The organism is Kribbella sp. (assembly GCF_035687465.1).
GTDB lineage: Bacteria > Actinomycetota > Actinomycetes > Propionibacteriales > Kribbellaceae > Kribbella.
In genome coordinates this window covers 1-48,669 of sequence record NZ_DASRXP010000652.1, presented here as the reverse complement: position 1 = coordinate 48,669, position 48,669 = coordinate 1, and the positions used below count along the sequence as shown (strand labels likewise).

The 48,669-nt window shown below is 67.3% G+C and carries 48 protein-coding genes and 1 tRNA gene; 12 read left to right on the top strand and 37 right to left on the bottom strand.

The window, feature by feature from the left end:
• From VFG33_RS34915 to VFG33_RS34905, 3 genes are all read right to left on the bottom strand, one after another.
• Positions 1-393: hypothetical protein (locus VFG33_RS34915; protein WP_325057293.1), on the bottom strand; the 393-nt coding region annotated here is incomplete at its 3' end.
• Entirely contained in the window at positions 390-887 is a 498-nt protein-coding gene (locus tag VFG33_RS34910) for an Rv1352/Rv1906c domain-containing protein (protein WP_325057292.1), read from the bottom strand. The genes VFG33_RS34910 and VFG33_RS34915, both read right to left, overlap by 4 nt.
• Positions 888-972: 85 nt before the next feature.
• Entirely contained in the window at positions 973-1,203 is a 231-nt protein-coding gene (locus VFG33_RS34905; protein ID WP_325057291.1) for a helix-turn-helix domain-containing protein, read from the bottom strand.
• A 113-nt stretch (positions 1,204-1,316) separates the two neighbouring features.
• Between VFG33_RS34905 and VFG33_RS41340 the strand changes: the two genes are divergently transcribed.
• On the top strand, positions 1,317-1,595 hold the full coding sequence (locus VFG33_RS41340; protein WP_414673008.1) for a helix-turn-helix domain-containing protein: 279 nt from the start codon (positions 1,317-1,319) through the stop codon (positions 1,593-1,595).
• On the opposite strand, the gene VFG33_RS34900 is transcribed toward VFG33_RS41340, so the two are convergent.
• The 4 genes from VFG33_RS34900 to dnaG all read right to left on the bottom strand — a co-directional run bounded on the left by VFG33_RS34900 (position 1,554) and on the right by dnaG (position 5,204).
• Positions 1,554-1,629: transfer RNA gene (locus VFG33_RS34900), tRNA-Asn, on the bottom strand. The genes VFG33_RS41340 and VFG33_RS34900 overlap by 42 nt on opposite strands.
• A gap of 104 nt (positions 1,630-1,733) precedes the next feature.
• The gene (locus VFG33_RS34895) at positions 1,734-2,258 is read right to left on the bottom strand and encodes a hypothetical protein (protein ID WP_325057290.1); all 525 of its coding nucleotides are present in this window, start codon (positions 2,256-2,258) and stop codon (positions 1,734-1,736) included.
• Between the two features lie 33 nt (positions 2,259-2,291).
• Entirely contained in the window at positions 2,292-3,176 is an 885-nt protein-coding gene (locus VFG33_RS34890; RefSeq protein WP_325057289.1) for a sigma-70 family RNA polymerase sigma factor, read from the bottom strand.
• Between the two features lie 120 nt (positions 3,177-3,296).
• Complete coding sequence (dnaG, locus tag VFG33_RS34885; protein WP_325057288.1) at positions 3,297-5,204, bottom strand: DNA primase; 1,908 nt, start codon at positions 5,202-5,204, stop codon at positions 3,297-3,299.
• Positions 5,205-5,297: 93 nt separating this feature from the next.
• Between dnaG and VFG33_RS34880 the strand changes: the two genes are divergently transcribed.
• A complete protein-coding gene (locus tag VFG33_RS34880; protein WP_325057287.1) occupies positions 5,298-6,950 on the top strand; it encodes a glycoside hydrolase family 99-like domain-containing protein in 1,653 nt (550 codons plus the stop codon).
• Here VFG33_RS34880 and VFG33_RS34875 read toward each other — a convergent pair.
• On the bottom strand, positions 6,947-8,188 hold the full coding sequence (locus VFG33_RS34875) for an NAD(P)/FAD-dependent oxidoreductase (RefSeq protein WP_325057286.1): 1,242 nt from the start codon (positions 8,186-8,188) through the stop codon (positions 6,947-6,949). The two genes, VFG33_RS34880 and VFG33_RS34875, sit on opposite strands and share 4 nt — an antisense overlap.
• A gap of 166 nt (positions 8,189-8,354) precedes the next feature.
• Here VFG33_RS34875 and VFG33_RS34870 point away from each other — a divergent pair, with 166 nt between their 5' ends.
• Positions 8,355-9,086, top strand: a complete 732-nt coding sequence (locus VFG33_RS34870; protein WP_325057285.1) for a FadR/GntR family transcriptional regulator — start codon at positions 8,355-8,357, stop codon at positions 9,084-9,086.
• A 136-nt stretch (positions 9,087-9,222) separates the two neighbouring features.
• Positions 9,223-11,184 carry an exo-alpha-sialidase gene (locus tag VFG33_RS34865; RefSeq protein WP_325057284.1) on the top strand — a complete coding sequence of 654 codons (1,962 nt, stop codon included), beginning with the start codon at positions 9,223-9,225 and terminating at the stop codon, positions 11,182-11,184.
• A 159-nt stretch (positions 11,185-11,343) separates the two neighbouring features.
• On the opposite strand, the gene VFG33_RS34860 is transcribed toward VFG33_RS34865, so the two are convergent.
• Entirely contained in the window at positions 11,344-12,570 is a 1,227-nt protein-coding gene (locus tag VFG33_RS34860; protein ID WP_325057283.1) for a deoxyguanosinetriphosphate triphosphohydrolase, read from the bottom strand.
• 120 nt (positions 12,571-12,690) lie between these two features.
• Positions 12,691-13,119, bottom strand: coding sequence for a nuclear transport factor 2 family protein (locus VFG33_RS34855; RefSeq protein WP_325057282.1), 429 nt, complete (start codon positions 13,117-13,119; stop codon positions 12,691-12,693).
• A gap of 119 nt (positions 13,120-13,238) precedes the next feature.
• On the opposite strand from VFG33_RS34855, the gene VFG33_RS34850 reads away from it, so the two are divergent.
• Positions 13,239-13,787, top strand: coding sequence for an ArsR/SmtB family transcription factor (locus tag VFG33_RS34850; RefSeq protein WP_325057281.1), 549 nt, complete (start codon positions 13,239-13,241; stop codon positions 13,785-13,787).
• The gene (locus VFG33_RS34845; protein WP_325057280.1) at positions 13,784-15,049 is read left to right on the top strand and encodes an MFS transporter; all 1,266 of its coding nucleotides are present in this window, start codon (positions 13,784-13,786) and stop codon (positions 15,047-15,049) included. The genes VFG33_RS34850 and VFG33_RS34845 overlap by 4 nt, the downstream gene beginning before the upstream one ends.
• Here VFG33_RS34845 and VFG33_RS34840 read toward each other — a convergent pair.
• Complete coding sequence (locus VFG33_RS34840) at positions 14,989-15,618, bottom strand: TetR/AcrR family transcriptional regulator (protein ID WP_325057279.1); 630 nt, start codon at positions 15,616-15,618, stop codon at positions 14,989-14,991. The two genes, VFG33_RS34845 and VFG33_RS34840, sit on opposite strands and share 61 nt — an antisense overlap.
• Before the next feature lie 147 nt (positions 15,619-15,765).
• Here VFG33_RS34840 and VFG33_RS34835 point away from each other — a divergent pair, with 147 nt between their 5' ends.
• Entirely contained in the window at positions 15,766-16,602 is an 837-nt protein-coding gene (locus tag VFG33_RS34835) for an alpha/beta hydrolase (protein ID WP_325057278.1), read from the top strand.
• Here the strand turns inward: VFG33_RS34835 and VFG33_RS34830 are convergent.
• The 8 genes from VFG33_RS34830 to relB all read right to left on the bottom strand — a co-directional run bounded on the left by VFG33_RS34830 (position 16,547) and on the right by relB (position 25,468).
• Complete coding sequence (locus VFG33_RS34830) at positions 16,547-17,560, bottom strand: LacI family DNA-binding transcriptional regulator (protein WP_325057277.1); 1,014 nt, start codon at positions 17,558-17,560, stop codon at positions 16,547-16,549. The genes VFG33_RS34835 and VFG33_RS34830 overlap by 56 nt on opposite strands.
• Before the next feature lie 72 nt (positions 17,561-17,632).
• Positions 17,633-18,397 (bottom strand): 6-phosphogluconolactonase, encoded by a 765-nt coding sequence (locus VFG33_RS34825; protein WP_325057276.1) that lies wholly within the window; start codon positions 18,395-18,397, stop codon positions 17,633-17,635.
• 42 nt (positions 18,398-18,439) lie between these two features.
• Positions 18,440-19,600 carry an N-acetylglucosamine-6-phosphate deacetylase gene (locus VFG33_RS34820; protein ID WP_325057275.1) on the bottom strand — a complete coding sequence of 387 codons (1,161 nt, stop codon included), beginning with the start codon at positions 19,598-19,600 and terminating at the stop codon, positions 18,440-18,442.
• A 46-nt stretch (positions 19,601-19,646) separates the two neighbouring features.
• Positions 19,647-20,966, bottom strand: a complete 1,320-nt coding sequence (locus VFG33_RS34815) for an ABC transporter substrate-binding protein (protein ID WP_325057274.1) — start codon at positions 20,964-20,966, stop codon at positions 19,647-19,649.
• A 58-nt stretch (positions 20,967-21,024) separates the two neighbouring features.
• Complete coding sequence (locus tag VFG33_RS34810; protein WP_325057273.1) at positions 21,025-21,852, bottom strand: carbohydrate ABC transporter permease; 828 nt, start codon at positions 21,850-21,852, stop codon at positions 21,025-21,027.
• 11 nt (positions 21,853-21,863) lie between these two features.
• The gene (locus VFG33_RS34805) at positions 21,864-22,835 is read right to left on the bottom strand and encodes a carbohydrate ABC transporter permease (protein ID WP_325057272.1); all 972 of its coding nucleotides are present in this window, start codon (positions 22,833-22,835) and stop codon (positions 21,864-21,866) included.
• A 225-nt stretch (positions 22,836-23,060) separates the two neighbouring features.
• Complete coding sequence (locus tag VFG33_RS34800) at positions 23,061-23,936, bottom strand: D-hexose-6-phosphate mutarotase (protein ID WP_325057271.1); 876 nt, start codon at positions 23,934-23,936, stop codon at positions 23,061-23,063.
• Between the two features lie 5 nt (positions 23,937-23,941).
• Entirely contained in the window at positions 23,942-25,468 is a 1,527-nt protein-coding gene (gene relB / locus VFG33_RS34795; protein WP_325057270.1) for a type II toxin-antitoxin system RelB family anti-toxin, read from the bottom strand.
• A gap of 155 nt (positions 25,469-25,623) precedes the next feature.
• Between relB and VFG33_RS34790 the strand changes: the two genes are divergently transcribed.
• Positions 25,624-26,841 (top strand): hypothetical protein, encoded by a 1,218-nt coding sequence (locus tag VFG33_RS34790; protein WP_325057269.1) that lies wholly within the window; start codon positions 25,624-25,626, stop codon positions 26,839-26,841.
• Here the strand turns inward: VFG33_RS34790 and VFG33_RS34785 are convergent.
• From VFG33_RS34785 to VFG33_RS34775, 3 genes are all read right to left on the bottom strand, one after another.
• Entirely contained in the window at positions 26,838-27,110 is a 273-nt protein-coding gene (locus VFG33_RS34785; RefSeq protein WP_325057268.1) for a YciI family protein, read from the bottom strand. The two genes, VFG33_RS34790 and VFG33_RS34785, sit on opposite strands and share 4 nt — an antisense overlap.
• Before the next feature lie 180 nt (positions 27,111-27,290).
• Complete coding sequence (locus tag VFG33_RS34780) at positions 27,291-28,076, bottom strand: class I SAM-dependent methyltransferase (RefSeq protein WP_325057267.1); 786 nt, start codon at positions 28,074-28,076, stop codon at positions 27,291-27,293.
• 38 nt (positions 28,077-28,114) lie between these two features.
• The gene (locus tag VFG33_RS34775) at positions 28,115-28,696 is read right to left on the bottom strand and encodes a TetR/AcrR family transcriptional regulator (RefSeq protein WP_414673007.1); all 582 of its coding nucleotides are present in this window, start codon (positions 28,694-28,696) and stop codon (positions 28,115-28,117) included.
• Here VFG33_RS34775 and VFG33_RS34770 point away from each other — a divergent pair.
• The gene (locus VFG33_RS34770) at positions 28,610-29,395 is read left to right on the top strand and encodes a hypothetical protein (protein ID WP_325057265.1); all 786 of its coding nucleotides are present in this window, start codon (positions 28,610-28,612) and stop codon (positions 29,393-29,395) included. The two genes, VFG33_RS34775 and VFG33_RS34770, sit on opposite strands and share 87 nt — an antisense overlap.
• Positions 29,396-29,520: 125 nt before the next feature.
• Here the strand turns inward: VFG33_RS34770 and ppdK are convergent, their stop codons facing one another.
• From ppdK to VFG33_RS34750, 4 genes are all read right to left on the bottom strand, one after another.
• The gene (gene ppdK / locus VFG33_RS34765) at positions 29,521-32,268 is read right to left on the bottom strand and encodes a pyruvate, phosphate dikinase (protein ID WP_325057264.1); all 2,748 of its coding nucleotides are present in this window, start codon (positions 32,266-32,268) and stop codon (positions 29,521-29,523) included.
• Between the two features lie 204 nt (positions 32,269-32,472).
• A complete protein-coding gene (locus VFG33_RS34760; RefSeq protein WP_325057263.1) occupies positions 32,473-32,703 on the bottom strand; it encodes a sigma-70 family RNA polymerase sigma factor family protein in 231 nt (76 codons plus the stop codon).
• An 18-nt stretch (positions 32,704-32,721) separates the two neighbouring features.
• Entirely contained in the window at positions 32,722-33,600 is an 879-nt protein-coding gene (locus VFG33_RS34755) for an RNA polymerase sigma-70 factor (protein WP_325057262.1), read from the bottom strand.
• A 53-nt stretch (positions 33,601-33,653) separates the two neighbouring features.
• A complete protein-coding gene (locus tag VFG33_RS34750) occupies positions 33,654-34,403 on the bottom strand; it encodes an SDR family oxidoreductase (RefSeq protein WP_325057261.1) in 750 nt (249 codons plus the stop codon).
• 152 nt (positions 34,404-34,555) lie between these two features.
• Between VFG33_RS34750 and VFG33_RS34745 the strand changes: the two genes are divergently transcribed.
• Positions 34,556-35,752 carry a low temperature requirement protein A gene (locus tag VFG33_RS34745; protein WP_325057260.1) on the top strand — a complete coding sequence of 399 codons (1,197 nt, stop codon included), beginning with the start codon at positions 34,556-34,558 and terminating at the stop codon, positions 35,750-35,752.
• Here VFG33_RS34745 and VFG33_RS34740 read toward each other — a convergent pair.
• From VFG33_RS34740 to VFG33_RS34720, 5 genes are read right to left on the bottom strand one after another with little or no spacing between them, the layout of a single operon-like run.
• Positions 35,749-37,713, bottom strand: coding sequence for a VWA domain-containing protein (locus VFG33_RS34740; RefSeq protein WP_325057259.1), 1,965 nt, complete (start codon positions 37,711-37,713; stop codon positions 35,749-35,751). The two genes, VFG33_RS34745 and VFG33_RS34740, sit on opposite strands and share 4 nt — an antisense overlap.
• Position 37,714: 1 nt before the next feature.
• Positions 37,715-39,112 (bottom strand): ATP-binding protein, encoded by a 1,398-nt coding sequence (locus VFG33_RS34735; RefSeq protein ID WP_325057258.1) that lies wholly within the window; start codon positions 39,110-39,112, stop codon positions 37,715-37,717.
• 45 nt (positions 39,113-39,157) lie between these two features.
• Positions 39,158-39,856 (bottom strand): MerR family transcriptional regulator, encoded by a 699-nt coding sequence (locus VFG33_RS34730; RefSeq protein ID WP_325057257.1) that lies wholly within the window; start codon positions 39,854-39,856, stop codon positions 39,158-39,160.
• 2 nt (positions 39,857-39,858) lie between these two features.
• Positions 39,859-41,136 (bottom strand): serine hydrolase domain-containing protein, encoded by a 1,278-nt coding sequence (locus VFG33_RS34725; RefSeq protein ID WP_325057256.1) that lies wholly within the window; start codon positions 41,134-41,136, stop codon positions 39,859-39,861.
• A gap of 10 nt (positions 41,137-41,146) precedes the next feature.
• The gene (locus VFG33_RS34720; protein ID WP_325057255.1) at positions 41,147-41,875 is read right to left on the bottom strand and encodes a Clp protease N-terminal domain-containing protein; all 729 of its coding nucleotides are present in this window, start codon (positions 41,873-41,875) and stop codon (positions 41,147-41,149) included.
• Positions 41,876-41,958: 83 nt separating this feature from the next.
• On the opposite strand from VFG33_RS34720, the gene mug reads away from it, so the two are divergent.
• Positions 41,959-42,459, top strand: a complete 501-nt coding sequence (mug, locus tag VFG33_RS34715; RefSeq protein WP_325057254.1) for a G/U mismatch-specific DNA glycosylase — start codon at positions 41,959-41,961, stop codon at positions 42,457-42,459.
• Here mug and VFG33_RS34710 read toward each other — a convergent pair.
• Complete coding sequence (locus VFG33_RS34710; protein ID WP_325057253.1) at positions 42,452-43,381, bottom strand: alpha/beta hydrolase; 930 nt, start codon at positions 43,379-43,381, stop codon at positions 42,452-42,454. The two genes, mug and VFG33_RS34710, sit on opposite strands and share 8 nt — an antisense overlap.
• Positions 43,382-43,487: 106 nt before the next feature.
• Between VFG33_RS34710 and VFG33_RS34705 the strand changes: the two genes are divergently transcribed.
• Positions 43,488-44,075, top strand: a complete 588-nt coding sequence (locus tag VFG33_RS34705) for a TetR/AcrR family transcriptional regulator (protein WP_325057252.1) — start codon at positions 43,488-43,490, stop codon at positions 44,073-44,075.
• A gap of 27 nt (positions 44,076-44,102) precedes the next feature.
• Here VFG33_RS34705 and ligD read toward each other — a convergent pair whose 3' ends face one another.
• The 5 genes from ligD to VFG33_RS34680 form a co-directional block, all read right to left on the bottom strand.
• Complete coding sequence (ligD, locus tag VFG33_RS34700; RefSeq protein WP_325057251.1) at positions 44,103-45,074, bottom strand: non-homologous end-joining DNA ligase; 972 nt, start codon at positions 45,072-45,074, stop codon at positions 44,103-44,105.
• A 25-nt stretch (positions 45,075-45,099) separates the two neighbouring features.
• Positions 45,100-46,221, bottom strand: a complete 1,122-nt coding sequence (dusB, locus tag VFG33_RS34695) for a tRNA dihydrouridine synthase DusB (RefSeq protein ID WP_325057250.1) — start codon at positions 46,219-46,221, stop codon at positions 45,100-45,102.
• Between the two features lie 10 nt (positions 46,222-46,231).
• Positions 46,232-46,885, bottom strand: coding sequence for a hypothetical protein (locus tag VFG33_RS34690; protein ID WP_325057249.1), 654 nt, complete (start codon positions 46,883-46,885; stop codon positions 46,232-46,234).
• Positions 46,886-46,887: 2 nt separating this feature from the next.
• Positions 46,888-48,273 carry a glycine--tRNA ligase gene (locus VFG33_RS34685; RefSeq protein ID WP_325057248.1) on the bottom strand — a complete coding sequence of 462 codons (1,386 nt, stop codon included), beginning with the start codon at positions 48,271-48,273 and terminating at the stop codon, positions 46,888-46,890.
• Between the two features lie 96 nt (positions 48,274-48,369).
• Positions 48,370-48,669 (bottom strand): antibiotic biosynthesis monooxygenase family protein (locus VFG33_RS34680; protein ID WP_325057247.1); only part of this gene is annotated, 300 nt, incomplete at its 5' end.

Here is a 48,669-nt window from a genome sequence, read left to right as displayed (position 1 = left end):
GACGTGCACCTCGATGACGCCTCCGATCGTCGCGACGGCATCGAAGTACGACGTGTCGCCGTGACCCCATACCCGCTTTTCGATCGGCCCGGGAAGGATCTTGACGATCCTCGCGAGGTCGCCGCGCGGGTCCGCCGAGCTCATCAGGTGGATGTTCAGGTGGTTGCCGTGGAGTGAGCCCGCGAGCTCCCGCGGCACCGGTAGGCCCGGGTTCTTCTCGAGCAGCAACGCCAGCTCGTACAGCGCAGCGATCGCCTTGGCCCGGTTGCCCTGCTCGACGCAGGACCCTTTGGTGCCGTCGCCCGCGATGCACGGCGACGTGTTGCAGTCGGGACACAGGTGCCGCTGGTAGATCTCCTCGGCCAGGTCGACAGGCCCGTCGACGGTGCTCACTTGATCAGCTCCCACGGGCCGCAGCCGGACGTCGCCAGCGCGGCAACCTCAGGGCCGAGAGCGACCTTCTGCGGGCCAGGCCGAGCGAACCCGTTCGACAGGATCGCGCCGTACTCGCCCGTCAGGTCCGCGAGCCGGGCCCAGTAGCAGGTGAAGCCGCCGGCCGACTTGTAGGTGCCGCGCTTGATCTCCGCACCGAGCAGCCAGGTCCCGTCACCCGGGATCTTCTCGAGCAGGGGCGGTGACTTCTCGACCGGCTGCGGGACCGCCGGGCCAGGCTGCGAGGCGGGCGGGGCGACGTGCGCCACGGTGTCACCAGCCCTCGCGCTGTTCGCGTCCCACGCAACGACACCGGCGACGATCATGAGCATCGCCAGGACGCAGAGCGCGACGATCAGGGCAGGGACATTGGTGCGGGCGACGCTGCGCCTGGCAGCCGCGGTGGACTTCGGGTACTGCGTGGCCGGCGGTACCGGCTGGTGGTGGTGGTTCATGGGATGGCTCCTTGGGGATGGCGGAGCCGGGTCGACCGGGTCAGGGCGCACTCAGAACACCCCGGGGCCGCGGCCGACCCGACGATCAGGAAGCGGCCGAGTGCCGCGGGGCGAGCAGGACGTCCGGGTCGATGCCGAGTGCGGTGGCGATGTCGTGCACGTCGCCAACGGTCGCGGCGACCTCGCCGGAGAACCTGCGCGAGACCCACATCGCTGAGACACCGAGCTTGCTGGCGAGTTGCCTGGTGGTCACCCGCTGACGGGCCATCTCGGCGCGGATTGCCGCTGCCACATTCTGGTTGGCTTCGCTGCTCATGGCAGGAGATTGGCACGCTTAGCGTTCCACGTCAACCGCGCAACGACTCGGAGTATCTTTCTGAGTACAAATCGCCGCTAGCGCCGTGAACCGGACGCCGTTACAGTGTCGCTATGACTAGCACCGTGGTAGCGCCCTCGGGGGGCGCGCCGTCTCAGCTCATCGCGCGGGAGATCCGCGCGGAGCTTGCACGGCAGCAGCTGTCGAACAGGAGGCTGGCGCTCGCGCTTGGCGTCTCCTCGATGTGGGTCAACCGTCGTATCTCCGCTTGCGAGACCGAGATCACCGTAGAGGACGTGCAGCGCATAGCAGAGGCGCTGAACGTTCCCGTTCAGCGCCTGGTTTCTGCGTGGCTCCCGCGGTTGGACTCGAACCAACAACCTGCCGGTTAACAGCCGGCTGCTCTGCCAATTGAGCTACGCGGGATCGGAACCTGCTCTGTCCCCGATCCCTGAGGACCGGATTAGGTTAGCAGGCGCGGACCGAACCACAAAAATGGGATTCCGGGCCCGGCTGGGATCGCTTCCAGGTCAGATGCCGAACTCCTCCCGGACGGCTGCGAGAGCTGCCTCCGCGCGGTCGACCAGGCCGGGCTCGTCGGGCTGCAAGCCGTTGTCCAGAACGAAATTCCAGAAAACCGGGGCGTCTGCCTCGGCCGGATTGCGGCGGCCGACGATGCGGACTCCCTTCTTCCCGATGAGCGGGACGTGGCGTTGCACGAGCACGCTCGCGTCGATGCGCTCGCGCAGGAGCTGGCCGAAGCGGCCGGGGTCGTCTACAGCGAGGTCGGTGGCGCGCAGCGGGGTGCCGAACGGGGTCGTCTCGTAGACGTGCAGGACCGACTCTTCGGTGTTCCAGCCGGCCCGCTCGATCAGTTCCCAGCCAACCCGGCGAACCTTGTCCCCCTCCGGGAGGTAGACGGCCGAACGAGTGCCGGCGACCCAGCTGCCGTCAGTGAGTTGCACCGCCGCGAGGATGTCGTCGCGACCACCCGCGGCGACCCGCACGGCCTCGATCAGGTCGGAGGGCCAGGGGTGACGACGAAGTTTCAGCACGTTGCCATAGTCGCAGGGCGACCAAGGCCCCCGTCAGGCGGCGTAGTCGCGGAGGGGCTTGGAATGGTGACGAAGATGGCGTAGGGCCTCCTTCTCGAGGGCTTGGATCTGGTCTGGCGACAGGGAGAGGTGCTGGGCGGTCTCCTCGACGGTGGATTCGGGGGTGCCGTGGAGGCCGTAGCGGAACCGGAGGACTGTCTGTTTGAGGTCGTCCAGGAACTCGAGTTGGTAGTAGAGGTCGCGGCGGAGCGCGGCCCGGTGAGTGAGCAGATCGTCGTCGACAGGTTGGTCGGATTCGGTCAGGTCCAGGGATTCGGGGCGGAGCTTCCAGGCGTGGGCTCGTTCGACGCGGGCGACGGTCAGGCAGGCGCCGGTGGCGACCTCGGCTGTGGTGGGTTCGCGGCCCAGGCGTTGGGTCAGCTCGCGTTGGACCGTCGCTACTCGGCTGGCGTCTGTGTAGGCCTGCGCGGGCATTCGCACCAGGCGAGAGCGATCGGAGATGGCGCGGCCGATGGCCTGGCGGATCCACCAGATGGCGTAGGTGGAGAAGCGGTTCCCGAGCTTGTGGTCGAAGCGTTCGACGGCACGCATCAGACCGAGGTTGCCCTCCTGGATCAGGTCGAGCAGCGAGATGCCCTTGCCGGTGTACCGCTTGGCCAGGGACACGACCAGGCGGAGGTTGCCCTCGATCATGCGCCGGCGGGCCGCCTCTCCCAACTCCACGACAGCCCGGAGATCCTCCGCGTCCACAGGCGACCGATGGCGCGCAAGTAGGCGTTCGCCGGCCAGGAGGCCGGCCTCGATCCACTGGGAAAGCTCGTCGACCTCCTCCAGGGTCAGTAGTTCGTGCCGTCCGATCTCGCGCAGGTAGGTGACGAGCGCGTTCACGTCGGCGGGTTCACAGTCCAGTTCGGCCATGCCGGGATCCCCTCTCTCTGAAGGGATACTGCCGTGATTCAGCCGCCCGGAACGGACGAATTCAGCATCGGTGGACAACTACAGCAAGTAACCACCGAGTAACAGAGAGCCTGTGGATAACTAGAGGGCCCCGCCGATGGCCCGCTCGCGCAGTTCTGCGCGATATCGCTCCAGCGCGATCAGTTCGCCGAACATCCGGTTGTAGTCGTCCACCCGGTCGATCGGGTTGGTCCGCTGCAGTTTCGACTTCAGCTCGGCGATCCGCCGCAAGCAGGTCAGCTCCTGCAGCCGGGCAAGATGCGCGATGGCGTACTGCACGTCCGGCTCCCGATCCAACCTGATCGGATCAACCGCCAGCGCGCTGACGACAGCAGCCGCGGGATCGTTGCCCATGGCCTCACGCACCGCCACCACCCACGCCTCCCCAGGAGCCGCGGTAGCCGGCCCCCCGGTCTTCGCCATGGCCGAGCGAACAGCCGCCAACCACGGATGCGTGAAGTCCTGATCGTCAAGCTCGTCGAAGCCCTCTGCGACCAGCGCGGGATGCTGCATCGCGATCTTCAGGACATCCCACTCGATCACGAACCGCTGGTCCCGCGGCGACGGCAGGTCGACCCGCGGCGGAGGAGGTGGCTGCGACTCCGTCTGAACGACAACGGGCCCGCGATCCGGCACGGGAGCCGGCGCAGCAGGACGCGAAGCAGCCCGATGAACCTCGGACCGAACCTGGTCGACCTCCAGCCCGAGATGCCCGGCCAGCTCACGCGTGAAGGCATCCACCTTGGACCGATCCCGGATGCTCACTACCAGCCGCGCCGCGTCCCGCAACGCGTCGATCCGCGTATCCGCCCGGTCCAGGTCGTACTTCGACAGCACGTTCGACAGCACGAACCGATACAGCGGAACCCGCCGCCCGATCAGCTCACGAACAGCCGCGTCACCCTTCTGCAGCCGCAGATCGCAGGGATCGAGCCCGTCCGGCTCCACCGCCACATACGTCTGCGAGGCGAAAGCCTGGTCCCCACTGAACGCCTTCAACGCAGCCCGCTGGCCGGCCTCGTCACCGTCGAAAGTGAAGATCACCTCGCCGCGGAACTGATCGTGATCCAGCAGCAACTGACGAAGTACCCGCGCGTGGTCCTCACCGAACGACGTGCCGCAGGTCGCCACCGCAGTCTGTACTCCGGCCAGGTGGCACGCCATCACGTCGGTATACCCCTCGACGACCACAGCCTGCCGGCCCTTGGCGATCTCCCGCCGGGCCAGGTCCACGCCGTACAGGACCTTCGACTTCTTGTAGATCGGGGTCTCGGCGGTGTTCAGGTACTTCGCCTCGATCTTGTCGTCCTCGAAGATCCGCCGGGCGCCGAAGCCGATGACGTCTGCGCTCGCGTCCCGGATCGGCCACATCAGCCGGCCGCGGAACCGGTCGTAGAGGCCGCGCTGGCCGTCAGAGCAGAGCCCCGAAGCGAGCAGCTCCGCGTTGTTGAAACCGCGCCCGCGCAGGTGAGCGGTCAATGCCTCACCACCGCGCGGCGAGAACCCGACGCCGAACTGCACCGCCGCATCGCGATCGAAGCCGCGCTTGTCCAGGAACTGCCGGCCGGCCATCGCCTCGGACGCGCCGAACAGTTGCTCCGCGTAGAACTCGGCAGCCACCTTGTGCGCCTCGACGAGCCGCGGTCGCTGGTTCGGCTGCGACTTGGACATCGGCGCGCCGGAGTCGTCGTACCGAAGCTGGACGCCGACCTTCGCGGCCAGCGACTCGACGGCCTCGTGGAAGGTGATCTGATCGATCTTCTGGATGAAGTCGATCACGTCGCCGCCCTCTTGGCAGCCGAAGCAGTAGAAGAAGCCGCGGGCCGGCGTGACGTTGAACGACGGCGACTTCTCGTCGTGGAACGGGCAGAGCCCCTTCAGCGAACCACCGCCGGCGTTCTTCAGGGTCACGTACGAGCCGACGATCTCGTCGATCCTGGCGCGTTCGCGCACCAGCGCGATGTCCTCGTCCTTGATCCTGCCTGCCACGCGCTGAGTCTACGGTCCGGACGGAGCGGATGAGACCCCGGTCGGCACTAGCCTGTCACCGGTCTGGACCGAAACGTGAGCGGAGCCAAGATCTTGAAGCGCAATTCGATCCGGGTGACTGGCGTCCTGCTGCTCGCCGCCGCCGCTGTCGGAGCCGTCCTGACCGCAGGTCCAGTCCAAGCCGAGCAGCCCGCCGCAGCAGCGGCAGTCACCCGTACTGCGCCGTTGGTACCGCTGGTCGAACTCGTCTCGGCAAGCGGCGTCGGGCGGCTCTACAGCGCAGACCCACGCGAGGTCGCCTCCGCCACGGCAGCCGGCCTAAAGCGCCAGCCCGGGCAGATCGGGTTCCTCAGCCGCGAGGCCTCACCAGGCGACGTCCCGCTCTTCCGGCTGAAGCCCTCCCCCACCGCCGACAAGTGGCTCTTCACCGCGTCGACGCAGGAGCGGGACGCGCTCGTCCAGCAGAACTGGGTTTATGAGGGCGTCGCCGGGTATATCGCGACCACGAGCGCGCCGGGACTGGTCGAGCTGCGCAGGTTCACCAACGGCCGTGAATGGCGGCTGGCTCTCGAGTCGAAGACCGCCGAACTGCTCGCCGACGGCTACCAACTCGACGGACCCGCCGGGTATGTCCGGGAGAAGTACGTCCGCGCCGGCGCGGTGTATTTCGGCATGTTCCACGCAGGTGGGCACCAGCGAATCATCGACCGGACCAAGGAGATCTACGGCCGGGACAACGACTGGTGGGGTGGCGTCCGCGATTTCCACGACGGCACGCCGTACGCGACGGACAACTGGCCCGACAGCGACTTCTCCGACCTCAAGCCCGCTATCGGCTATTACGACGACTCGCAGCGGGAAACGCTCGAGAAGCACATCACCCAGGCGACTTCGGCGGGACTGAGTTTCTTCAATTTCTACTGGTACTGGGACAGCACGACCCAGACCGGCAAGGTCACCGATGCCGCACTGACCGCATTCCTTGCTGCCCGCAACAAAGACAGCATCGACTTCGCCGTCGGGTTGTGCGCGCACCCCTTCGACGGGCTGACCATCCCGACCGAGCAGTACGGCAAGGTCGCCGACGTGCTGACCACCACGTACCTGGCGCAGCCGAACACGCTGCGGACCAACGACGGCCGCAAGATCCTCAACATCTGCGATGCCCGTGGGCTCGGCGACGGCAGCAACGCGCAGATCAAGTCGTTCGTCGACACCGTACGCCAGACCGCCGAGGCCAAGCTCGGCGAAGACGTTTACGTGATGATCAACCACGGCGGGTTCGACCCGAAGCAGGTGCCCGCCGTCGGTGCGGACGCGGCATACTGCACCACAGACGGTCCGGCCGTCGAGAGCCGCTCGTACGACACCTACCTCAACGGGCAGCGGGCGTTCTACGCCCAGGCGCCTGGCGCCTACGGTCGCTGCGTGCTGTCCGACTTCGACGAGCGGCCGCGCTACCCGATCGAGGTCGTGGACCTGCCGGCGATCCGCTGGCTGCCGGACCAGTCAGTCGACAAGTTCCGCCGGGCAGTGAAGGCCGCAGCAGACGACATGGCGACGTCCACCCGGCCGTCGACCGTGGACAACCTGCTCTACATCTACGCGTGGAACGAGTGGCATGAGGGCGGCGTGATCGAGCCGAGCGAGCACAGCGGCTGCGACTACCTCGACGCCTTGCACGACGAACTCGCGCTGACCGGACCGGGCTGCGTGAGCAACCCGGCCGGACTACCACCTAGCTAGACCTCCGACAGCTCCACCGACGGGTCGGCCAACCGCGACGGGTCGACCTGTCGGCCCGAGCGAATCAGCTCCTGGACGACGTCGATCGCGCCCCACGTGTTCACGTGCATCCCGGCCAGTACGTGGTTCTCGTCATCCAGCCAGAAGGCCAGATACGCACCCGAAGCCGGGTCCCCACGCAGCACCACCTGGTACGACGTACCGCGTGGCACGTCGCCGGCGTACTCCATGCCGAGGTCGTACTGGTCCGTGAAAAAGAACGGGATCGCGTCGTGCGCCACGTCCTGGCCGACCATCGACTTCGCGGCGGCGACGCCACTGTCCTTCGCGTTCGACCAGTGCTCGACCCGCACCGACCGCCCGAGCAGCGGGTGGTTCCACCGAACCACGTCACCAGCGGCGAATACCGAAGACGCCGACGTCCGAAGGTCCGCCCCGGTGACGATGCCGGACCCGTTCTCCCGCGAAGCAACCTCGATCCCGGCGGCCTCGGCCAGCTCGGTGTTCGGTTGGACTCCGACTCCGACCACCACCAGGTCGGCCGGGAGCACCTCGCCGGTGGACGTCCGGACGCCGGTCACGTGATCGGAACCCTCGAAGCCCTCGACGCCGGTGTCGAACAGGAATCGCACACCGTGCTGCCGGTGGAACTCGGCGAACAACTCCCCGACCTTCTCCCCCAGTACCGAGGCGAGCGCGGTGGATTGCGGCTCGACGACGGTGACCTCGCAACCACGCTCGCGCGCCGCGGCCGCAGCCTCCAGGCCGATCCACCCCGCGCCGACGACGACCACCCGCGGCTTCGCGGCGTACGCGTCGGTGAGCGCCTGAGACTCCGCCGCGGTCCGCAGATAATGGATCCCGGGCAGGTCACCACCCGGTACTTCGAGTCGGCGGACCCGGCTTCCCATGGCCAGCAGGAGTTCGTCGTACGAGAGCTGTGAACCGTCGTCCAGAGTCACGGACTTGGCGGAGGTGTCGATGGCGGTGACGGTGGTTCCAAGGCGCAACTCGATCGTGTGGTCGTCGTACCACTGCCGATCATGGAGCTGCGCGACCCCGGTCTCGTCCTTGCCGAGCAGAACGCCCTTCGACAGCGGCGGTCGTTCGTACGGCAACTCGCTCTCGGTACCGATCAGCACGATCTCGCCGGTCCAGCCCTCGGCCCGCAGGGTCTCGGCTGCCGATGCTCCAGCCAGGCTCGCTCCGACAATGACAATCCGCTGTGAGTCGGTCATACAGAGAGGTTAATCCGTCGATCGCCGACACGACTCCACGCCGCCCGGCGCACCCCCCGGCAGCGAGATGGGACGTAGGATGTCGGGTGAAGGTAGGACGTCAGAGTGAGCGGGTCAAGGGGTGGCGCGGTGTAGATTGCGCGCAACCATCGACAGAGGAGGCAGGATGCGGATACGCCCGAGCGCTGCCCTCGAGGAGCGGATCATCGAACTGATCCACGAGCGCGACCTGGCCCCCGGTACGGCGATGCCGACCGAACCCCAGTTGATGGAACTGCTCGGCGCCAGCCGCAACAGCGTCCGGGAGGCGATCCGGGCCCTCCAGGCACTCGGCATCGTGGACATCCGGCACGGCTACGGCACGTTCGTCGGGCAGGCTTCCCTGAACGCGCTGACCGCCTCGCTGGTGTTCCGGGTCCGGTCCCGGGCCGGCCAGCGGATCCGCGCGATCCACGACCTGGTCGAGATCCGCGAACTGATCGAGACCGGCCTGATCGGCGACGTGGCGAAGGGGCGCACCAGCGACGCAAGGCTTGCCGCGCTGGAGGCGCTGGTGACGGCGATGGCTCACGACCTCGGTGCGGACCGGGCCTTCCACGCCCTGTTGTACGAGGGCTGCGGCAACGAACTCGTGCTGCAGTTGATCGGCCTGTTCTGGGACACCTACCACGACGTCGAGCACATCCTCGGCGAACCGGCCGACCGGACAGAGGAGATCCTCGCGAACCACCGGCTGATCGTCAGCGCCCTGCGGGACCGGGACCCCGATGCGGCCCGGGACGCGATGCGGCTGCACTTCCGCGACGTCCGGAACCGGATCGCGCGAGCCGAGAGCGAGGCCGCGGCCGAGCCCGCACCGACGGTCGGCGCGGCGGCCGACTCCCCCGAGGCTTCCTGAAACCTCCCCCGAGGCTTCCTGAAAGTCTCGCCGGACCCCTTGCCGAAAGACCGCTGGATCATTACGTTGACGGAGGACATCCCATGTCCTATGTCTTCGACCCGGCCCAGCTCCTCCTTCGACAGGGAAGGGACCCATGATCCTCCGCCCTCGCAGAACCAGCTCCCGCCGCTCGGCGGTCGTCGCCGTGGTGGCACTCGGCGCCCTGGCGGCAACTTTCGCCGGTACGCCGGCAGCAACCGCCCGCCCCACCCCGACCGAACCACCTACCGCCCAACCCGCCGTACAGGCCGCAGCTCAGAGCGGCAAGCCGGCGACGCAACCGTTCATCGACGACAGCGTGTTGTTCCAGCAGAAGTCCGAGGGATACGCGTGCTTCCGCATTCCGGCGATCGTGCGGACCACCGCCGGGACACTCCTCGCCTTCGCCGAGGGACGCGTCGCCGACTGTGGTGACGACGGCGACATCGACCTCGTCCTGAAGCGATCCTTCGACGACGGCAAGACCTGGGGACCGCTCCAGCTCGTCTCCGCCGGCAACGGGGACACGCACGGCAACCCGGTCCCGATCGTCGACGCGAAGACCGGCCGGATCGTGCTGATCAGCACCCACAACGATGCCGCCCCGTGCCCGAACGGCTGCGACCGCGACCCCTACGTCCAGACCAGCGACGACGACGGCGCGACCTGGACCGCGGACCGCGAACTGACCGACGCGAAGCTGCCGGCGTGGAACTTCTGGTACGCGACCGGCCCGATGCACGGCATCCAGCTCGAGCACGGCCGGCATGCGGGACGCCTGGTGGTCCCCGCCAGCTACGAGATCTACGACGGCGTCGGCAAGCACGTCTACGGCACCCACCTGCTCTACAGCGACGACGCCGGCGAGACCTGGCACATCGGCGCAACCACCTCGCGGGACGACGGCAAGGTGATCGCCCAGGAGGTGACCATCGCCGAGCTCACCGACGGCCGGATCTACGCGCTCGCCCGCGAACGCGGTACCGACGTGGGCAGCCGCGCGAGCGCGATCAGCAGCGACGGCGGCGACAGCTGGGACGCCCCCTTCAAGGTGATGCCGTCACTCGCGATGCCCGATGTCCAGGGCTCCCTGCTGCGGTTGACCGCGCGGAACGAAGGAGACCGGCGGAACCGCCTGCTGTTCTCGGCCCCGGCGAACCCGGCCGCTCGCGAGGCGATGACGATCAGATCCTCGTACGACGAGGCGCGTTCGTGGGGCACGTGGCAGCAAGGCAAGGTCTTCTGGTGGGGTCCGAGCGCCTACTCGGACATGGTCAAGCTCCCGGGCGACCAGGCTGCTCTGTTCTACGAGGCCGGCGTGGCATCGCCGTACGAGTCGATCCGGTTCGCGCGGTTCAACGAGGCCTACCTGGCGACCCCGAACGGGACTCCTCCGGGAATTCCGGGACCGCCCGCACCCGGGCCGCAGACGCGCGACCTCAGCCCGGCGCACAACCCGGCGTACGTCCGAGGTGAGGCTGTCGTTGCCCCGGGCAAGTATGGCAACGGGATCGCGCTGGACGGCGTGGACGACCGCGTCGAGGTGCCGTTCGACCGGTCGATCGACGTCGGCGCGGACGACTTCACCATGATGGCGTGGATCAAGTACGGGTCGTCGACGGCGGCACAGTCGATCCTGTGGGCCTACCGGCAGGGATCCGGTACGACGTCTCAGGTGTGGCTGCGGGCGGAACCGGCGAACAAGCGGATCGTGGCGTTGCTCGCGGTGCAGCGATTCAACATCACCATTCAGTCGGCGTCGCCGTACAACGACAACCAGTGGCATCAGGTCGTCGTGCAGCGTGCGGGTGGCAAGTTCAAGTTGCTCGTCGACGGGGTTGAGGTCGGCTCGGCTGATGCGCCGCCGGGGTCGGCGAGCACCGGACAGGAGTTCGGCATCCAGGGCATCCATGTCGGTCAGCGGGTCGACGGCGCCAACCGCTTCAACGGCACGATCGACGAGGTCCGCGTCTACCGCCGCGCCCTGTCCACCACGGAACTGGACCAGATCCGCCTCACCAACAAACCCATCACCAGCAAACTAGGCCTCCGCCTCCCCTTCGACTCCATCCACTGACCGTTGCACCAACACCGCGTTGCGTCCGAAGAACCCAGGGGCCTGCCCCACGGGTCTTCGGACGTAGCGAGGTCGGCGGAGGGCGGCGGCGCGCCACGCTGCGTTGCGTCCGAAGGAGTGGGGGGCAGGCCCCTCGGTTCTTCGGACGTAAGGGAACTGCTAGTGGACGAGGGTGGTGTGCCAGGCCTGGGCGGACGGGTCCGTGAGGGAGGCGACCTGGTCGATGATGACGCGGAAGCGGGCGTCGTCGTCGGCGGCCTCGGCGAAGTCGGCCGTGAAGGCGGCGTCGAGGTGGAGCGGGGCGGTCTTGTGCAGCGCCTCGACGAGTTCGGTGAGGAGTTCGCGCTGGATGGCACGGCGTGCCTGACGGGCTGGTGAGTTCAGCACGTGGAACATGCCGATGCCCTTCAGCAGCGCGATCTCGGTGCGGGTGCCTTGGGGAACCACCAGATCCGCCTCATAGCGGATCAGCCGGCTGCGCCCGAAGCGCGCGTGCGTCGCCTGCTCCGCCGCAGTACAGAATCGTCCGATCAGCTGGCTGGTGAGGTCCTTCAGACCGCCGAGCGCCCGACGACTGTCGTCGAACGGCCCGCTGGGCCAGTAGGGCAGCCCGGTCAGCCGCAGCCAGCCCTCGTCGAGCTCGGCATCACTTGCCTCCGGCAAATAAGTCTGCCGGACCGCCTCCCAGTACGGCGCTCGCTCGGCGCCGATGTGATCCAGATCGATGCTGTGCGCAACGATTCCGTCCTCGACATCGTGCACGGAGTACGCCACGTCGTCGGCGAAGTCCATCACCTGCGCCTCGATGCACCGCCGGTCCCCCACCCCCTGGCGGAGCCAGCCGAACACCGCGGCGTCGTCGTCGTACACGCCGAACTTCCGCTCGCCGTCGCGCCGGAACCAGGGGTACTTGCAGGTGGCGTCGAGGGTGGCGCGACTGAGGTTCAGCCCGACGCTTCGCCCCGCCGGGTCGAACGTCTTCGACTCCAGCCGGGTCAGCAGCCGCAACGTCTGCGCGTTGCCCTCGAACCCACCGATGCCGGTCGCCAACTGGTCCAGCGCCCGCTCCCCGTTGTGCCCGAACGGCGGGTGGCCGAGGTCGTGCGCCAGGCAGGCGGCATCCACGATGTCGGGGTCGCAGCCGAGGGTGCTCGCCAGTTCGCGGCCGATCTGGGCGACCTCCAGGCTGTGGGTCAGCCTGTTCCGGACGAAGTCGTCACTGCCGGCGGTGACGACCTGCGTCTTGGCGGCGAGTCTCCTCAGCGCGGCGCTGTGCAGGACGCGCGCACGATCGCGAGCGAAGGCGGTCCGCCCCGGCCGCTTGACCGGCTCCGCGACCCAGCGCTCGGCATCATGCTCGTCATACCCCTCGAACTGCTTCCTCATCACCCCCGACCCTAACGCCCTCCACCGACACTTTCCCCCAACTCCAGGTTGCTTGCGTCCGAAGAACTGGAGGGACGTCCCGCCAGTTCTTCGGACGCAACGCTCAACTGGGGAAGGGGATCAGCCCCAGCCGCCCTGGACCATGGTCTGGAAGTGCCAGTTGCCGTCGATCTTCAGCAGGAGATCGCCGTAGCGGATGGGCTGGGTGTGACCCTCGTAGGTCATCGTGCCGTCGCTGATCACGAAGACCAGGCTGTCCGACAGGAAGTGCGGCGTCCGGGTGGTCTCCAACTTCACATCACCACCGCCGCCCATCACCTGGGCCATCTGCTCGAGATACGCCTGCCGGCCGAGCTGTTCCGCCTTGCCATGCCCCTTCCCGTCGTCCGTCACCTCGTTGAGAGGAAAGACCGCCACGTCGGCCATCCCCTCGTAGTCCAGCGCCGCCGCCAGCGCGTCGTACCGCTCGAACCAGGCCACCACGCTCGCCAGATCCGCCTCAGTCGGCACGAACCCCGCCGTCCCCGGCACCTGCTGCGTCTCGCTCAAGCCCACTCCTCCAGTCGGAACCGTTAAACTTCGTACACTGTACCCAGTTTAACGGCACACTCAAACCTCCAACCTCGATGCACTTGCAGAGACTCATTTGCAGAGACTACTCTGCAATTATGCGAAGGATTGATGCGCGGAGCCTCAGGGGCCTGGCTCACCCGCTGCGGATGCGGATTCTGGAGGCGCTGGAGCTCGATGGCCCCGCCACCTCGACCACGTTGTCGGCCCGGCTGGGAGAGAGCACCGGCACGATCAGCTGGCATCTCCGGCTGCTCGCCGAGCACGGCTACATCGAGGAAGAGCCCGACCGCGGCACGAAGCGCGAGCGTTGGTGGCGGGTCCCGGCCGGCCAGACGGTGCTGAACCCCGCCGAGTTCCGCGACGATCCGGAGACCAGCGGCGCCCTCAAGGTCTACCTGCAGCAACTGGTCGAGCAGTACTACGCCCGCGTGCAGAACTACGTCGACGAGAACTGGTCCGGCGAATGGCAGCACGCGGCCGAGCTGTCCGACTGGCGCGACCTCCGCCTCACCCCCGACGAACTCGTTGCCCTCAACAACGAGCTCAAGCAGGTCATCGACCGCTACACGGCCACCAAGTCGAGCGACGAGAACGCGAAACAGGTCATCGTCCAACTCCAGTCGTTCCCCCGGGAAACGCCGTGAGCCTGCTCAGAAGGCACCGCGATTTCCGGCTGCTCTGGATCGGCGAGACGACCAGCCTGTTCGGCAGCGCGATCTCCACCGTCGCGCTGCCGCTGATCGCCATCTCGGTGCTGCAGGCAACCACCTTCGAGGTCGGACTGCTGACCGCCGCGGCCTGGCTGCCGTGGTTGCTGATCGGGTTGCCGGTCGGCGCCTGGGTGGACCGACTCCCCCGGCGGCCCATCATGATGATCGCCTCGGGCATCTCGTTGCTCTTGTTCGCGAGCGTCCCCTTGGCCAAGGATCTGCTGACGATCCACCTGCTGCTGGCGACCGCAGTACTGGCAGGTGCTGCTGCCGTCTTCTTCCAGACCGCGTACACGGCGTACCTGCCGACCCTGATCGAGCCGGCCGACCACGCCGAGGGCAACGCCAAGCTGCACGGCAGCGCCTCGGCCGCGCAGATCGCCGGTGTGGGCTGCGGCGGGCTGATCATCCAGTTCGCCGGTCCCGCCAACGGCCTGCTCGTCGATGCGGCCACCTTCGGCGTCGCGCTGATCTGCCTGACCGCGATCCGCCATCGCGAGCCCCGAATCCGCGTCGAGTCGCACCCCGGGATCCTCGCCGAGGTCAGGGCCGGGCTGGTGCTGGTGGCGAAGGACGTCTGGATCCGCACGCTGACGATCTTCGGCGCGGTCTCGAATCTCGCCCTGATGGGCTACCAATCCATCGTTGTCGTCTTCCTGGTCCGCGAGGTCGGCCTCGACGCGGGTGCGGTCGGCGCACTGATGGCGGCAGCGAGCAGCGGCGGCGTCGCCGGCGCATTCGCGGCTCGCCGGGTCGCAGCAAGATTCGGTACTGCGCGCGCGATCCTCCTGTGCGAGCTGGTCCTCCCAACCCTCGCACTCCTGATCCCGCTGAGCACCGTGAGCCCGTGGTTCTACCTGGCCGGCGGATTCTGTGTCGGCGTGGGAGTTGTCGCCGGCAACATCATCAAGGCGACCTTCTACCAGTCCTACTGCCCGCCGGACCTGCTCGGCCGGCTCTCCGCGACGTCGTCGTTCGTCAACTACGGCACGATCCCGCTCGGCGCCCTCCTCGGCGGAACGCTCGGCGAGCTGCTCGGACTCCGTACTGCGCTGTGGATCACCACCGCCGGAGTCCCCCTGGCCGGGCTGATCCTGCTCTTCTCACCGATCCGGCGGCAGCGCGATCTCCCAGCTCACCAGGGCAACGCGGTACCGGCCGGGACCGCGGACTCCAGCCGTGCGCGGATGGATTGACGGGCCACGGCGTAGATCGGCGCGATGTCGTCACGGAGCAATGAGGCCATGTTGGCCGAGTCGTAGTACGCGCCGAGCTCGAAGGCCAGTTGCGCGGGGTCGGCGGACAGTTCTCCGCGATCGATGGCCTCCGAGATCGTCCGCTCGATCAGGCCCATCCACTCGGCGTAGACCGCGGCCAGCACCTCCCGGACCGGTCCGGGGCGGCCGCCGAACTCGTGCGAGGTCTTCGCGAAGAAGCAGCCACCGGGGAACACCCTGCTCTCCGAGTAGTCCAGCCAGAGCTCACTCAACGCCCAGACTCGCGCCAGGCCGGGCTCCACCGCGAACGCGGGCGTCACGACGGCATCGGCATAGATCCGGCGCGCCGCGCGGATGGTCGCGAGCTGCAGTTCCTCCTTCGAACCGAAGTGCGCGAACAACCCGCTCTTGCTGATCTCCAGCTCCTTCGCAAGCCGGCCGATCGACAGTCCTTCGAGGCCGTCCAGCGAGGCGATGTCGACCGCGCGCCGCAGTACCGCGCGGCGGGTCTGGTCGCCGCGGACCAGCCGTCCGTCGACTTTCTCCACTCTCGTTCCTCCTCAGGCCGGTGATCTTAGTGCGGTTGACAGAATGCCTCGCGAAAACTAATAATACGACCGTTCGTATAGTTTGCCCAGACCGGAAGGTTTCCCATGCTGACTGACCTAGTTCGTGCAGGTTTGAGGACGACGGCCGTGGTGTCGCCAGGGCTCGCGGGCAGGCTCGCGTTCCAGCTGTGGCGGCGGCCGTTGATGCGCGGCAGGGTGCGCGAGGTGGAGCGCGAGGTCCACGAAGCCGCCCGGATCGAGATCGTCGACGGGGTCGTCACCTACGCCTGGGGCGACGGCAGCCGCCCGGTCCTGCTCGTACACGGCTGGCGCTCCCGCGCTTCCCGGTACTACGCGCTCGTGGCGCGCCTGCTCGAACTCGGCTACAGCCCGGTCTCGTACGACGCACCCGGGCACGGTGATACGCCCGGACCGACGGGCACGATCCTCGATCACCAGCGGATCATCCGGTTCCTGGAGGCGAAGCACGGGCCGTTCGAGGGCATGGTCGCCTACTCGATCGGCGTGCTGTTCGGGCTGTACGCCGTCCGGGAAGGGGTCGCGGCCAAGTGGATCGTCACGATCAGCGGGATCGCCCAGTTCGACTACCTGGTCGACAAGTTCTGCCGGGAACTCAGGCTGGACCCGGCGGTGCAGCCGGCCCTTCGCCGGACGATCGAGCGGCAACTGTTCCAGGGAGACCGCGAGATCTGGACGAAGTTCTCGGTCGGAGTCGGCGAGATCGGGTTGCTGGCGGTGCACAACGACGAGGATGACGTGGTGGATCCGGATCAGGCCGATCACCTGCTGGCGCAGTACGGGCCGAAGGCAACCTTGTTGCGGACGACCGGCCTCGGCCACCACCGCATCGTCAGCGATACCGACGTCATCGAGGAGGCAGTCACCTTCCTGACCGCCGCCGGCCCTACTACCTCCTCGGGGTCCGCGATTCCTCTGTCGGGCCAGTGGAGTCACGGATCATGAGCTGCACCGGTAGCACCAGGGACGATTCAGCAGCTGGGGCTGTCTGAGTAGACGGGCCGCCGACCGGCATGCCCAGCAGCAAGTCTGTGGCAGCACGGCCGGCAGGCCCGCATTTCACGTCGACCGTGGTGAGACTCGGATGCCACATCGGGGCCATCGCGATGTTGTCGTGACCGACGACGCTGACGTCCTCCGGGACCCGGACGCCTCGCGCGGCAAGCCGTGACATCACCCCGATGGCCATCGTGTCGTCGAAGACCACCACCGCTGTGACGGACGCGGCCAGCACCTTGTCCGCCGCCTGGACGCCCGCCTCCCAGGTCGGGACGTGCGGACCCAGGTCCACCAGCGAGACCGTGAACTCCTCGGCGGCATCACGAAGTCCAGCGCGACGACGTTCATCCGCCCAGGACTGAACAGGTCCACCGACATAGCCGATGCGTTGGTGCCCCAACGCGGCGAGGTGTTCTACGGCCTGCCGCATGCCGTTGGCTTCATCGAACAGCACCGAGGCCAACCCGGGCACGGCGCGATTGAACAGGACCACCGGCATTTCGTCCGCGAGTTCCAGCAGGTAGGCATCCGGAACACGCGATGCGCAGAGCAACAACCCGTCGACTCGTTTGGACAGCCTCTTCAGGACCAGCGACTCCACCAACGGATCCTCGTCGCTGTCCGCGAGGAAGACGTCCCGGTCATTCTCCCGCGCGCGGGCCTGGGCTGCCTTGATGAACGGCGGGAAGAACGGGTTCATCACATCAGGCACGACGAGTCCGAAAGTGCCGGTCGTTCCCGTCGCCAGGCTCCGGGCCTGGCGATTGGGAACGTACTCCATCCGGCGAGCGACATCGAGCACGCGAAGACGAGTCTCCGGGTGCAACAGATCGGGACTACTGAAACTCCGCGAAACCGTCGATTCGGACACTCCCGCTGCCAGCGCGACATCGGTGATCGTCACCTTGCGCTTCTTCAAAGATCAGCCCCCAAGCAGTGGTGCGCGGAACGACAGCGGCACTAGTGTGCCGCACGGTCAGCGGGATGCGAGTAGCGAGGACGACGCCCGGTCGAGGAAGAGTCGCACGTGCGCTTGCGTGCGGAGGATCGACGCGGGGCACTGCGGATCGACCGGACCTTCCAGAGCATCCTTGACCGCTTTGGCCTTCCGCTCCTCCGGCACCCCGACCAGTACGGTCCTGGGCTTGAGGAGGGCCGGAATGGTGAGGCTCAGGGCCAGTCGCGGCGTCTCGTCGAGCGACGGGAAGTGCCCCTCGCCGACCTGCTGCCGGCGGGACACCTCGTCCATGTCCACGATCCGGATGAGGTCCACGGCCTGGAAGTCCGCGGGCGGATCGTTGAACGCGAGGTGGCCGTTCTCCCCGATCCCCATTACGCAGATTTCCGGATCGAGGTCGCGCAACAACCTGTCGTAGCGCTGTAGCTCTTCCTCGACGGGCGTGTGATCGCCCCGCACGCCCTCGAACGCCTTCAGGGTGACCTGGCTGGAGAGGTTCTCCGCCATCCAGCGGCGGAAGCTGGCCGGATGGTCCTGCGACATGCCGAAGTACTCGTCCATGTGCAGAACGGTGATGCGGGACCAGTCGATGTCCTGGCGCTTGACGACGGCGCGGACGAAGCTCAGCTGTGAGTTGCCGGTCGCCAGGATGACCGCGATGGAGTCCTTGGTTTCCAGTTCCGTCCGGGCGGCTGTGGCGAACGCGTCCGCCACGGCCGCGCCCAGCTCGTCGTCGGTCTCGGCCGTGGAGACCTCGAGGTGGTCATAGGTGCGGTGTTCCATGGTTCTCCCTCTGTGGATCTGAAAGTTGTCGAAAGGGCGCGGCTACTGCCAGCGGCCTCCCAGCGCGACCTTGCGCGGTTTCAGCTCGTCGTCGAACACGACGAAGTCCGCGAAACACCCCTCGGCGATCCGACCGACATCCGGCAGCCGCATGGCCTTCGCCGGGACGGAGGTCGCCATCGCGATCACCTCGGCGACGTCGATCCCGAGCATGTTCACCGTGATGGGGATCATCTCGGAGAGCAGCGTGGTGCTGCCGGCGAAGGCGGTCCGGTCCATCGTGACGCCGACGCCGCCCTCCACCACGAACTCCCGGACCCCGAGCTTGTACTCCGTCCCTTCGGGCATCCCAGCGCCGGGAGTGGAGTCCGAGATGAGGCAGAGCCGTCCGGACAGACACCGTTGCGCCAGCCGCATCAGCGTGGCCGGCAGATGCTTGCCGTCGCCAATCATCTCGACGGTGAGATCCTCGGAGGCCAGGGTCGCCTCGAGCATGCCGGGCCGTCGCCAGGGGCCCTTCCGGATGGTCGTCGACTGCCCGCTGACGATGTGGATGACGTGGCTCAGCCCCGCCCGCTGGCAGGCCCACAGGTCTTCGTCCTCGCCGTCGCTGTGCCCGGCCGCCGCGATGATCCCGAGTCCGACGAGCCGTTCTGTCAGCTCGACCGCGCCGGGAAGCTCCGGCGCGAAACTGATCATCTTGATCAGGTCCGCATAGTCCAGCAGCCGGTCGATCGAGCCGTCGGAGGGAACCCGCAGCGCATCCGCGTTCTGCGCGCCGCGTTGCTCGTAAGAGAAGTACGGTCCCTCCAGGTGAACTCCCGGGACGCGCGGGGAGAGTTCCGGACGGGGGGCGCTCAAGGCCTCGAGCGCTCCCAGCATCTCGTCGAGCGGAGCCGTCGACAGGCTGGGGAGCACCGTCGTGATGCCGGCCGCGAGGTAGGCGGCCAACGCCGTCTCGTTCGCATCGACCGTTCCCTCGTTGAAGCCCCGGAGTCCGGCGCCGTGGGTGTGGACGTCGATCAGGCCCGGAGTGAGGAGACCTGGCCCGACATCGCGCCTGGCGAGGTCGTCCGGCAGTTGCGCGATCGGCACCACCGCTTCGATCCGGTCATCGCGCACAATCACCGAGTGCTCTTTCAGCACGGTGGAATCCACGACGATGTCCGGACCGACGATCGCCTCTCGGACGGCGGCAGGCATGGTCTCTCTCCCTCACGATTGTTCTTGCAGTGACCGAATTGTTCTGCTACTTCGCGTTCAGGTTCGCCTGGCCGACCAGTCCCTCGAAGCCGGACAGGAACTTGTCGAGATCGATCTTTCCGGTCAGGTACTGCTGCAGCATCTGCTTGCCCTTCTCCTGCATCTCGGGCAGATCGCGGTACATCGGCGCGGGCTTGGAGATCTTGACCAGGCTGTACATCTGGTCTTTCCAGGGGGCGTCGATCTTGTCGAACTCACTGGTCAGGACCGGGAGCTTTCCCCACTGCTTACCAACGGCCACCTGGACATCGGACATCATCGCTTCCTTGATGAACTTCAGGGCCAGAGCCTGATTCTTGGAAGCGGTCGGCACCAGGATTCCCGCGGTGAAGCCGTACGAGCCGTTCTTGAGCGAGCCCGGCATCGCGACGAGCTGGGAGTTCTCCGCCCCGATCGTCGGGATCGCCTCCGGCACATGCGCCGCGGTCTCCAGCACCATCGGAACATTCCCGGCGTTGAAGTTGCTGCGCCCGGCGTCCTTGTTGGAGAAGGTGTCGATCGAGAAGACGCCCTCGTCGACTCCCTTCTTCCAGATCTGCAGCACCTGGCGCATCTCCGGGGTGTCGAAGGTCAGCGTCTTGCCGTCGTCCTTGTAGAAGCTGCCCCGGACGGCCTGCTCGACCGAGATCATCGTGCTCAGGGCGTTCGGACCCCACTGGATCGTCATGCCCGGCATCTTGACGCTGTTGCCCTCCTTGACCGTCAGCTTCTTGGCCATCGCGTAGAGGTCGTCCCAGCTGGCGGGGTCCGGAATGTTGCCGCTGGCATCGAGCAGGCCGGCCTTCTCGAAGTACTTCTTGTTGGCACTGATGTTGTAGGTTTCCAGGCCGATCGGCAGCGCGAACTGGACGCCGTCCAGGCTGTTGAACTTCAGCGACTCGCCGACGAACTTGTCCTTCGCGGTGGTGCCGCTGAAGAAGTCCGTCTTGTTGAAGTCGACGATCAGGTTCTTGGCGAGGAACTGCACGGCCACGGACGAACCGTCGACGACCACGACGTCCTGGTCCGACTTGCCCTGGCTCCACTGCAGGGAGAAGTTCGCCAGTGACTGGTTGTCGGGGTACTGGGTGATGTTGACCTTGGTGCCGGGATTCGCGCCCTCGAACTGCTTCACCATGTCGTTCAGGTGGAACTTCTCGACCATCCAGGCCTGGGCCGCGACGTTGATCGAGGTGGACTTCTCGTTCTGCGCGACCTGCGCGCCGGCGGTGCTGCTGCCTCCCTGGCCAGAACAGGCGGCCAGCGCCAGAGCGAGTGCCGCGGTGCAGGCGATCGCGACGATCGCCCTGGGTTTGCGTGAATTCATTCTCGCGCCTTTCACGATTGAAAGTTCATGGGACATTCGAACCAGCTTGGGACTCAGCTCACCCCTTCACCGCGCCCTGCGCGACGCCGGCGACAATGTGCTTCTGGAAGATGACGAAGATGATGAGCGGCGGGAGCATGGCGATCACGATCACCGCGGCCAGCGTTCCGTACTGCCAGACCTCTCCCTTTTGCAGAGTGAGCCCGACGGACAACGGCATCGCGGAGGGATTCATCGTCAGGGCTTTGGCCATCGTGTATTCGCCCCAGATCCCGTACGCGGTCATGATGACGACGAGCAGGACGCCGTTCTTTGCCATCGGCACCATGATCTGCCACCAGCACTTCAGGACACTCGCGCCGTCCATCACGGCGGACTCCTCGACTTCCTTCGGAATCCCCAGGAACGAGGCCCGCATGATCAGGATCGCGAAGGGCAGTGCGACGGCAACGTTCGGCAGCAACAGTCCGAGTTTGGAGTCGAGCAGTCCGACGGAGTTCTCCATCAGGAACATGGGCACCAGGAAGATGACCAGGGGGACGGTGAGCATCCCGACGATGCACATCAGCACCAGGTTCACCCCTGGGAAAGGCAACTTGGCGAAGCCGTACCCGGCCAGCGAACTCAGCAAGGCGACGAGGACCACGCCGGCGACGGTGATGACCACGCTGTTGACGAAGAACTTGCCGACGCCACTGCCGACCAGTCCCGCATAGTTGTCGAGGGTCCACTGCCTGGGCAGGAGGTGCTGCGGCACCTGGAAGATCTCACCGGCCGGCTTGAACGAATTCAGCAGGATATAGACCAGCGGACTCAGGAAGAGAATCGCGAAGAGCAGGAGGAGGGCGTAGATCCCTACCCTCGAGAACCGGGTTGCTTTCAGCATGTTGGACTCACTTATCCGTTGTCCGCTTTGCGGCCGCCGAGCCAGAAATTGAGGACGACGAGGACCATGATGATCAGGCCGAGGATGTAGCCCATGGCCGAGGCGTAGCCCATGTCGTAAAGCGTGAACGCCGTTTGGTAGATCTGTTGATAGAGCACCAGGGTGCTGGTGCCGGGCCCGCCGTCGGTCATCACCATCGGCTCGACGAAGACCTTCAGGCCGTGGATGATCGCCCAGGTCCCGGTCAGTACGTAGGTCTGGCGCAGGTTCGGCAGGATGATGTAGCGGATCTTCTTCCATCCGCTCGCCCCGTCGATCTCCGCGGCCTCCAGAATGTCGGACGAAATGGCCTGCAGCCCGGCGAGGAACAGGATCACCTCGAACCCGATGGTTGCCCACAGCGCCAATCCGATGATGGACGCCATCGCGGTCGACCCGTTGCTCAGCCACGGCTGGGTCAGGCTGGGCAGCTGCAGCACTTCGCCGAGGAAGTGATTGAGCAGTCCGTAGTTCGGCTGGAGGATCCAGAGGAAGACCAGGCCGGCGAGGGAGAGCGGAACCACGATCGGCACGAACATCGCGCTGCGGAAGAAGGAGTTGAACCTGACCTTCTGGAACAGCAGCAAGGCGATGCCCAACGACAGGACCATCACGATCACGAAGTAGAAGAAGCCGAACACGAAGGTGTTGGTCAGGCTCGTGACGAACTGCGAGTCCTTGAAGGCGGCCGCGTAGTTGCCGAACCCGATGAAGGCCGGTTTCGCGTCGTACACGAAGTTGAACTTGGTGAGGCTCATGTACCCGCTGGAAACGAGCGGATACAGCATGAAGGCGAAGATGAAGAGGAAGGCCGGGAGGATGAACAGGATCCCGACCGGGGCCTTCCGGCGCCTCCGTGCGGCGGAAGCGGTAGCCGGGCGTGCCCCTTCCGTCGATCGCGCAGCGGAAGCGGGGCGTGCCTCTTCCGTCGATGCTGCCTGCATGGGGAATTCCTCCTCGAATGTCGCCTGGAGAAGCCACTGGACGGCGACTGGTTCACGGACGGAGTACCGCGGTGCGAAGCCGGCTTCGGGCCCTTGTGGGGCTGCGGCTGCAAGTTTGTGCAAGCGGTTGTAGGAACGTACCCGCGCGGTGATTGCCAGGTCAAGCAGTGTCTCGAAGAGTGAGGCAGCAGACGTCGGCGAACGGGGTTCGGGGCCTGCCGATGGTTAGAAGTGGCTGACTGAAACGAGCGTTCGCATCAGGTGCCGGCCGCCCGGTGGCAGCTGGATCATGCCGGCGCCCAGGTTGCAGTTCTCGAAGCAGAGCATGCTGCTCCAGCCCTCGGCGGCGAAGTCGGGCAAGAGGGCCGCCCCCGCCGGACCCGGATTCCACAGGATCGCCCCGAATGCCCCCTCGGAACTGATGGTGATGGCGCGCTGGTTCGCAGCATCCTCGATCCGGGCGGAGGTCGCCGTCGTGTACCGGCGGCTGATCCCCTCCCCGACCTGCACGGGCAGGTCCTCCCGCGCTACGGCGCCACCTTCGCTGGAGAACTCGAGCCCTGTCAGCCCGTGGACAAGCGTCCTGCGGACATCGCCGACGGCGTAGTAGCTGTGCAACGCCGCCTCGAAACCGAACTCGGTATCGTCACGGTTCTCGACTGCGAGTTCGAGACCAAGCTCGGCGCCGAGGGTCACTGAGTACCGCGCCTCGAACCGGTACGGCCACAGCGATGCCCGGGACAGTTCGGTGTCGGTGAGCCGGAACACGGCCCGGACCGAGCCATCTTCTTCCGCGACCTCCTCGAGGCTCCACGGCTGGATCCGGGCAAAGCCGTGCTGAGGTGCCTCCGGATGCTCCGGGTGCCGGTTGAACCAGGGGAAGCAGATCGGAACGCCGCCCCGGATGGGCGAGCCGGCGGCGTAGCGGCTGCTGTCGCTCATCCAGAGCACCGGCCGGTGGCCCCTCGGCGTCCAGGACGCGAGGTGTGCACCGTGCAGGAAGACTTCAGCGACTCCCTCGGCTGTCGTCAGCCGCACCACGGCGAGGCCGCCCGGACCTTCGCGGAGCACCGCCGGCGGCACAGCAGGGTCGGCGCCCACAGTGCCTAGATGTCCCTGAAGGTGTCGATCTGGGCGCCCAGTGAGTTGAGGCGGGTGGCGAGATCCTCGTACCCGCGGTTGATCACGTAGACGCTGCGTAGTACCGAGGTGCCCTTCGCCGCCATCATCGCGATCAGCGTCACCACTGCCGGACGCAGGGCCGGCGGGCACATGATCTCGGCGCCGGACCAGTGCGTCGGGCCCTCGACCATCACCCGGTGCGGGTCGAGCAGCTTGACCCGGCCGCCCAGCTTGTTCAGGTCGGTCAGGTAGATCGCGCGGTTCTCGTAGACCCAGTCGTGGATCAGCGTCTGCCCGGTCGCCGAGGCCGCGATCACCGCGAAGAACGGCAGGTTGTCGATGTTCAGGCCCGGGAACGGCATCGGGTGGATCTTGTCGATCGGCGCATGCAGGGTCGACGGCCGGGTGGTCAGGTCGACCAGCCGGGTCCGGCCGTTCTCGGCCAGGTACTCGTCGGAGCGGCTGTAGTCCAGGCCCATCTCCTCGAGCAGCGCGAGCTCGATCTCCAGGAACTCGACCGGCGCCCGCCGGATGGTGAGCTCCGAGTCCGTCACGATCGCCGCGGTGAGCAGGCTCATCGCCTCGATCGGGTCCTCCGAGGGCGCGTAGTCGACGTCGACGTCGATCTCCGGCGTGCCGTGCACGGTCAGCGTGGTGCTGCCGACGCCGTCGATCTTCACCCCGAGCAGGTCGAGGTAGAAGCACAGGTCCTGGACCATGTAGTTCGAGCTGGCGTTGCGGATCACGGTGACACCGTCGTACCGGGCGGCGGCCATGATCGCGTTCTCGGTCACGGTGTCGCCGCGCTCGGTCAGCACGATCGGCTTGGCCGGCGCGACCGCCCGGTTCACCATCGCGTGGTACTCGCCGCCGGTCGCCTTGATGTCCAGGCCGAACGGCCGCAGCGCGGACATGTGCGGCTCGACGGTCCGGGTGCCGAGGTCGCAGCCACCGGCGTACGGGAGCTGGAAGGTGTCCTCGCGGTGCAGCAGCGGGCCGAGGAACATGATGATGCTGCGGGTACGGCGGGCCGCGTCGGCGTCCATCGCGCCCAGGTTCAGGTGCTCCGGCGGGACGATCTCCAGGTCGCCGGCGTCGTTCAGCCAGGTGGTCTTCACGCCGATCGAGTTGAGCACCTCGAGCAGCCGGTTGACCTCTTCGATCCGCGCGACCTTGCGCAACGTGGTGCGGCCCTTGTTCAGCAGGCTCGCGCAGAGCAGGGCGACTCCGGCATTCTTGCTGGACTTCACGTCGATGGATCCGGAAAGCTTCAAGCCACCTGTGACACGGAGGTGGACCGGACCGCCACCGAGAGAGACAATTTCGGAATCGAGCGCTTCGCCGATCCGGGCGAGCATCTCGAGAGTGAGGTTCTGATGGCCCTTTTCGATCCGGTTCACAGCACTCTGACTGGTGCCGAGCACATCGGCGAGCTGGGTCTGCGTCCAGCCGCGGTGCTTACGGGCGTCCCGGATGAGATTGCCGATCCGGCTCAGATAGTCGTCAGTCATGCGCCAGACGTTATCTCACATGTGAGATACCACTGCATCGACCCGCCGCTCACAGCGTAGCCAACGTCACCATCGGCCGACCGGCCACCCCCACCCCGACTCACGACCCCTACAGTAGGCGCCACCCCGCCGCCGCCCTCGGAGAGGACCAGCAGATGCCCGACGACGTCAACGCCTCCGGGGTGGTGACCGAGTTCGAGGCCGAGTCCTGGCCGCTGGAGGCGGCCGCCGACAGCCTGGCCCAGGTGATCGACGGTTTCCAGAACGGCGACACGCGTCCGCTGGTGATCGGCGACGGCGACCAGCCGGTGCTGGTGGTCCTCGCGGTCGCGGACCTGGCCGACTTCCGGGCCCGGATCAACGAACTCCTCAGCAACCCCGTCGATGCCGGCTGGCTGCGGTATTACTTGCGCTCCAACTTCGACATGAGTTCCGAGACACTGGTCGAGCAACTCGGCGTCGACACGGACCACGGACTGTCGTCCCTGGCGAGCCAGGTGAACGTCGAGCAGGCCGCAGTACTGCTGCCCGATCATCTGCGCCGGACCGAGGCGGGCGGCAATCCGCTGATGCTGATCGGCGACGGGATGCTGGCGACCGCGGCGCTGATCGCGTTCCCGGCGTTCTCGGTGCTGCTGGCGATGGAGGGCGAGGGCAAGGTCGAGGACGACTCCTGCGCGCACGACGAGGAGGAGAAGCCGACCACACCCCTCGAGGTACTGGCCGAGCGGCTCGGTCCGGTGTCGACGCAGATCGTCGCCCAGCTCAACGCGGGTCGTGAGCCGGGGCTGCCGCGGTTCGACCTGCATTTCGAGGACGACCTGATCGAGCACCTGCAGGACCTGGAGAAGCGCGCGCAGGCGGCTCCCAGCGGCGGGGCGTTCGACGAGCTGACCGACCTGCTGCACTCGTTCGACCAGATGCGCAGCGGCGCCCTCGAGGAGGAACTGGAGCCCGAGGAAGCGCCGTACATCGAGGTGCAGGATCTGCCGGGTGCGCTGGCCGACGTACGGGACAGTTTCCGCGACGGCGCGGACGACCCGTACCTGATCGGCATCGACGGGCACCCGCTCGCCGGGCTGATCTCGTACGACCTCTACGTGATGCTGCAGCAGGTGTCGGTCGACCTGAACGGCACGGACGAGGCGCCGGTGCTGCCGCTCCCCCAGCCGGAGTGGGAGAGCGGCCCGGAGCTGCAGACGTTCGAGGCCGCCGTCGAGATCTGCGGCGCGGTGCTCGAGGACATCAAGGGCGGCGAGGGATCGATGCTGTTCGTCGCCGATGACGGCGGCGAGGCCGAGATGGTCCTCGCGCCGCTCAGCTGGCTGTGGGCGTACGTCGACTACCTCGACCTAGAGGGCGCCGAGGCCTAGGCCAGCGGGAAGAGTGGTTGCCACTCGTCGAGGGCGGCGATCTCGTAGACGTCGGCCGGGGTGTACGGATCCTTCGCGAGGATGTCGCGCAGCTCGGCCTCGTCGGCGACGTCGTAGATCAGCAACGCGCCGGTCTGGTCGGCGAACGGACCGGCCGTCACCAGCTTGCCGGCCTCCTTCAGCGACGTGAGGTAGTCACGATGGGCCGGACGGACCTGCATCCGGCGATCTGTGTCGGTGAACCTGAGCTGAACCGCGAAGAGGGCCATACCGCCAACCCTATGACCTGGGCCGGGACAGCATCAAAGGGGCCGCGAATCGGCTGCAGTCAAAGGAGATTTGGTGCGGGAAGGGAGTCACGAGCCGCCACAGCGGCTGGTTCAGGTCAGACCCGAAAGTCGACGAGTGATCGCCCTTCCCGCTCGGTTATTTTCGCCAGCCGGGCGCCCTTATGCAAGAGGTTGGTGAAGACAATTCGCTGCGATCAGTTGGGTCAGGTAACGCTTGGTGACCGCGCCTCCCGCCGCCTCGATGAGAGCGCTGATACAGCCGTACAGTCGGTCACGAGCGTCCTGTGTCAAGGCCCGGTGACCTGAATAAGACGACAGCAGTTCGAGATATTCGCTCGTCGTGTAGGTCTGTTCCCATTCGTATCTGCGGACCTCGGCCGGCCCGAACCGCCCGCTGGCGTCGAACTCCGCGGAATCCTCCGGTACGTCGTCCGCCCGGGGCGGCCCGCCAACGGCCGGATCCGGCGTGAACCGCTGATAGCACTGATCCACATCCGCGAAGAACTGCGAGCTGCCGCCCTCGACGTGATGCGTCGACACCACCGCGAGCAGACCACCCGGGCGCAACGCGTCTGCCGACTTCACCACCCGCACCTCGGGGTCGATCCAGTGGAAGGCGGTCGCCGACAGGACCAGGTCGAACTTCTCCGCTGGCAACGGCCAACTCTCGAACGCGGCTGTCTTCACCTCGAGCTCCGGCAGCTTGTCCCGGGCGATCCGGGCCAGGTCGGGACTCAGCTCGACCGCCTTGACGGACCAGCCGCGCTCGATCATCGGACCGGTCGCCTGCCCGGTACCGCAGCCGATCTCCAGTACCCGCGGCCGGACCGGATTCCCCAGCAGCGCGGCGAGATCGTCGTACAGGCCACGTGGGTAGGTCGGGCGGACCCGGTCGTAGAGCTCGGCATCCTCGCCGAAGGTCTTGCGCATCTCCTGCCGCCGCATTGCTGCAGGCTATGGCATCCCGGCAGGTCCGGACCGCCTCAGCGGGAGACGGGTTTCAATCCTTCGACGATGATGTCCGCCACCGTCTCCGCATGATGACGGACGTCATCGGCATCGGGCGGGTGACTGCCGCCGAGAAGCTCGGTCTCGACGGGCGTCGCGTAGCGGGCACCGCCGCCCTGCACCACCAGGTAGTGGACCGTCGCGTAAGGCACCTGCCGGATACGCCCGGCCGCGACCAACCGGTCGATGCGTCGCTCCACCAACGGGCGGAGCGGCTCGACGAAGTGCTCCAGGACGTAGCGGATGCGCGGGCTGTCGATCGCGCCCTCATGGCTCATGATCCGCAGCACCTCCGGATGCGCTGCCGAGAACATCACCTGGTAGACGATCGCCTGCCGCAGCGCCTCGAGGTCGTCGAGGTGTGGATCGTCGGCGAGGCGCCGCCAGGAACTCTCCGCGGCGGCCAGGGCGTGCTCCATCGCCGCGAACCACAGACCCTCCTTCGAGCCGAACCGCGCGGTCAGGAGGGCGTGGCTGACGCCGAGCCGCCGGCTCAGCTCGCGGACGGACGTGCCGTCGCACCCCTGCTCCGCGAAAGCCTCGAGGGCACCTTGCAACAGCCGCGCGACATCGAGGTCGATATCACGCTGACCGGGACCGTGCCCGCGTGGCGCCCCGAATCAGGGCACTGGCTCTTCGGCGACGAGGGCGAGCAGCTCTTCGCGTGGCTGCCATCCGTGCCGGAGGGCAGGGTCGAGGCGACGTACAGCATCGGCGGCAGGACCACGGCCACCACGGGCGTCGGCTACCACGACCACAACTGCGGCAACACGCTGATGCTGAAGCTCATGCATCACTGGTACTGGGCCCGCGGCTCGGCCGGACCGTACTCCGTGATCGCGTCCTACATCACCGCCGAGAAGCAGTACGGGTACTCCGAGCTGCCCGTGTTCATGTTGGCCCGCGACGGCAAGCTCATCGCCGACGACTCAACCAAGGTGAGGTTCGAGGAGCTCGGCCCGTACACCGACACGGAGACCGGCAAGCCGGTCGCCAACGTCACCCGCTACACCTACACCGACGGCGACGAGCGGTACGTCGTCACCTACACCCGCCACGCGGACCTGTCGGCGGTGAAGTTCGTCGACGGGCTCAAGGGTCCGAAGAAGCTCGCCGCCATGATCAGCGGGTTCGACGGCGCCTACCTGCGCTTCGTCGGCGAGGTTCGCGTCGAGCACTACCAGGGCGAAGAGATCGTGGAGAACTACACCGACGACGCCCAATGGGAGCTCATGTACTTCGGCAAAGCCCGCTAGCGTTCATTCGCCCCCTTTTCACCCTTTCAGCAACCGTCACCGGCAAGACACGCCGCACGATGGGTGAAAAGGGGGCGAATGAACGCAACAGGTAGGTGCGCCGGGCGGTCAGTCCGCCAGCAGGCCTAATCCAGCGCGGCGCGGCCGGACTCCAAGCGCGCGACCGGGATGCGGAAGGGGGAGCAGGAGACGTAGTCGAGGCCCACTTCGTGGAAGAAGTGGATGCTGTCCGGGTCACCGCCGTGCTCGCCGCAGATGCCGAGCTTGAGGTCCGGCTTGGTAGCCCGTCCGCGCTCGACGCCCATCCGGACCAGGGCGCCCACGCCCTCGCGGTCGATCGACTCGAACGGCGAGACCGCGAAGATGCCCTTGGCCAGATAGCGGGAGAAGAACGAGCCCTCCACGTCGTCCCGGCTGAAGCCCCAGGTCGTCTGGGTCAGGTCGTTGGTGCCGAAGGAGAAGAAGTCGGCCGACTCGGCGATCTGGTCGGCCGTCACCGCCGCCCGCGGCAACTCGATCATGGTGCCGATCGGCACCTGACCGGGGCGGTGGGGTGGGGTCAGCATGGATACAGCCCATTCCACCCCGGCGGACGAGGCGACGTCGTTCAGCACCCCTTCGACCTCGTCGCGCGCGAGCTGCAGTTCCTGTACGGCGCCAACCAGCGGAATCATGATCTCCGGACGGGGATCCTTACCCTGCTTACGCAACTCCGCGGCCGCGGACGCGATCGCCCGCACCTGCATCGCGAACAGCCCCGGGATCACCAGCCCGAGCCGGACCCCGCGCAGCCCGAGCATCGGGTTCTGCTCGTGCAACCGCTCGACGGCCGCCAGCAACGTCGCCTGGTGACCCGGGTCCTCACCGCGTTCCTTCGCCAGCGCGACCTTGACGGCCAGATCCTCCATCGACGGCAGGAACTCGTGCAGCGGCGGATCGATCAGCCGGATCGTCACCGGCAGTCCGTCCATTGCCGCCAGCAACTCGAGGAAATCCCCACGCTGCAAGGGCTCCAGCTCCGCGAGCGCCGCCTCCCGCTGGGTCGCGTCCTCGGCCAGGATCAGCCGCTCGACGGATTCGCGCCGCTCCCCCAGGAACATGTGCTCGGTCCGGCACAGACCGATGCCCTCGGCACCGAACCGCCGCGCCCGGGCCGCGTCGTCCGCGGTGTCCGCATTGGTCCGTACGCCGAGCCGCCGGGTCTCGTCCGCGTGCGTGATCAGCCGGTGCACCGCGGCCACCAGTTCGTCACCGGCATCGGGGGCCAGCGAGCCCTCGAAGTACTGGACGACCGGTGAGGGGACGACCGGGACCTCGCCGAGGAACACCTCGCCGGTGGTGCCGTCGATCGAGATCACGTCACCCGCGCTGATCGTCGTACCGTTCACGGTGATCTTGGCGGCGGCCACGTCGACGTCGAGCTCCTCGGCACCGCAGACGCAGGTCTTGCCCATCCCGCGCGCGACCACCGCCGCGTGCGAGGTCTTGCCGCCGCGGCTGGTCAGCACGCCCTGGGCGGCGATCATGCCGTGCAGGTCGTCCGGGTTCGTCTCGCGGCGGACCAGGATCACCTTCTCCCCCTGGTCCGCGGCCTCGACCGCGGCCTTGGAGGTGAAGACCACCTTGCCGGAGGCGGCTCCCGGGGAGGCGCCGATCGCCTTGGTGATCAGGTCCTTGGCGGCCTCGGTGTCGAAGCGGGGGAACATCAGCTGCGCGAGCTGGGCGCCGGTGACCCGGCGGAGTGCCTCGTCGGTGTCGATCACGCCCTCGTCGATCAGGCTGGTCGCGATCCGGAAGGCCGCACCCGCGGTCCGCTTGCCGACCCGGGTCTGCAGCATCCAGAGCTTGCCGCGTTCGACGGTGAACTCGATGTCGCACAGATCACGGTAGTGGCCCTCGAGCTTGGCCATGATGTCCATCAGATCGTCGTACGACGCTTCGTCGATGGTCTCCAGGTCGGCCAGCGGCACGGTGTTGCGGATGCCCGCCACCACGTCCTCGCCCTGGGCGTTCTGCAGGTAGTCGCCGTACACGCCGGGCTGACCGCTGGCCGGGTCGCGGGTGAACGCTACCCCGGTCCCCGAGTCCATCCCGAGGTTGCCGAACACCATCGAGCAGATGTTGACCGCCGTCCCGAGATCGGTGGCGATCCGCTCCTGGCGGCGGTAGAGGATGGCGCGCTCGGAGTTCCAAGAGCCGAAGACGGCCTCGATCGCCAGGTCCATCTGCCGGCGCGGGTCCTGCGGGAACTCGCGGCCGGTGTGCTCGTGCACGGCCGCCTTGAACGTCTCGACCAGGCCCTTCAGGTCGTCGGCGTCCAGGTCCAGGTCGTTCTTGGTGCCCTTCGCCTGCTTCGCCGCCTCGATCGCGTCCTCGAAGACGTCGCCTTCCATCCCGAGCACGGTCTTGCCGAACATCTGGATCAGCCGGCGGTAGGCGTCCCAGGCGAACCGCGGGTTGCCGGAGTGGTGTGCGAGCCCGTTCACGGAGTCGTCGTTCAGGCCGACGTTCAGCACCGTCTCCATCATGCCGGGCATCGAGACGGCGGCACCGGAGCGGACCGACACCAGCAGCGGGTCGTCGGCCTGGCCGAGCTTCTTGCCCATCTTCTGCTGCAGCGCGTCGACGTGGTGGTCGATCTCGTCCGCAAGCTCGGGCGGCACCGAACCTGTCCGGAGGAAGGCGCGGCAGGCCTCGGCGGAGATGGTGAAGCCGGGCGGAACGGGCAGGCCGAGGTTGGTCATCTCGGCGAGGTTGGCCCCCTTGCCGCCGAGCAGTTCCAACATGTCTTTGTTGCCTTCGGCGAAGTCGTAGACGAGTTTCGGCACAGTCACTCCCTGAGGTTTGGGCGGTGCTCCACAAGCGCGCGGCATGGTGACCGCTGGCCCGTCGACTCCGGTGGCGGGGGCGTCTTTTCAGAGTAAGCCCAAAAACCAGTCCACTTGAACACTGGTCTCACGATGAGACCGTGACCCTGCCCACATGTCCAAGGCCGGAAAACCCTTACCTCATTGACAACCATGGACAAGGCGACGAAATCCCGACGAAACCTGCGAGCGGGGAGCTAACCATCTCACTCAGCGATTCCAGCTCGTCAGCTTGTCCGGGTTGAGCACGATCCACACTGCCGTCACCTCGGATCCGCCCACACTCAAACTGACCACTGCGATCACCCGGCCGGCCCTTCGCAGTACCAGGCCGGTCCGGCCGTTGACCTGTTCGAGAGTCACCTCGGTACTGGGTTGGCCGCTCAGCAGGTCGGCAACCAGGCGAGCGACCTCACCAGCGCCGTGGTGGGTGTCGGTCATGGCCGCCTCCAGGTTTGATCAGGCGGTGGACACAGCCGTGAGCTTGGCCGGGTTCATCATCCACATCACCTTGTCGATGCCCTCGGCCGACGCGTCGATGATCAGCACGGTGAACACCTCGCCGTCGCGGCTCAGCAGCGCGGACGGCTGACCGTTCACGGTCGCCCAGCGCACCTCGACGCCGACCCAGAACCGGCTCGCGAAAGCGCGCAGGTACTTCGCCACCCGGGTCGGGCCGACCACCGGGAACTTGGAGGCCCGGGCGGCGCCACCGCCGTCGGAGACGCTCGTCACGTCCGCCGCGAACAACTCCTCCAGCGCGGCCAGGTCGCCGGAGCGGGCCGCGGTCACGAAAGCCTCCAGCAGTTTGCGCTGCTCGGCTTCCGCGACCGGTGCCCGCCGCTCGGCGGCCACGTGTTTGCGGGCCCTGCTGACCAACTGCCGCACCGCGGCCTCACTCAGCTGAAGGATCTCCGCGATCTGCCCGTAGGGGTAGTCGAACGCCTCTCGCAGCACGTACGCGGCTCGCTCGTTGGGCGAAAGCCGCTCCATCAGCAGCAGTACTGCGAACTCCAGCGCTTCGGCCCGCTCCGCACCCAGGTACGGGTCCGCGCTGGTGTCGACCGGCTCGGGCAGCCACGGGCCGACGTACGTCTCCCGCCGGACCCGTGCCGATTTGGTGGCGTTGATGGCGAGCCGGGTGGTCGTCGTCGCGAGGTACGCGGCCGGGTTGTCGACCGTACTCCGGTCCGTACCCTGCCATCGCAACCAGACGTCCTGCACGAGGTCTTCGGCCTCGGTGACGCTGCCCAACATCCGGTAGCCGATCCCGAACAGCCGCGGGCGAAGCTCCGCGAAGGCCGCCGCGGTCTGTTCGAGATCGTCGGTATCAGCCACCTGGTCATTCTCTGCCACCGGCCAAGCAGCAGGGGTCATGACCCCCAGCGAGGTCACTTGCCGAAGCGACCCGGCCAGTCGGGGAAGTGGATCTCGCCGAGATCCGCCGGCCCGATCGGCACCAGGCTCTGCTCGCCGAGCTGCGACCCGTAGTACGTGGCGTGCGGGTCGGCGACGACCTCCCGCGGGTCCTTGCGCGTGGCCAGTGCCATCCGGAAGAACTCGTCCATCTGGTACTGGTCGGGGCCCGCGATCTCGACACGCCCGTTCAGCGGGGTCCCCACCGCGGCCCGGCCGACAGCCTTCGCGACGTCGTCACCCGCGATCGGCTGGTACCGCACCGGCGCGATCCGCACCACGCCGTCCACGGTGGACGTGTCGGCGATCGGCCCGACGAACTCGAAGAACTGCGTCGCGTGCACCAGCGAGAACGGGATCGAGCCCTTCTCGATCAAGTTCTCCTGCGCGATCTTCGCCCGGAAGTAGCCGTTCTCGGGCATCCGCTCGGTCCCGACGATCGAGACCGCGACGTGGTGACCGACGCCGGCCACCGCCTCCGCGGCCAGCAGGTTGCCGGTGGAGGTCTCGAAGAAGTCCAGTACCGCCTGGTTCTCGAACGACGGCGAGTTGGACACGTCGATCACGACCGACGCACCGTCCAGGGCCTCGGCCAGTCCTTCACCGGTGATCGTGTTCACCCCGGTGTTGGGTGCCGCGGCCAGCATCTCGTGGCCGAGCGCACCCAGATTCGCCACGAGCTTGGACCCGATCAGCCCCGTACCACCGATGACCACGATCTTCATAAGACATCCCTCTCGGTACGCCGGTGGCATCCGTTGCCGGCCGGTCACCAGCTAAGACAGGACAGCCCCGCTCGTTGTGACAGGTCGTGTCACATCGAGGGCTGCTGTCCTGTCTTAGCTGCCGGGAACCCGTACCGCGACAGGAGTGGATCTTGCCTTCAGCAGCCGGCATCAGGCTCAGAATCCGGATGACCGCCCGGCCGATCGACGAACCGCATCGCGCGTCCAGTCAGCTCGAGTTGCTGTTCGACCTCACCTTCGTGGTCGCGGTCGCCGCGGTCACCGCCGAGTTCGCGCACAGCATCGCCGAGGGGCACGCCGCGACCGGGCTGGTCTCGTTCCTGCAGGTGTTCTTCGCGATCTGGTGGGCGTGGATGAACTTCACCTGGTTCGCCTCGTCGTACGACACCGATGACGCCGCCTACCGGTTGCTGACGATGCTGCAGATGGGCGGAGTGCTCGTGCTCGCGGCCGGAGTACCGGCGGCTGCTGATCACTCCGACTATCGCGCTGTCACCTTCGGCTACCTGATCATGAGGGTCGGCCTGGTAGCCCAGTGGATCAGGGCCGGCGTCGAGGATCCGGCCCGCCGACGTACGGCGTTGCGCTACGCCGGCGGCATCGCGCTCCTCCAGCTCGGCTGGCTGGTTCGGCTCGTGCTCGCCGAAACGATCGACCTGCCGAGCTCCGTCCTGCTGAGCTTGTTCATCGGTCTGGCGATCCTCGAAATCTCGGTGCCCCGGTGGGCCGAGAGGACAGGGGCCACCAACTGGCACCCGCACCACATCGCGGAGCGGTACGGCCTGTTCACGATCATCCTGCTCGGGGAGAGCGTTCTGGCCGCGAGTACCGGCGTACAGGATGCGCTCACCACGGCCGACGTCAGTGGGTCACTCGTCGGTGTCGCAGCAGCCGGGCTGATCCTGCTCTTCGCGCTCTGGTGGCTCTACTTCCTCGAACCGGCCGGCGAGGGCTTGGCCGAGTACCGCCACCGCTCCTATCTGTGGGGCTACGGCCACTACGGCCTGTTCGCGGCGCTCGCCGCGCTCGGCGCCGGCCTGGAGGTCGCAGTCGAGCAGACGTCCCACCCGCCGGAGATCTCCCCGATGGTCACCGCGTACGCCGTCGCGGCCCCGGCCGGGCTGTTCCTGCTGCTGCTCTGGGCTGTGCACCTGCCCATCGTGACGAGCCCGGTACTCCGGCCCGCTGCGGTGCTGGGCGGCGTCACCGCGATCGCGCTGGTACCGCTCGCCGCCCCGCGGGTCGGCGTACCAGTCGTGATCGCGGCGATCGCGGCCATCTGTGTGCTGCTCATCGCCGGCACCATTTCTCGGGCCCGGTCGGATTAGAGCCTGCGACGGGTTCTCAGGTAGTCGCCTACTACGGCTGCACCGAGGCCGTCCGCGTCCGGAGCGATCACGCGGCCGCCGGAGCGTCGGGCCAGTAGGTCCACGAAGGCGTTCAGGCGCGGGTCGTCGCCAAGCCGGAACACCGTGAGCGAAGCGCCGAGTTTCGCCAGCCGGTCCACCTCGAAGACCGTCTTCCGGAGAGTCGCCGGCCGGGGTGGATAGTCGAACTCCGCCGTGCCGTCGGGCTCCAGGTGCGCGGTCGGCTCCCCGTCGGTCACCATCAGGACCACGGGCTGGGCGTCGGGATGCCTCCGCAGATGCCGTCCCGCGAGGAGCAACGCGTGATGCGCGTTCGTGCCCTGCTCCCAGGTGCCTTCCATTCCGATGAGCTGCGGGAGCTCCACGACCCCGGCGTACCGGCCGAAGGTGATCAGCTGGAGTGCGTCGTTGCGGTAGCGGGTCGAGATCAGCTGATGCAGTGCGAGTGCGGTGCGCTTCATCGGCAACCAGCGTCCCTCCTGGACCATCGACCAGGAGGTGTCGACCAGCAGCGCGACCGCGGCTCTTGCCCGGTGCTCGGTCTCAGCGATCTCCACGTCCGCCACGTCCAGCTTCACGGAGCCACCTCGCCCGGCACCCGCAGTACGGAGTACGGCGTTGCGAACTGTGCGCGGCACATCCCACGGCTGGGTGTCGCCGAACTGCCACGCCCGCGTAGACCCGCTGAGCTCACCGGCGGCGCCGGCCGACGCGGAATCGCGTTCGCCCGATTGACCGCGCGCGGACCGGAGTACGTCGGAGAGCGCGGTCTGACCGAGCTGCCGCAACGCCTTCGGGGACAGCCGGAGCGAGCCGTCGGGGGCACGCTCCAACAGGCCCTGATCCCTTAGCTGCCGCTCGAGCTCCGACAACCGGCGGGCATCGACCGTTGCCTCGTCACCCAATTGGCGAGTCAGCGCATCAAGGTCGATGTCCTCCAAGCGGGCACCCGGATACGACTGGGCAAGCTGCTCGGCCAGCGCATCAAGCTCTGCCAGGTCGGACATTGCCCGAGCACCTTCCGCGAGGCCGAGCGGATCGTCACCACTCATCCGCTCGGACCCGCTCCAGTCCTCCCCCGGCCTCAGTGCTTGCAGTTGCGCATCGAGATTCGCCAACTGCTGAGCAAGCTGCGGGCCGCCGAACGCTTGCTGCGACAGCTGAGCCAGCTCGGCCCGCTGCTCGGGTGTCATCGAGTTGAGCATCCGCTGAGCTGCCGCCGCCCGCGCCGCCAGTACGTCGATCAGCTCGTCGACGTTCCGGGGATTCTCCGGGAAGAACTCGCCGTGCTTCGCCATGAACTCGTTGAACAGGTCATCGATCTCCGGCCGCCCCTGGGCGTGCGCGGCCAGCAACGCGTTCAGATCGGCCAACATCTCGTTGATCCGCTCGATGTCCTCGGGCGTCGTGTTCTCCAGGGCCTCCTTCATGCCCTCGAAACGCGACCCGAGCAACTCGCGGCCGAGCAGTTCGCGAATCTCCTCGTACTTCTGCCGCGCCTCCGACGACTGCCAGTCATAGTTGGCCAGCTCCCGTACTGCGGCCGCTGTCCCCGCCGGCAGCGCGTCCAGCTGCGCCTCACGGAACCGGGCATCGTCGGACGGGTTCGGGAACAACTCATGCCGCTCGGCCTCGAGCGCCTCGTCGAGCAACCGCTGCACATCCCGCAGCGTGCCGTCGAGGTTGTGCCGCCGCTGGATCTCGCGCCGGCGCTCCCACAACCTGCGGGTCAGATCGTCCAGGCCCTGGGTGTCCCGGGTGCCTCGCCTGAGGAGTTCCTCCAGCGCGGACCGCGGTGACGACCCGGCCATCACGTCCTGGCCGAGCTCGTCCAGCGCATCCCGCAGATCCACCGGCGGCGCCAGCGGATCCGGCCCCTCATGCCAGGGCCCGTACTCCCAGCCTTCCGGTATGGCGGTCACGTCAAACTCCGTAAACCGTGGTGTCGTCGTCGGCGTCTTTGGCGAGCCGTTTGGACAAGTACAAGGCCTCGAGGGCGAGCTCGACCGCCGCAGCGATACGGCCAGGTGAATCGTCGGGCTCAACACCAGCCCGGGCCGCCACGTCATGCAGCAAGGGAAGCTCGGGAAGAGCAGCCAGTACGTCGCGACCGGGGATCCGCTCGCCCGTGGTCACAAGGTTGCCCGCAGCAACGGCATCGGCCAGCGGCGTCAGGTCCAGCCCGGCGAACCGCTCGCGTGCCGTGTCGGCGACGGACCTGCGCAGCAAGTACTCGAGCAGCTCGGTCTCGCGTCCTTCCTCACCTGGCTCGAACTCCAGCTTGCCCCGAAGCACAGCGGGAACCGCCTCGAGATCGACCGGCCTGGCGACCGCCGGCTCCTCACCGGTGATCGCACTCCTGCGCAACGCAGCCGCGGCGACAGTCTCCGCAGCGGCGACCGCGAACCGGGCCGAAACACCCGAGCGCTGGTCGATCGCGGTGGACTCCCGCAGATGCCGTACGAACCGCGCGAGCACCTCCAGCAACGGCTCCCCGACCTCCGCGGTCAGGTGGCTCTCCTGCCGTACGACGTCCACCTCGGCGTCGATGTCGAGCGGATAGTGAGTCCGCACCTCGGCGCCGAACCGGTCCTTCAAGGGAGTGATGATCCGGCCGCGGTTGGTGTAGTCCTCCGGGTTGGCCGTTGCCACCAGCAACACGTCGAGCGGCAGCCGGAGCGTGTAACCACGGACCTGGATGTCGCGTTCCTCCATCACGTTGAGCAGCGCGACCTGGATCCGCTCGGCCAGGTCCGGCAGTTCGTTGATCGCGACGATGCCGCGGTGTGCCCGCGGCACCAGCCCGAAGTGGATCGTCTCGGGGTCACCCAGGCTGCGTCCCTCGGCGACCTTGACCGGATCGACATCGCCGATCAGGTCTCCGACGGAGGTGTCGGGCGTCGCGAGCTTCTCGGCGTACCGGAGGCTGCGGTGCAGCCAGGCGACCGGCAGGTCGTCGCCGAGTTCGGCAGCCCGTCGCTTCGAGGCCGGCGTGATCGGGTCCAACGGGTGTTCGGGCAGCTCGGCGCCCTCGATCACCGGGGTCCACTCGTCGAGCAGCCCGACCAGGGTGCGCAGCAGCCGGGTCTTGCCCTGGCCACGCTCACCGAGCAGTACTACGTCGTGCCCCGCGAGCAGGGCGCGTTCCAGCTGGGGAATCACAGTGCGGGAGAACCCGACGATGCCGGGCCAGGGGTCACGACCGGCCCGCAACTCCTGCAGCAGGTTGTCGCGGATCTCGGCCTTGATCGAACGGGGAGCGTATCCGGCGGCGCGAAGCGCGCCGGCCTTACGGGGAAGATCGACAGGGGCACTAGTCACTCTGACGACGTTAGCTCGCTTCCCCCAACAAATTAGAGCGATTTCTCACTGCTTGGCCAGGTAGCTGTGCAGGAGGGCCGAGCCGTGCAGCATCGCGCGGGTCCGGCGGTCGTGGGCGGCGCGGCGTTCGGCAATTGCCGACCGGAGCGCCTCGGTGCTGCCGGTCCGCCGGAGTCCTTCGATGACGGGCCTGATCTGATCGAAGCTGTACCGGCCCTGCCGCAGCATGTGGATGATCCGTGCATCCCGGATCTGGACTGGTGCATAGCGGCGGTAGTTCGTGCCCGGCTCGCGGGTCGGGGTGAGTAGGCCGGCCGCTTCCCAGACCCGCAGTGCCGACGTCCGAATCGCTAGCTGACCTGCGAGTTCACCGACTCGGAGCGCGGGTCCGGAGCTTGCGGGCTGGTCGAGAAACTCCTCGGCCGCGGCACCGAGCGCATCGCTCGCCGCATCCGTCGTGACGCGCTGCTCGTGCAGGTCCGCGTGGCTCGCGTCGATCAACCGGAGTGCGAGCGGCACGTCCCCGTCGTGGACTGCCCGCATGATCCCGGTCGCCGTCTCCGGACCGAACCCAGGCGCCAGCGCACGATAGGTGCGCAGCGCATCCAGGTGCTCCTGCTCGTACCGGCGATAGTTCGACTCCGTCCGCTCGGCAGGCGGCAGCACCCCGGCGGCCTCATAGTTCCGCACCAACTGAGCAGAGATCCCCGCCTCCCGCGCCAAATCCACCGGCCGCAGCGCCATCGTTAGACGCGGGGGGTGACTCGGCCGGCGGTGAAGACGTAGGTGGGGGTGAAGCTGACGGGGGTCCAGGGCTGAGCTGGGTCGTCTCTGGCGACGAAGTGGTTGCCGTCCAGGGGTTCTGTCGGGCGTAGTTCGTACTCGCGGACCGGTTCCTCCGCGAAGGCGAGGCGGTCGCCGGTTGCCTGGTAGGCGAGGATCAGCTTGCCGTCGCGCCGTAGTACCTCGATTGCCACACTGGCCCGCTCGTAGCGCCCGAGGTGCTCGTCTCCCACCTCAACGTCCGCCGGCTGAGGCGCGGGCGGCACCCCCACCCCGGCGTACTGCGTGAACACCTCCGTTGCCAGTGCCTCGAAGAGAGCCGGCGCCTTCGCCGAGTTCGTCAGCAGGCAGAACGCCAGCCGCGCTTCCGGGTCGATCCGCAGGAAGGCCAACTGCGAGATCGTCTCGCCGTCATGACCGTGGATCCGGCGGCCGGACCAGTTGAAGAGCCGCCAGGTGAGCCCGATGTCGGTGGCCCCGCCACGACCACCCGGGTAGGCGATCTGCGGTTCCAGCATCGACGCGAGGCTTTCGTCCTCGAGATGCAGCTGCGCGTACCGCAACAGGTCCCCCGCGCTCTGCGTGATCAGCGCGGCCGGTCCCAGACTTCTCGGCAACTGCCAGGTGGTCACAGGAGAACCGTCGGTCCCGAGATGGCCGACCGCCGCACGATGCAGGATCGCCTCCTCCGGCAACGTCACCGTCGACTGCAGTCCGAGCGGCTCGATCAGCCGCGCCCGCAGGGATTCGTCCCAGCTGCGCCCGTCGAGCACCTCGATGATCCGGCCCAGCAGGACGAACCCGGCGTTGCAGTACGAGTACGCCGTACCGGGTGCGAACAGCTGATCCACGGTCGCCAGCAACCCGACGTACCGCTCGACACAGTCGTCGCCGCGGCCGGTGTCGGTGAAGACGTCACCGTCGATCCCACTCGTATGGGTGAGCAACTGCCGGACGGTGATCCGCTCGTCAATCGATGCCTCGGGCAATAACTTGACCACGCGATCGTCGAGACCGAACCGCCCCTCGGCCGCCAGTTGCATGATCATCGTCGCGGTGTACGTCTTGGTCACCGAACCGACCTGGAACACCGAGTCCGCCGTCACCTCGACGCCGGTCGCCCGGCTGAGCACGCCGTACGGCACCACCGTCTGCTCGCCGTCGACCCAGATCCCGAGCACCGCTCCGGGCACCCCGATCTCCGCGGCGAGCTCGGACAAACGCACAGACCAATCAGGCATGCCGCCTAAGCTACTTGCCCTGCATCAACTGCTCCAGCGCCGCCACGACCGCCTCCCGGGCAACGGGCTCGTCCAGACCGAGGTCCTGCAGCACCTTGGTGGCGACGCCGCCCGAGTCGCGATAGAACGCGAGCAGGAGGTGCTCCGTACCGACGTAGTTGTGCCCGAGCGCCAAGGCTTCCGCCACCGCTCCCTGCAACACGTGGGAGCCCTGCGGGGTCAGCGGAAGGGTCTCCTCAGCCGTCTCCGCGCCTTCCGCGTCGAGAGGTGTGGCGCCGCCTGGCCGCACGGCGTCGACGGCGACGCCGACCGCCTCGTCGGTCAAGCCGTGGGCTACCAGCAATTGTGTGGCGAGCGCCTCCGGCTGGCTGTAGAAGGCGAGGAGCAGATCCTCGGTTCCGACGAATGAGTGGTTGCGCCCGCGGGCGACCGCAGTCGCAGCCTCCACGACTGAACGAGTCCGCGGGGTGTAGTGCTCGAAGGCCGGGCGGCTGGTCCACGAGACCGCGAACCGCTTGTGGGCCGCCTGCTTGCTGACGCCGAGCACGGCGCTGATCTCCACCCAGGACTTGCCCGCACCGCGAGCCCGGTCCACGAAGTACCCGAGCGCGGCATCGGTGGTGCTGCTCAGCTCACTGATGGCGGTCGATGCGGTGCCGAGTTGGTCGAGGACGTCGTCACTGCCGGCGTCCGCACGAATGGTGTCGATGAGTTGCTGAAGGTCAGGTCCCGGAGTCATGCGTCAACCCTAGGTTGACGACCCCCGATCGTCAACCTAGGGTTGACGCCGCGTTGTAGGCGCCGGACCTTACTCTTGCGGGCATGCAAGAGTTGCCGGATTTGATTGTGCCTGGGTTGCGGGTTCTGTTCTGTGGGATCAATCCGGGGCTGGTGTCCGCGGCTACCGGACATCACTTCGCTCGGCCAGGGAATCGGTTCTGGCCGGCCCTGCATCTGTCCGGTTTCACCCCGCGGCAGCTGAAGCCGGAAGAACAAGGTGAGCTGCTGGATCTCGGGCTGGGGATCACCAACCTCGTGGATCGGCCTTCCGCCCGGGCCGAGGAGTTGACCCGGGCGGAGTTCACGGCCGGCGCCGACCACCTGGTGGAGAAGGTTCTGCAGTACGAACCCGAGTGGCTCGCGGTGGTCGGCGTCACGGCGTACCGGGATGGGTTCGGCGAACGCAAGGCCGTGATGGGTAAGCAAGATCGGATGATCGGCGCCACGCGAGTCTGGATCCTGCCGAACCCGAGCGGCTTGAACGCGCACTACACAGTGGACAAACTCGGCGCCGCGTACGCGGAACTCCGCGTAGTTACTTGAGGACCGAGCGCAGGGTGCTGACGGCCAGCTCGATCGCGGCATTGGCAGCCTGGGTGTCGCGGAGGGCGTCGACCATCACGAAGTCGTGGATGATGCCGCCGAAACGGACGGCGGTGACAGCGACGCCGGCCTCGCGGAGCTTGGCCGCGTAGGCCTCGCCCTCGTCGCGCAGTACGTCTGCTTCACCGGTGATGACCAGCGCGGTCGGCAGACCGGACAGCTGTTCGACCGTGGCGCGGAGCGGGGACGCCGTGATCTGATTCCGCTCGGCCTCGTCGGTCGTGTACTGGTCCCAGAACCACTTCATGCCGTCGAGCCTCAGGTAGTAGCCGACGGCAAACTCCTTGTACGACGCGGTGTCGAACGACGCATCGGTCACCGGGTAGAACAGCACCTGCTGCCGGAAGGTCACGTCACCGCGCTCCTTGGCCAGCAGAGTGATCGCCGCCGTCATGTTGCCGCCCACCGAGTCACCCGCGATCGCCAGCCGGGTCACGTCCAGACCATGGTCTTTGCCCAAGGCAACGATCCAGCGGGCGACCGAGTAGATCTGCTCGAGCGCCTGCGGGTAGCGGGCCTCCGGGGACCGGTCGTACTCCGGGAAGACCACCGCCGCGCCGGCGCCGACCGCCAACTCGCGGACCAGCCGGTCGTGGGTGTGAGCGTCGCCGAACACCCAGCCGGCGCCGTGGATGTAGAGCACCACCGGCAGCGGCCCGGTGCTCCCGGCCGGACGGACGATCCGGGCCTTGGTGCCGTCCGCGGCGGTCACCCACTCCTCGTCGACGGGGAGCTTCGGATAGTCGGTGGTCTGCAGTTCGTCGACAGCCTTCCGGCCGTCGTCCGGCGGGAGCTGGAAGAGGAACGGCGGCGTGGCGGTCGCGTCGGCGAAGGCTTGGGCTGCGGGCTCGAGAACGGTCATCGGACTTCTCCCTCTGGCGGGGTAGGAGCGGGAGAACGGGCGTTCTCCCGCGGTATGAACTACAGTAGGAGAACGATGGTTCTCGCGCAAGCCGGAAGGTGACGGTATGACGATCGACACAGCGACCGCCCAGCGTCAGGTGCTGGCCGCGGCCGACTCGTTGTTCTACGAGCGCGGCGTGCAGGCGGTCGGGATGGATGCGATCCGGACTGCTTCCGGTGTCTCGCTCAAGCGGCTCTACCAGCTGTTCCCCTCCAAGGACGCGCTGATCGAGGCGTACCTGAAGCACCGCGACGAGCTGTGGAAGACGATGCTCGCGGAGCACGTCGACCCGACCACAGAGCCCAGGGACCGCATCCTGGCGGCCTTCGACTTCCTGCACGCCTGGTTCCAGCAGGCGGACTACCGCGGTTGCGCGTTCATCAACTCGTTCGGCGAACTCGGCACGGTCTCACCCCGCGTGGCCGAGCTGGCGAACCAGCACAAAGCCGACTTCCAGCAACGCCTGACCGAGCTGGCCGAAGCAGCCGGTGCGCCTGCCCCGGCCCGGCTCGCGGAGTACTTGATCCTGCTCAGCGAAGGCGCGATCACCCGCTCGGCGATCTCCGGTTCCGACGAACCGGCCGTACGGGCCCGCGAAGCCGCATCCCTGCTACTCGACGCCCTACTCCCCGCTGCCCAAGTCGGCGTCTAGCCGCTCCCGGCTGACCAGCTCTGGCGTCTAGTCGGCTTCTTCCGCCTCGCGCCGGGCGCGGGCACGGCGTTTGCCCTCATGCATGGCCACGACCCGGGCGATCGGAATGGCTCGCCCTTCCTCGATCAGCTCGGCGCTCAACGTCTGGGGCGCGGGCAATGCGGCGGCCCACGGATCACTGTCGCCGAGCAACGCCGGCACGCTACGAATGGTGAAGTCGCGCGGTGAAACCTGCTCGACGTCCTCCCAACCAATCGGGTACGAAACCGACGCCCCTGGTCTCACCCGTGGGCTGTACGCCGCGACCACCGTCGCTCCGCCGGCCCGGGTCGAGTCGACGAAGACCTTGCCGCCACGGTTCTCCTTGACGTACTCCGTCGTCGCCAGTGCCGGGTCGATCCGCTCCGCCCGAGCCGCGATCGCACGGGTCGCAGCAGCCGCGTCTTCGATCGTCGCCTGATCGTCGATCGGCACATAGACATGCACGCCCTTGGCGCCGCTGGTCTTCACTGCTCCGTCCAGCCCGAGTTCCGCGAGCGCTTGCCGCACCAACAGAGCCGCCCGCACGGCAAGCTGGAACGTCTCCCCCTCCGGCGGATCAAGATCCAGTACGAGGTGCGTGACCCGATCCCACCGATCGGCGCGGACCAGGGTCGGGTGGTACTCCACCGCCCGCTGATTCGCGAACCACAACAACGTCCGTCGGTCATCGCACAGCGCGTAGGACACCTCGCGCTTCGATGCCTCTGCCCACATCGGTACCGTGCGCACCCACTCCGGCGTGTACTTCGGAACGTTCTTCTGCATGAAAGCCGGCTGCCCGGGACGCACCCGGATCACCGACAGCGGCCGGTCCCGCAGCCCGCCCAGGATCTGCTGATGGACCGCGTCGAGATAGTCCACCAGATCCCGCTTGGTCGCCTCGGCCCCGTCGAACAGCGGCTGATCAAGGTTCGTCAGCGGTACCCCGTCACGCGTCTCATCCGGCTTGCTCGCCATTGTCTGAGACTAGGCGCTGGCGCGGTCAACCGCCGGAGACGCCTAGTTCGGCTTCGGTCAGGTCGGTGTTGAGGCCGTCGGTGTCGTCGAACCAGCCGTAGGGCAGGACGACGTGGTCGCGGGGGCTGCCTTGGCGGCCTCGGGGGGCGCCTAGTTCGGCGACCGGGAAGGGGGCGGTGGGATCGAGCTGGGTCAGGAGTTCGTCGAGGCGGGCCAGGGAGTCGACCATGCCGAGGGCCGCGCGGAGTTCGCCGCCGGCCGGGAAGCCCTTGAGGTACCACGGAACGTGCTTGCGGAAGTCGCGCAGACCGCGGTCCTCCCCCATCAGGTCCGCGAGCAGCTCACCGTGCCGGCGCATCACCGTGGCGACCTCGCCGATGGTCGGCAGATTCAGCGTCTCACCACCGGAGAACGCCACCGCGAGATCCCGGAACAACCACGGCCGGCCCAAGCACCCGCGCCCGACGATGACCCCGGCACACCCAGTCTCCGCAACCATCCGCAGCGCGTCCGAGGCCTCCCAGATGTCGCCGTTCCCGAGCACAGGGATCGACGTGTGCTCGACCAGTTCGGCGATCTTGGTCCAGTCCGCCTGACCGGAGTACGCCTGCGCCGCAGTACGCCCGTGCAGGCCGATCGCCGCGCAGCCGGAGTCCGCCGCGATCCGCCCGGCGTCGAGGTAGGTCTGGTGGTCGCTGTCGATGCCGATCCGGGTCTTCATCGTGACGGGCACGTCGTACGGGCCGGCTGCCTTCACCGCCGCCTGCAGGATCGCGCCGAGCAGATTCCGCTTCCAGGGAAGGGCCGCACCGCCGCCCTTGCGAGTCACCTTCGGCACCGGACAGCCGAAGTTCAGGTCGATGTGCGCCACGCCGTACTGGTCGCAGAGCAGCTCGACCGCCCGGCCGATGTAGACCGGGTCCACGCCGTACAGCTGGACCGAACGGACCGTCTCGCGCTCATCGAAGGTGAGCATGTCGAGACTCTTCTGGTCGCCCTCGACGATGCCGCGCGAGGTGATCATCTCGCAGACATACAGCCCGGCGCCCTGCTCGGCGCACAGCCGCCGGTACGCCGCGTTGGTGATCCCCGCCATCGGCGCGAGCACCACCGGGGTGTCGATCGTGAGGTTGCCCAGCTGGAGCATCAGACCTGCATCATGGTTTCGCGACCAGGACCCGACCGTCGCCGGACACCTGGGCCTTGTAGGGCTGGACCGCGTTGTCGACCGTGGTGACGTCGCAGGCGATGCCCCCGGAAGTGTGCTTGACCACCGTCACATCATCCATCGTGCAGGTCACCTTGGCCGCACCGGTCGCCGTCCGCTGCACCGCGTCGACGACCTTGGCCTTGACGATCGCGACCGACTCGGAGGTGAACTTGTACGTCGCGCTGTACTGCTTCGCGTCGACGGTCAGCTTCCCCGAGTACGACTTGCCCGCATACGTCACCGTGCAGGTCAGGTCATGCATACCGGGCTTCTCGGCGTCGTCGATCCCCGGGCAGGTGACCGTCGTCTTGGCCGTCTTGCCGGCCGCGATCTGGGCTTCCTTCGAGATCGCGAACCGGATCCGCTGAGCCAGCGGGGCGTCGGACTCGGGCGTGCCGGTGACCTTCGGCGTCGGCCACGGCTTGGTCGGCCTCGGCAGCGGGGTCAGCGTCGGGGTAGAGGCCGTCGGGATCGGCGCGCTGGTGGTCCCGCTCGGCGCGGACGGCGCAGGGGTGTCGGCTGCCGACGGCGGATCGTCCGAACAACCACTCAGAAAGATTGTTCCGAGCAGGGTCAGCCCCAGTGCCGTCGCCTTCACCATCGTCAGCAGCCCACCAGACGCTGGGCCAGGTACCCCGGCACCTCGGTCAGGGCCACCCGCTCCTGCTTCATCGAGTCGCGCTCGCGGATCGTCACGGCCTGGTCGTCGAGCGTGTCGAAGTCGACGGTGATGCAGTACGGCGTGCCGATCTCGTCCTGGCGGCGGTACCGACGGCCGATCGCACCGGCGTCGTCGAAGTCGACGTTCCAGCTCTTGCGCAACTCGGCGGCCAGGTCCTTCGCCTTCGGGGACAGATCCGCGTTGCGGGACAGCGGCAGCACGGCCGCCTTGACGGGAGCCAGTCGCGGGTCGAAGCGCAGTACGGTCCGCTTGTCGACGCCGCCCTTGGCGTTCGGTGCCTCGTCCTCGGTGTACGCGTCGAGCAGGAACGCGAGCACGTTGCGGGTCAGGCCGGCGGCCGGCTCGATCACGTACGGCGTCCAGCGCTCGCCCTTCTCCTGGTCGAAGTAGGACAGGTCGGCGCCGGAGTGCTTGGAGTGCGTGGACAGGTCGAAGTCGGTCCGGTTCGCGATGCCCTCGAGCTCGTCGAAGTCCTTGCCGCCGAAGGTGAACTTGTACTCGATGTCGACGGTGCGCTTCGAGTAGTGGCTGAGCTTCTCCTTCGGGTGCTCGTAGAAGCGCATGTTGTCCGGGTTCAGGCCCAGGTCGACGTACCAGTCCCAGCGCTGCTTCAACCAGTACTCGTGCCAGTCCTCGTCGGAGCCGGGCGCGACGAAGAACTCCATCTCCATCTGCTCGAACTCGCGGGTCCGGAAGATGAAGTTGCCCGGGGTGATCTCGTTGCGGAAGCTCTTGCCGACCTGGGCGATGCCGAACGGCGGCTTCTTCCGGGCGGTGCCCATCACGTTCGCGAAGTTGATGAAGATGCCCTGCGCGGTCTCGGGCCGCAGGTAGTGCAGGCCCTCCTCCGACTCGACCGGGCCGAGGTAGGTCTTCAGCAGGCCGTTGAACATCCGCGGCTCGGTGAAGGTGCCCTTGTTGCCGCAGTTCGGGCAGGCGATCTCGGCCAGCTTGACCTCGTCGGGATCGCGGTTCTTCCGCCGGGCGAAGTCCTCGCGCAGGTGGTCGTCGCGGAACCGCTTGTGGCACGACTGGCACTCGGTCAGCGGGTCGACGAACTCGGACAGGTGGCCGGAAGCCTCCCAGACCTTGGGCGGCAGGATCACCGACGAGTCCAGCCCGACCACGTCGTCACGGCTCGTCACCATCGCCCGCCACCACTGGGTCCGGACGTTGTTCTTCAGCTCGACGCCGAGCGGTCCGTAGTCCCAGGCCGACTTGGTGCCACCGTAGATCTCGCCGCACGGATACACGAAGCCTCTCCGCTTGCTGAGGCTGACGACGGCATCGACGGTATCCACGGGCACTTTTCGACTCCAGTAAGTGTCACAGTTGGTCGTACGGGAAAGGTCCAGGCTATCGGGCCGACACGCCCCACGTCGCATCCGCCGCCGACCTACCTGCTACAGCAGGGAGGGCGCTTCGAGCGAGTCGTAGGCAGTTGGCTCGTCGATCGCCTGGGAGAGTAGCGGGACCGCCGCCACTTTCACCTCGTACGGCGACAACGCCCGCCGGTAACTGCCGATGTTCTCCCACTCCATACTCAGCGCGAGCAGTTCGGGATCGTCGGCGTTCCGCCCGGTCCGGGCCGCGACGAAGCCCTTCTGCCGCGACAGCACCTCGACAGCCGTCTCCAGCCGGACCACGAACTCCGGTTGCGCGGACTCGTCGACCCGGAACCTGATCACCACGAACACCCGCGC

Bases quoted from the DNA above. Each gene is read 5' to 3' on its own strand.
- VFG33_RS34910 (WP_325057292.1), bottom strand. From the start codon at position 887: ATGAACCACCACCACCAGCCGGTACCGCCGGCCACGCAGTACCCGAAG.
- VFG33_RS34905 (WP_325057291.1), bottom strand. From the start codon at position 1,203: ATGAGCAGCGAAGCCAACCAGAATGTGGCAGCGGCAATCCGCGCCGAG.
- VFG33_RS41340 (WP_414673008.1), top strand. From the start codon at position 1,317: ATGACTAGCACCGTGGTAGCGCCCTCGGGGGGCGCGCCGTCTCAGCTC.
- VFG33_RS34890 (WP_325057289.1), bottom strand. From the start codon at position 3,176: ATGGCCGAACTGGACTGTGAACCCGCCGACGTGAACGCGCTCGTCACC.
- VFG33_RS34875 (WP_325057286.1), bottom strand. From the start codon at position 8,188: ATGACCGACTCACAGCGGATTGTCATTGTCGGAGCGAGCCTGGCTGGA.
- VFG33_RS34870 (WP_325057285.1), top strand. From the start codon at position 8,355: ATGCGGATACGCCCGAGCGCTGCCCTCGAGGAGCGGATCATCGAACTG.
- VFG33_RS34865 (WP_325057284.1), top strand. From the start codon at position 9,223: ATGATCCTCCGCCCTCGCAGAACCAGCTCCCGCCGCTCGGCGGTCGTC.
- VFG33_RS34860 (WP_325057283.1), bottom strand. From the start codon at position 12,570: ATGAGGAAGCAGTTCGAGGGGTATGACGAGCATGATGCCGAGCGCTGG.
- VFG33_RS34850 (WP_325057281.1), top strand. From the start codon at position 13,239: ATGCGAAGGATTGATGCGCGGAGCCTCAGGGGCCTGGCTCACCCGCTG.
- VFG33_RS34825 (WP_325057276.1), bottom strand. From the start codon at position 18,397: ATGGAACACCGCACCTATGACCACCTCGAGGTCTCCACGGCCGAGACC.
- VFG33_RS34820 (WP_325057275.1), bottom strand. From the start codon at position 19,600: ATGCCTGCCGCCGTCCGAGAGGCGATCGTCGGTCCGGACATCGTCGTG.
- VFG33_RS34815 (WP_325057274.1), bottom strand. From the start codon at position 20,966: ATGAATTCACGCAAACCCAGGGCGATCGTCGCGATCGCCTGCACCGCG.
- VFG33_RS34810 (WP_325057273.1), bottom strand. From the start codon at position 21,852: ATGCTGAAAGCAACCCGGTTCTCGAGGGTAGGGATCTACGCCCTCCTC.
- VFG33_RS34805 (WP_325057272.1), bottom strand. From the start codon at position 22,835: ATGCAGGCAGCATCGACGGAAGAGGCACGCCCCGCTTCCGCTGCGCGA.
- relB (WP_325057270.1), bottom strand. From the start codon at position 25,468: ATGACTGACGACTATCTGAGCCGGATCGGCAATCTCATCCGGGACGCC.
- VFG33_RS34790 (WP_325057269.1), top strand. From the start codon at position 25,624: ATGCCCGACGACGTCAACGCCTCCGGGGTGGTGACCGAGTTCGAGGCC.
- VFG33_RS34785 (WP_325057268.1), bottom strand. From the start codon at position 27,110: ATGGCCCTCTTCGCGGTTCAGCTCAGGTTCACCGACACAGATCGCCGG.
- VFG33_RS34780 (WP_325057267.1), bottom strand. From the start codon at position 28,076: ATGCGGCGGCAGGAGATGCGCAAGACCTTCGGCGAGGATGCCGAGCTC.
- ppdK (WP_325057264.1), bottom strand. From the start codon at position 32,268: ATGCCGCGCGCTTGTGGAGCACCGCCCAAACCTCAGGGAGTGACTGTG.
- VFG33_RS34760 (WP_325057263.1), bottom strand. From the start codon at position 32,703: ATGACCGACACCCACCACGGCGCTGGTGAGGTCGCTCGCCTGGTTGCC.
- VFG33_RS34750 (WP_325057261.1), bottom strand. From the start codon at position 34,403: ATGAAGATCGTGGTCATCGGTGGTACGGGGCTGATCGGGTCCAAGCTC.
- VFG33_RS34730 (WP_325057257.1), bottom strand. From the start codon at position 39,856: ATGGCGCTGCGGCCGGTGGATTTGGCGCGGGAGGCGGGGATCTCTGCT.
- VFG33_RS34725 (WP_325057256.1), bottom strand. From the start codon at position 41,136: ATGCCTGATTGGTCTGTGCGTTTGTCCGAGCTCGCCGCGGAGATCGGG.
- VFG33_RS34720 (WP_325057255.1), bottom strand. From the start codon at position 41,875: ATGACTCCGGGACCTGACCTTCAGCAACTCATCGACACCATTCGTGCG.
- mug (WP_325057254.1), top strand. From the start codon at position 41,959: ATGCAAGAGTTGCCGGATTTGATTGTGCCTGGGTTGCGGGTTCTGTTC.
- VFG33_RS34710 (WP_325057253.1), bottom strand. From the start codon at position 43,381: ATGACCGTTCTCGAGCCCGCAGCCCAAGCCTTCGCCGACGCGACCGCC.
- VFG33_RS34705 (WP_325057252.1), top strand. From the start codon at position 43,488: ATGACGATCGACACAGCGACCGCCCAGCGTCAGGTGCTGGCCGCGGCC.
- ligD (WP_325057251.1), bottom strand. From the start codon at position 45,074: ATGGCGAGCAAGCCGGATGAGACGCGTGACGGGGTACCGCTGACGAAC.
- dusB (WP_325057250.1), bottom strand. From the start codon at position 46,221: ATGCTCCAGCTGGGCAACCTCACGATCGACACCCCGGTGGTGCTCGCG.
- VFG33_RS34690 (WP_325057249.1), bottom strand. From the start codon at position 46,885: ATGGTGAAGGCGACGGCACTGGGGCTGACCCTGCTCGGAACAATCTTT.